The organism is Mesorhizobium sp. SEMIA396 (assembly GCF_024518615.1).
In the GTDB taxonomy this organism is placed as follows: domain Bacteria; phylum Pseudomonadota; class Alphaproteobacteria; order Rhizobiales; family Rhizobiaceae; genus Mesorhizobium.
Window position 1 is genome coordinate 54,917 of the sequence record NZ_JANIFC010000007.1, and the last position, 57,671, is coordinate 112,587.

At 63.0% G+C, this 57,671-nt stretch carries 49 protein-coding genes and 1 pseudogene (1 of these 50 cut by a window edge); 21 read left to right on the forward strand and 29 right to left on the reverse strand.

Translation table 11 applies throughout. The annotated features are described in order from the left end of the window. Positions 1-589 precede the first annotated feature (589 nt). The 4 genes from uvrA (at position 590) to NP503_RS17775 (ending at position 6,125) form a co-directional block, all read left to right on the forward strand. A complete protein-coding gene (gene uvrA / locus NP503_RS17760) occupies positions 590-3,511 on the forward strand; it encodes an excinuclease ABC subunit UvrA (RefSeq protein WP_127271296.1) in 2,922 nt (973 codons plus the stop codon). Between the two features lie 31 nt (positions 3,512-3,542). After that, on the forward strand, positions 3,543-4,013 hold the full coding sequence (locus NP503_RS17765) for a GNAT family N-acetyltransferase (protein WP_127270122.1): 471 nt from the start codon (positions 3,543-3,545) through the stop codon (positions 4,011-4,013). 23 nt (positions 4,014-4,036) lie between these two features. Continuing rightward, complete coding sequence (locus tag NP503_RS17770; protein ID WP_127270120.1) at positions 4,037-4,858, forward strand: DUF72 domain-containing protein; 822 nt, start codon at positions 4,037-4,039, stop codon at positions 4,856-4,858. 115 nt (positions 4,859-4,973) lie between these two features. After that, on the forward strand, positions 4,974-6,125 hold the full coding sequence (locus NP503_RS17775) for a GGDEF domain-containing protein (protein WP_127270118.1): 1,152 nt from the start codon (positions 4,974-4,976) through the stop codon (positions 6,123-6,125). A 49-nt stretch (positions 6,126-6,174) separates the two neighbouring features. Here the strand turns inward: NP503_RS17775 and NP503_RS17780 are convergent, their stop codons facing one another. From NP503_RS17780 to urtA, 6 genes are all read right to left on the reverse strand, one after another. Continuing rightward, on the reverse strand, positions 6,175-6,351 hold the full coding sequence (locus NP503_RS17780; protein WP_081738697.1) for a hypothetical protein: 177 nt from the start codon (positions 6,349-6,351) through the stop codon (positions 6,175-6,177). 271 nt (positions 6,352-6,622) lie between these two features. Further along, a complete protein-coding gene (urtE, locus tag NP503_RS17785; RefSeq protein ID WP_023813006.1) occupies positions 6,623-7,318 on the reverse strand; it encodes an urea ABC transporter ATP-binding subunit UrtE in 696 nt (231 codons plus the stop codon). A 69-nt stretch (positions 7,319-7,387) separates the two neighbouring features. After that, a complete protein-coding gene (gene urtD / locus NP503_RS17790; protein WP_127271299.1) occupies positions 7,388-8,134 on the reverse strand; it encodes an urea ABC transporter ATP-binding protein UrtD in 747 nt (248 codons plus the stop codon). A 6-nt stretch (positions 8,135-8,140) separates the two neighbouring features. After that, a complete protein-coding gene (gene urtC / locus NP503_RS17795) occupies positions 8,141-9,373 on the reverse strand; it encodes an urea ABC transporter permease subunit UrtC (RefSeq protein WP_127271080.1) in 1,233 nt (410 codons plus the stop codon). Further along, entirely contained in the window at positions 9,370-10,983 is a 1,614-nt protein-coding gene (urtB, locus tag NP503_RS17800) for an urea ABC transporter permease subunit UrtB (protein WP_127271301.1), read from the reverse strand. The genes urtC and urtB overlap by 4 nt, the downstream gene beginning before the upstream one ends. 108 nt (positions 10,984-11,091) lie before the next feature. Next, positions 11,092-12,402 (reverse strand): urea ABC transporter substrate-binding protein, encoded by a 1,311-nt coding sequence (gene urtA / locus NP503_RS17805; protein ID WP_027036733.1) that lies wholly within the window; start codon positions 12,400-12,402, stop codon positions 11,092-11,094. Between the two features lie 309 nt (positions 12,403-12,711). Between urtA and NP503_RS17810 the strand changes: the two genes are divergently transcribed. Then, a complete protein-coding gene (locus NP503_RS17810) occupies positions 12,712-13,125 on the forward strand; it encodes a hypothetical protein (protein ID WP_127268965.1) in 414 nt (137 codons plus the stop codon). Positions 13,126-13,189: 64 nt separating this feature from the next. Here the strand turns inward: NP503_RS17810 and NP503_RS17815 are convergent, their stop codons facing one another. The 3 genes from NP503_RS17815 to NP503_RS17825 form a co-directional block, all read right to left on the reverse strand. Next, on the reverse strand, positions 13,190-14,761 hold the full coding sequence (locus NP503_RS17815; protein WP_127268966.1) for a GMC family oxidoreductase: 1,572 nt from the start codon (positions 14,759-14,761) through the stop codon (positions 13,190-13,192). 46 nt (positions 14,762-14,807) lie between these two features. Then, a complete protein-coding gene (locus tag NP503_RS17820; protein WP_127268967.1) occupies positions 14,808-15,338 on the reverse strand; it encodes a gluconate 2-dehydrogenase subunit 3 family protein in 531 nt (176 codons plus the stop codon). Positions 15,339-15,425: 87 nt separating this feature from the next. After that, a complete protein-coding gene (locus NP503_RS17825) occupies positions 15,426-15,821 on the reverse strand; it encodes a VOC family protein (protein WP_127271303.1) in 396 nt (131 codons plus the stop codon). A gap of 208 nt (positions 15,822-16,029) precedes the next feature. On the opposite strand from NP503_RS17825, the gene NP503_RS17830 reads away from it, so the two are divergent. After that, positions 16,030-16,335: a ribbon-helix-helix domain-containing protein gene (locus NP503_RS17830; RefSeq protein ID WP_127268969.1), complete on the forward strand. Its 306-nt coding sequence runs from the start codon at positions 16,030-16,032 to the stop codon at positions 16,333-16,335. Between the two features lie 10 nt (positions 16,336-16,345). Here the strand turns inward: NP503_RS17830 and NP503_RS17835 are convergent. Continuing rightward, positions 16,346-16,783: pseudogene (locus NP503_RS17835) on the reverse strand (VOC family protein). Positions 16,784-17,013: 230 nt separating this feature from the next. Between NP503_RS17835 and NP503_RS17840 the strand changes: the two are divergent. After that, positions 17,014-17,184, forward strand: coding sequence for a hypothetical protein (locus tag NP503_RS17840; RefSeq protein WP_236382813.1), 171 nt, complete (start codon positions 17,014-17,016; stop codon positions 17,182-17,184). A gap of 5 nt (positions 17,185-17,189) precedes the next feature. On the opposite strand, the gene NP503_RS17845 is transcribed toward NP503_RS17840, so the two are convergent. Together NP503_RS17845 and cckA are read right to left on the reverse strand one after the other, a co-directional pair. Further along, on the reverse strand, positions 17,190-17,897 hold the full coding sequence (locus NP503_RS17845) for a purine-nucleoside phosphorylase (RefSeq protein WP_127271305.1): 708 nt from the start codon (positions 17,895-17,897) through the stop codon (positions 17,190-17,192). Positions 17,898-17,984: 87 nt separating this feature from the next. Further along, positions 17,985-20,558 carry a cell cycle histidine kinase CckA gene (gene cckA, locus NP503_RS17850; protein ID WP_127271307.1) on the reverse strand — a complete coding sequence of 858 codons (2,574 nt, stop codon included), beginning with the start codon at positions 20,556-20,558 and terminating at the stop codon, positions 17,985-17,987. A 223-nt stretch (positions 20,559-20,781) separates the two neighbouring features. Here cckA and NP503_RS17855 point away from each other — a divergent pair, with 223 nt between their 5' ends. Beyond that, a complete protein-coding gene (locus NP503_RS17855) occupies positions 20,782-21,525 on the forward strand; it encodes a flagellar biosynthetic protein FliO (protein WP_127271309.1) in 744 nt (247 codons plus the stop codon). A 204-nt stretch (positions 21,526-21,729) separates the two neighbouring features. Here NP503_RS17855 and dksA read toward each other — a convergent pair whose 3' ends face one another. Further along, positions 21,730-22,146, reverse strand: coding sequence for an RNA polymerase-binding protein DksA (gene dksA / locus NP503_RS17860; RefSeq protein ID WP_013531862.1), 417 nt, complete (start codon positions 22,144-22,146; stop codon positions 21,730-21,732). A 330-nt stretch (positions 22,147-22,476) separates the two neighbouring features. On the opposite strand from dksA, the gene NP503_RS17865 reads away from it, so the two are divergent. From NP503_RS17865 to NP503_RS17880, 4 genes are all read left to right on the forward strand, one after another. Beyond that, positions 22,477-22,980: a histidine phosphatase family protein gene (locus NP503_RS17865; protein WP_127270625.1), complete on the forward strand. Its 504-nt coding sequence runs from the start codon at positions 22,477-22,479 to the stop codon at positions 22,978-22,980. A 63-nt stretch (positions 22,981-23,043) separates the two neighbouring features. Further along, positions 23,044-24,522, forward strand: coding sequence for a YcjX family protein (locus tag NP503_RS17870; RefSeq protein ID WP_127270623.1), 1,479 nt, complete (start codon positions 23,044-23,046; stop codon positions 24,520-24,522). Next, entirely contained in the window at positions 24,519-25,607 is a 1,089-nt protein-coding gene (locus NP503_RS17875; RefSeq protein ID WP_127271311.1) for a YcjF family protein, read from the forward strand. Before NP503_RS17870 ends, NP503_RS17875 begins: the two co-directional genes overlap by 4 nt. Before the next feature lie 135 nt (positions 25,608-25,742). Then, a complete protein-coding gene (locus NP503_RS17880; RefSeq protein ID WP_127271313.1) occupies positions 25,743-26,297 on the forward strand; it encodes a hypothetical protein in 555 nt (184 codons plus the stop codon). 108 nt (positions 26,298-26,405) lie between these two features. On the opposite strand, the gene NP503_RS17885 is transcribed toward NP503_RS17880, so the two are convergent. The 3 genes from NP503_RS17885 to NP503_RS17895 form a co-directional block, all read right to left on the reverse strand. Beyond that, on the reverse strand, positions 26,406-26,672 hold the full coding sequence (locus tag NP503_RS17885; protein ID WP_127271315.1) for a hypothetical protein: 267 nt from the start codon (positions 26,670-26,672) through the stop codon (positions 26,406-26,408). Positions 26,673-26,854: 182 nt separating this feature from the next. Next, positions 26,855-28,063, reverse strand: a complete 1,209-nt coding sequence (locus NP503_RS17890) for an MFS transporter (protein ID WP_127273253.1) — start codon at positions 28,061-28,063, stop codon at positions 26,855-26,857. 60 nt (positions 28,064-28,123) lie between these two features. After that, complete coding sequence (locus NP503_RS17895) at positions 28,124-29,113, reverse strand: AraC family transcriptional regulator (RefSeq protein WP_023813030.1); 990 nt, start codon at positions 29,111-29,113, stop codon at positions 28,124-28,126. Positions 29,114-29,274: 161 nt separating this feature from the next. Between NP503_RS17895 and NP503_RS17900 the strand changes: the two genes are divergently transcribed. After that, positions 29,275-31,110, forward strand: coding sequence for a monovalent cation:proton antiporter-2 (CPA2) family protein (locus NP503_RS17900; protein ID WP_127272683.1), 1,836 nt, complete (start codon positions 29,275-29,277; stop codon positions 31,108-31,110). Positions 31,111-31,124: 14 nt separating this feature from the next. Continuing rightward, positions 31,125-31,670 (forward strand): DUF924 family protein, encoded by a 546-nt coding sequence (locus NP503_RS17905; RefSeq protein ID WP_127272684.1) that lies wholly within the window; start codon positions 31,125-31,127, stop codon positions 31,668-31,670. Between the two features lie 154 nt (positions 31,671-31,824). Here NP503_RS17905 and folK read toward each other — a convergent pair whose 3' ends face one another. The 3 genes from folK to folP are packed head-to-tail and all read right to left on the reverse strand — an operon-like array spanning position 31,825 to position 33,535. Beyond that, positions 31,825-32,337 (reverse strand): 2-amino-4-hydroxy-6-hydroxymethyldihydropteridine diphosphokinase, encoded by a 513-nt coding sequence (folK, locus tag NP503_RS17910; RefSeq protein ID WP_127272685.1) that lies wholly within the window; start codon positions 32,335-32,337, stop codon positions 31,825-31,827. Continuing rightward, complete coding sequence (folB, locus tag NP503_RS17915) at positions 32,321-32,680, reverse strand: dihydroneopterin aldolase (protein WP_023813034.1); 360 nt, start codon at positions 32,678-32,680, stop codon at positions 32,321-32,323. The genes folK and folB overlap by 17 nt, the downstream gene beginning before the upstream one ends. Before the next feature lie 3 nt (positions 32,681-32,683). Next, positions 32,684-33,535, reverse strand: coding sequence for a dihydropteroate synthase (gene folP, locus NP503_RS17920; RefSeq protein ID WP_127271860.1), 852 nt, complete (start codon positions 33,533-33,535; stop codon positions 32,684-32,686). A gap of 124 nt (positions 33,536-33,659) precedes the next feature. Here folP and NP503_RS17925 point away from each other — a divergent pair, with 124 nt between their 5' ends. Continuing rightward, positions 33,660-34,298 (forward strand): DUF922 domain-containing Zn-dependent protease, encoded by a 639-nt coding sequence (locus NP503_RS17925; RefSeq protein ID WP_127375535.1) that lies wholly within the window; start codon positions 33,660-33,662, stop codon positions 34,296-34,298. Between the two features lie 204 nt (positions 34,299-34,502). Continuing rightward, on the forward strand, positions 34,503-35,984 hold the full coding sequence (locus NP503_RS17930) for an MDR family MFS transporter (protein ID WP_127269544.1): 1,482 nt from the start codon (positions 34,503-34,505) through the stop codon (positions 35,982-35,984). A gap of 3 nt (positions 35,985-35,987) precedes the next feature. Here NP503_RS17930 and NP503_RS17935 read toward each other — a convergent pair whose 3' ends face one another. From NP503_RS17935 to NP503_RS17945, 3 genes are all read right to left on the reverse strand, one after another. Next, entirely contained in the window at positions 35,988-37,016 is a 1,029-nt protein-coding gene (locus tag NP503_RS17935; RefSeq protein WP_127269545.1) for an NAD(P)/FAD-dependent oxidoreductase, read from the reverse strand. A gap of 195 nt (positions 37,017-37,211) precedes the next feature. Beyond that, on the reverse strand, positions 37,212-37,532 hold the full coding sequence (locus tag NP503_RS17940) for a 2Fe-2S iron-sulfur cluster-binding protein (RefSeq protein ID WP_056582251.1): 321 nt from the start codon (positions 37,530-37,532) through the stop codon (positions 37,212-37,214). A 111-nt stretch (positions 37,533-37,643) separates the two neighbouring features. Beyond that, positions 37,644-38,012, reverse strand: coding sequence for an Hpt domain-containing protein (locus NP503_RS17945; protein WP_127269546.1), 369 nt, complete (start codon positions 38,010-38,012; stop codon positions 37,644-37,646). 272 nt (positions 38,013-38,284) lie between these two features. On the opposite strand from NP503_RS17945, the gene NP503_RS17950 reads away from it, so the two are divergent. After that, complete coding sequence (locus NP503_RS17950) at positions 38,285-44,593, forward strand: kinesin (RefSeq protein ID WP_127374566.1); 6,309 nt, start codon at positions 38,285-38,287, stop codon at positions 44,591-44,593. A 285-nt stretch (positions 44,594-44,878) separates the two neighbouring features. Here NP503_RS17950 and NP503_RS17955 read toward each other — a convergent pair whose 3' ends face one another. From NP503_RS17955 to NP503_RS17970, 4 genes are read right to left on the reverse strand one after another with little or no spacing between them, the layout of a single operon-like run. Then, positions 44,879-45,586: an ABC-type transport auxiliary lipoprotein family protein gene (locus NP503_RS17955; RefSeq protein WP_127271479.1), complete on the reverse strand. Its 708-nt coding sequence runs from the start codon at positions 45,584-45,586 to the stop codon at positions 44,879-44,881. Continuing rightward, complete coding sequence (locus NP503_RS17960; RefSeq protein WP_127272353.1) at positions 45,567-46,940, reverse strand: MlaD family protein; 1,374 nt, start codon at positions 46,938-46,940, stop codon at positions 45,567-45,569. Before NP503_RS17960 ends, NP503_RS17955 begins: the two co-directional genes overlap by 20 nt. Positions 46,941-46,954: 14 nt before the next feature. Then, positions 46,955-47,776, reverse strand: coding sequence for an ABC transporter ATP-binding protein (locus NP503_RS17965; RefSeq protein ID WP_127276369.1), 822 nt, complete (start codon positions 47,774-47,776; stop codon positions 46,955-46,957). A 1-nt stretch (position 47,777) separates the two neighbouring features. Continuing rightward, a complete protein-coding gene (locus tag NP503_RS17970) occupies positions 47,778-48,965 on the reverse strand; it encodes an ABC transporter permease (protein ID WP_023810578.1) in 1,188 nt (395 codons plus the stop codon). A gap of 76 nt (positions 48,966-49,041) precedes the next feature. On the opposite strand from NP503_RS17970, the gene dgcA reads away from it, so the two are divergent. Next, on the forward strand, positions 49,042-50,025 hold the full coding sequence (dgcA, locus tag NP503_RS17975; protein WP_127272351.1) for an N-acetyl-D-Glu racemase DgcA: 984 nt from the start codon (positions 49,042-49,044) through the stop codon (positions 50,023-50,025). On the opposite strand, the gene NP503_RS17980 is transcribed toward dgcA, so the two are convergent. Then, a complete protein-coding gene (locus NP503_RS17980; RefSeq protein ID WP_127272350.1) occupies positions 49,996-51,210 on the reverse strand; it encodes an MFS transporter in 1,215 nt (404 codons plus the stop codon). The two genes, dgcA and NP503_RS17980, sit on opposite strands and share 30 nt — an antisense overlap. 125 nt (positions 51,211-51,335) lie before the next feature. Continuing rightward, positions 51,336-52,118 carry a UDP-2,3-diacylglucosamine diphosphatase gene (locus NP503_RS17985; RefSeq protein WP_164748893.1) on the reverse strand — a complete coding sequence of 261 codons (783 nt, stop codon included), beginning with the start codon at positions 52,116-52,118 and terminating at the stop codon, positions 51,336-51,338. Positions 52,119-52,269: 151 nt separating this feature from the next. Between NP503_RS17985 and NP503_RS17990 the strand changes: the two genes are divergently transcribed. The 3 genes from NP503_RS17990 (at position 52,270) to NP503_RS18000 (ending at position 56,854) form a co-directional block, all read left to right on the forward strand. Further along, on the forward strand, positions 52,270-53,049 hold the full coding sequence (locus NP503_RS17990; RefSeq protein WP_127271508.1) for an SDR family oxidoreductase: 780 nt from the start codon (positions 52,270-52,272) through the stop codon (positions 53,047-53,049). Positions 53,050-53,226: 177 nt separating this feature from the next. Next, entirely contained in the window at positions 53,227-55,551 is a 2,325-nt protein-coding gene (locus NP503_RS17995) for an NADP-dependent malic enzyme (protein WP_127272348.1), read from the forward strand. Between the two features lie 88 nt (positions 55,552-55,639). Next, on the forward strand, positions 55,640-56,854 hold the full coding sequence (locus NP503_RS18000; RefSeq protein WP_127272347.1) for a DUF2865 domain-containing protein: 1,215 nt from the start codon (positions 55,640-55,642) through the stop codon (positions 56,852-56,854). Here the strand turns inward: NP503_RS18000 and gltX are convergent. Next, positions 56,772-57,671: the 3' portion of a glutamate--tRNA ligase gene (gene gltX / locus NP503_RS18005; RefSeq protein ID WP_127272346.1), read on the reverse strand. The gene runs 474 nt beyond the window's last position; only the last 900 of its 1,374 coding nucleotides appear in the window; its start codon lies off the right edge, out of view; it ends in the stop codon at positions 56,772-56,774. The two genes, NP503_RS18000 and gltX, sit on opposite strands and share 83 nt — an antisense overlap.

Genomic DNA, 57,671 nt, shown 5'->3' on the forward strand with positions numbered 1-57,671 from the left:
CTGCCGGCGTTTGATTTCGGATGCACCGCGGCATTCAGCCGACGATCCGACTAGTAGTCTCTGATTTTTACGAGAGATGGCAGGTCACGGTTTGCCGGCTGGCGAAAACGCTGAACCCTGGCACTTATGCCTGCCTCGGCTCCAGTGACAACTGGAACCCTAGGGGACGATCCGGTGGCGTCATAGCTCCGCTCCTCTGTCCGTTGCGATTGTTGTCAATTCGAAGCACAAATCGCAAATGCCTGCGGCGTCTCGCAGGCCGCCTTTGGGCGGCGAGGCCATCGAAAGACGGCCGTCTTCGTTGACTGCTGGAGACTGCTCCCGTCAGCTGGTGGCGTCAACCATCAATAGCCGGTTACCGAAAAATGTGATCGCCGGGAGGTTACGTGCAAGTCAGTTTTTGCACAGCTTTGTCAGGAGCGTGTTCGGCCTTTGTTCTTTCCGCTTGCCCGTTCACGCGAAAGACGCTTAAACGCTCTCGTCGGGAATTGTGGCGTATCTCGACGTGGCGGCAAAACTACCTACATAGGGGATGGCCGGGAAAACCCGCCATTCCAGGAAATTCCAGATTCTGAGGCGGCGACCGGCTATGGCCGACCATAAATATCTTTCCATTCGCGGGGCGCGCGAACACAATCTGAAGAATGTCGATCTCGACTTGCCGCGTGACAGCCTGATTGTCATGACCGGCCTGTCGGGGTCCGGCAAGTCATCGCTTGCCTTCGACACGATCTATGCCGAGGGCCAGCGCCGCTATGTCGAAAGCCTGTCGGCCTACGCGCGGCAATTCCTCGAAATGATGCAGAAACCCGACGTCGACCAGATCGACGGCCTGTCGCCCGCCATTTCCATCGAGCAGAAGACCACCTCGAAGAACCCGCGTTCGACGGTCGGCACCGTCACCGAGATCTACGACTATATGCGGCTGCTGTTCGCCCGCGTTGGCATCCCCTATTCGCCGGCCACCGGCCTGCCGATCGAGAGCCAGACGGTTTCGCAGATGGTCGACCGCGTGCTGGCGATCGAGGAAGGCACGCGCCTGTTCATCCTGGCGCCGATGGTGCGCGGCCGCAAAGGCGAGTACCGCAAGGAATTGCTGGAACTGCAGAAGAAGGGCTTTCAGCGCGTCAAGGTCGATGGCGTCTTCTACGAAATCGCCGACGTGCCGGCGCTGGACAAGAAGTACAAGCATGACCTCGACGTCGTTGTCGACCGCATCGTCGTGCGCGGCGATCTGGCGACGCGGCTTGCCGATTCCATCGAGACGGCGCTGAAATTGGCCGATGGGCTGGCGGTCGCCGAATTCGCAGACAAGCCGCTCGATGCCAGCCAGACCGGCGAGGATTCGGTCAACAAGTCGAAGAACGAGACGCATGAGCGCATCCTGTTCTCGGAAAAATTCGCTTGCCCGGTCTCCGGCTTCACCATTCCGGAAATCGAACCGCGGCTATTCTCGTTCAACAACCCGTTCGGCGCCTGCCCGACCTGTGACGGTCTCGGCAGCCAGCGCGCCATCGACGGCAATCTGATCGTGCCGGACGAGAACATCTCGCTGCGCGACGGCGCCGTCAGCCCGTGGGCGAAATCGACGTCCCCCTATTACGCGCAAACGCTGGAAGCGCTGGGCAAGGCCTATGGCTTCAAGCTTGGCGACAAGTTCAAGGATTTGTCCGAAGAGGCCAAGGAAGCTATCCTGCACGGCACGGGTGAGCGCGAAATCACCTTCCAGTATGATGACGGCCTGCGCTCCTACAAGACCACCAAGACCTTTGAAGGCGTCATTCCCAATCTCGAGCGGCGCTGGAAAGAGACCGAATCCGCCTGGATGCGTGAAGAGATCGAGCGCTTCATGTCGGCCACGCCCTGCCCGGCCTGCAAGGGGTATCGGCTGAAGCCGGAGTCGCTGGCGGTGAAGATCGCAGGCAGACATATCGGCGAAGTCACCGAGCTTTCCATCCGCAAGGCCGACCAGTGGTTCACCGACCTGCCCGCGTCGCTCAACGACAAGCAGAACGAGATCGCGGTGCGGGTGCTCAAGGAGATCCGCGAGCGGCTGCGCTTCCTCAACGATGTCGGGCTCGACTACCTGACGCTGTCGCGCAATTCCGGCACGCTGTCGGGCGGCGAGAGCCAGCGCATCCGGCTGGCATCGCAGATCGGCTCCGGTCTCACGGGCGTGCTCTATGTGCTGGACGAGCCGTCGATCGGCCTGCACCAGCGCGACAATGCCCGCCTGCTCGATACGCTGAAGCACCTGCGCGACATCGGCAACACGGTGATCGTCGTCGAGCATGACGAGGACGCCATCCTGCATGCCGACTATGTCGTCGACATGGGTCCGGCCGCCGGCATCCATGGCGGCGAAATCATCGCCCAGGGCACCCCGCAGCAGGTTATGGCCAATCCCAATTCGATCACCGGCAAATATCTGTCCGGCGCGCTCGAAGTGGCGACGCCCGGCGTGCGGCGTGAAGCGAAGAAGAACCGCCGCCTGAAGATCGTCGGCGCGCGCGGCAACAATCTGAAGAACGTCACCGCCGAAATACCGCTCGGCACCTTCACCGCCGTCACCGGCGTGTCGGGCGGCGGCAAGTCGACCTTCCTGATCGAAACCCTGTTCAAGGCTGCCTCGCGCCGCATCATGGGCTCGCGCGAGCACCCGGCCGACCACGACCGCATCGAGGGCCTCGAATTCCTCGACAAGGTCATCGACATCGACCAGTCGCCCATTGGCAGGACTCCGCGTTCGAACCCCGCCACCTATACCGGCGCCTTCACGCCAATCCGCGACTGGTTCGCCGGCCTGCCGGAGGCCAAAGCGCGCGGCTACCAGCCCGGCCGCTTCTCCTTCAACGTTAAGGGTGGCCGCTGCGAAGCCTGCCAGGGCGACGGCGTCATCAAGATCGAGATGCACTTTTTGCCCGACGTCTACGTCACCTGCGACGTCTGCCACGGCAAGCGTTACAACAGAGAGACGCTCGACGTCGTGTTCAAGGGCAAGTCGATCGCCGATGTGCTCGACATGACGGTCGAGGAAGGCGTCGACTTCTTCGCCGCCGTGCCCGGCGTGCGCGACAAGCTCGACACGCTGAAGCAGGTCGGCCTTGGCTACATCCATATCGGCCAGCAGGCGACGACGCTGTCAGGCGGCGAGGCGCAGCGCATCAAGCTGGCCAAGGAACTGTCGCGCAAGGCAACTGGCAAGACGCTCTATATCCTCGACGAGCCGACCACCGGCCTGCATTTCCACGACGTCGCCAAGCTGTTGGAAGTGCTGCATGAACTGGTCGACCAGGGCAACACGGTGGTGGTCATCGAGCACAATCTCGAAGTGATCAAGACCGCCGACTGGGTGCTCGACCTCGGCCCCGAAGGCGGCGACGGCGGCGGCGAACTGGTTGCCTCCGGCACGCCGGAAGCGATCGTGCGCGAGAAGCGCAGCTACACCGGCCAGTTCCTCAAGGAGCTTCTGGAGCGGCGCCCCGGAGGCAAGCGCGAAGCGGCGGAGTGATCGGACCGGTTGGCGCCTGGAGAGCTTTTGAATGAAAATCAGAAGAGCGCTTGCCGGTGATCTCCAAACCGTCGTCTCGCTGACGCAAGCGGCCTATGCGCCTTACACTGCACTGTTAGGCGCACCGCCGATCCCAGTCACCGAGGACTACGCGCCGCGCATCGCGCGTGGTGAGGTGTGGGTGTTGGAAAGTGGCGGCGGACTTGCCGGACTGATCACGCTGGAACGGCATGACGACCACGCGATGATCTTCTCCGTCGCGGTCTCTCCTGACTTTCAGGGCAAGGGCTTCGGCATTGCGCTGCTGAAACACGCGGATGAGCTGACCCGTCTCTGGGGCCTGCCCGAGGTGCGGCTTTACACCAACGCCAGGATGGAACGGAACATCGCGCTCTATCTGGCCTATGGTTTCCACGAAACGGGTCGCCGGCCCAATCCCTACCGGCCGGGATGGGTGCTGGTCGACATGGCGAAATCGGTCCACGAGAGCACAGCGGCCTGATTTCTGAACTTGGGAGGATGACAATGAGCACATCGGGAACGATCCGCGCCGGCATGGGCGGCTGGACCTTTGAGCCTTGGGATACGTCCTTCTATCCCGACAAGCTCTCCAAGGCCAAGCAGCTGAACTACGCCACTCGCCAGGTGCCGAGCATCGAGGTCAACGGCACTTACTATTCCAGCTTCAAGGAACCGACCTTCGTCAAATGGGCCAACGAGGCGCCGGACGGTTTCGTGTACTCGCTAAAGGGCAACCGCTTCGTCACCAACCGGCGCGTGCTGGGCGAGGCCGGCGAATCGATGACGCGCTTCCTCGGCTCGGGCGTTGCCGCACTCGGGGAAAAGCTCGGGCCGATCCTGTGGCAGTTCGCGCCGACCAAGAAATTCGATCCGGACGATTTCGAAGCCTTTTTGAAACTGCTGCCGGAAAAGCAGGACGGCGTTGCGCTGCGCCATGCGCTCGAAGTCCGCAACGACAGTTTTGTCGTGCCGGAATTCGCAGCACTTGCCCGAAAATACAAGGCCGCGATCGTCTACGCCGACCATGCCAAATATCCCGATATCGCCGACGTCACCGCCGATTTCGTCTACGCCCGGCTGCAGACCGGCAGCGATGACAATCCCGACTGCTACACGCCGAAAGGCCTCGATGAATGGGCCGCGCGGGTAAAGATCTGGGCGCAAGGCAAGCAGCCGGCCGACCTGCGGCGCGCCGACCCCGCCACCGATGCGCCGGTCAAGCCGCGCGACGTGTTCGTCTACTTCATCACGGAGGGCAAGGTGCGCGCGCCGTTCGGCGCCATGGCACTGATGAAGCGGGTGGACCAGGATCTGTCGGTGCCCTGACGCTGCGGAATCATGGCATCTTCGCCATCGTCGTAACCTTATCGATACCTCCTTGCTGCATGAATCCAGCTGAACCAGTCGCAAATCTGGGCCGCCGCGGGCAAGGACGAGGGGCATGTCGCTCGACTACACTTCACTTCTGCTGGCTGTCGGTTTTTCCGCTGCCTGCCTGAGCCTGACCTTGTTTGGCATGTGGCTGACCGCTCGCTCGGAAAAGTTCCTGCTGACATGGGCGGTCAGCCTGGTGTTCGTGGTCGGCGATATTTTTTTCTATGACGCCTATATCGATATGCCCGGGCGCCTGCTGGGCATCGCCACGCTGGCTTTCCTCCTGCTCGGTTTCTCGACAATGCTGGGCGCGGCCTACCAGTTCAGAACCGGCGGCTCGCCAGTGCCGCGAACGGCGTTTGGCAGCGCCATTTCACTGGCCGTGACATTGCCTCCCATGGCTCTAGGCTATGACGGGCTGGGCTTCATGTTCGAAAATGCCTTCGCCGCCTTGCTTCTGTTCGCAACGGCGGTCGAATACTGGAAAGGCCGCGACGAAGCCCCTGCCCTGACAACCGGTATCACCGCGCTCTATTCGGCCACGGCCGCATCCTTCGCTCTCTGCGCCATGGTTTTGGCCTGGGAGGGAAAGCTGGTCCTTGGACATGCGCCAAGCAACTGGGCCGAGGAACTGAGCCTCATCATCGTTATCGCCAGCATGACCGGCATCGGAGCGCTTTCCCTGGCCCTGAACCAAGGGCGTCTGGCCCGGCATCACCGCCACAATGCCCTGACCGACCCGCTGACCGGCCTGCTCAACCGCCGCGCCCTATTCGACCTGCACGGCGATGCGCCGGTCGGTGCCTTCACGGCGGTGGTCGTCTTCGACCTCGACAACTTCAAGGCCATCAACGACGAATTCGGCCACGCCGCCGGCGATGAGGTGCTGAAGGTATTTGCACGGGAACTCGCCAGCAATCTTCGCCCGGGTGATGTCGCCGCGCGCATGGGCGGCGAGGAATTCGCGCTGGTGCTGAAGCGGACCTTGCCCGAAACGGTGGAGGCCACCGCCGAGGCCATCCGGGCAGCTTTCGCCGCGCACCACATCGAAACCGAGACAGGCTCGCTGATATGCACGGTCAGTGCCGGATTTGCTTTCGGCACCAAGGAAGGCCTCGGCTTCGACAAGGTGCTCAATGCCGCCGACAAGGCGCTCTACGACGCCAAGCGCGCCGGCCGCAACCGCGTCACCGCTTCTCCGTTCAAGCGCGCAGGCTGATCGCGTGTGTCAACACCGGCCTCTGATCGTGGCGAGACGAATGCAGCTCCTAGGCCGCCATGACAATCTCATTGAAGGTATCGAGATCGACATAGAAGACCTTGGTGATCTCCTCGATCAGATCGTCGTAATCGCAGCCCTGTGATCTCAAGATGTTGATGGCAGCGATGATATCGACACGTTCGATAAGCCGCCGCTTCTGGTAATCCTCGACGTAACGTTCCATGGCTGTCCCTTAGCCTGTGTGCCCAAACGCGTTTGAACGACAGAGATCGCAGGAGGGAAGCTAGGCAGCCTTGCTTGCGTGAAACTTGCCCGGCATTGGCCGTGCTCCTCGATCTGCGATAAACCAGACTGGTACGGAAGCGGCCGACTCACAAAAGCCTAGGAAAAGACTAGCACGCAGTTGCCGATGCACCAGAGAGGCTGGTGCAGGGCCGGAGAAATACTGGACTTGCCAAGGACTTCGGATCGTCAACTGAAGTGCGTTGGCGATTCTAGACCGTCAGGAACTTCCTGACATCAGCACGGTCCAGATCTTCCGCCGGACCGGTATGGACGATCACGCCACGGTCCATGATGTTGACCTCGTCGGCCAACTCGCGACAGAAATCGAGATATTGTTCGACCAGAAGCACGGCGATGCCGGCCTGGTCACGCAGGTAGCGGATGGCGCGGCCGATGTCCTTGATGATCGACGGCTGGATGCCCTCGGTCGGCTCGTCGAGCACCAGCAGTTTCGGCCGCATCACCAGCGCCCGTCCGATGGCGAGCTGCTGCTGCTGGCCGCCGGAAAGATCACCGCCGCGGCGGCCGAGCATCTGCTTCAGCACCGGGAACAATTCGAAGACATGCGCCGGAATGTTGCGGTCGGCCCGTTTCAGCGGCGCGAAGCCTGATTCCAGGTTCTCCCGCACGGTGAGCAGCGGAAAGACCTCCCTGCCCTGCGGTACGAATGCGATGCCCGACCGGGCGCGGTCATACGCCGCGCTCCGGTCGAGCGCCTTCCCCTCGAAGGCAACGCTTCCGCTCGTCAGCCGGTGGTGGCCGACGATCGATCTCATCAAACTGGTCTTGCCGACGCCGTTGCGGCCGAGCACGCAGGTGATCTTGCCGGCGCCCGCCTTCAGCGACACGCCGCGCAGCGCCTGGGCGGCGCCGTAGTGCAGCGTGGCATTGGAAACTTCGAGCATGTCAGCGCCTTTTCCAGAACCGCAGAAACGACAGATCGAAATGATGGAACTGCACCCGCCAGACCATGCTCATCTCCCCAGATAGACTTCGACGACACGCTCGTCGGCCGACACGAAATCGAGTGTGCCTTCCGAGAGCACCGAGCCCTCATGCAGGCAGGTGACCTTGACGCCGAGCTCGCGCACGAAATGCATGTCATGCTCGACGACGATGACCGAATGGTCGCGGGCGATATCCTTGAGCAGCCGCGCGGTCTCCTCGGTCTCGGCATCGGTCATGCCGGCGACCGGTTCGTCGACCAGAAGCAGTTTCGGGTCCTGCGCCAGGAGCATGCCGATCTCGAGCCACTGCTTTTGTCCATGGCTCAGATTGGCCGCCAATTCGTCACGCTTGTCGCCAAGCCGGATGATGCCGAGAATGTCATCGATCTGCCGCGTCTCGGCGGTCGAGCGGCGATGGAACAGCGCCGGGAAGATCGAGCGCGGTCCCTTCAGCGCCAACATCAGGTTTTCCTCGATCGTGTGGCTTTCGAACACGGTCGGCTTCTGAAACTTGCGGCCGATGCCCATCATGGCGATTTCGGCCTCGTCATGCTTGGTCAGATCGACCTGGCCGTCGAAGAACACGTCGCCTTCGTCGGGCCGCGTCTTGCCGGTGACGATGTCCATCATCGTCGTCTTGCCGGCGCCGTTGGGGCCGATGATGGCGCGCATCTCACCCTTGTCGAGCACCAGCGACAGATTGTTGATGGCGCGAAAACCATCGAAGGAGACCGAGACGCCGTCGAGATAAAGGATCGTGTTCGACTTTGACATGGTCGCTCACTCCGCCGGCTGCGGTTCGGGGTTGCTGGCTGACCAGTCGCCGGGCTTTCTCGCCTCGCTGCGAACGATTTTCGCCGGCGGCGGAACGTCGGGGTCGCTGCCGGCTTCCTCGGCAATCGAAGCTGCCCGCAACGCCTTGGCGTTGCCGCGCCAACTGTCCCACATGCCGATGATGCCTTTGGGCAGCAAAAGCGTGACGGCGACGAACAGCCCGCCCAGTGCAAACAGCCAGAACTCCGGCAGCACGCCGGTGAACCAGGATTTGCCGGCGTTGACCAGCAGCGCACCGATGATCGGTCCGACGATGGTGCCGCGCCCGCCGACAGCCGCCCAGACGACGACTTCAATCGAATTGGCCGGCTCGAACTCGCCCGGATTGATGATGCCGACCTGCGGCACGTAGAGCGCGCCGGCTATGCCGGCCATGACAGCCGAGACGGTGAAGGCGAACAGTTTCACGTTCTCGGCCCGCCAGCCGAGGAAGCGCGTGCGGCTCTCGGCATCGCGCACCGCCATCAGGAGCTTGCCGTATTTGGAGCCGACGATCGCCCAGGTGACGAACACGGCAAGCGCGAGCATCACGGCGCTGGCCGCGAACAGCGCCGAACGCGTCGCGTCGGCCTGCACGTTGAAGCCGAGAATATCCTTGAAATCGGTCAGGCCGTTGTTGCCGCCGAACCCCATGTCGTTGCGAAAAAAGGCAAGCAGCAGCGCGTAGGTCATCGCCTGGGTGATGATCGAGAGATAAACGCCGGTGACGCGGCTGCGGAAGGCGAACCAGCCAAAGACGAAAGCGAGCAGGCCGGGCACCGCGAGCACCATGAGGCCGGCGAACCAGAAATGGTCGAAACCGTACCAGAACCAGGGCAATTCCTTGTAGTTCAGGAACACCATGAAGTCGGGCAAGATGGGATTGCCGTAAACGCCGCGCGAACCGATCTGCCGCATCAGATACATGCCCATCGCATAGCCGCCGAGCGCGAAGAAGGCGCCGTGACCGAGCGAGAGGATGCCGCAATAGCCCCAGACCAGGTCAAGCGCCAAGGCGAGCAGCGCATAGCAGAGATATTTGCCGGTGAGCGCGACGATGTAGGAAGGGACGTAGAAGGCGCTGGTGGGAGACACCGCAAGGTTGAGCAGCGGCACAAGGACGGCCACCGCCAGCAGGATGAAGATCGTGATGGCGATGCGGCGGTCCGCGCCGGCGGCAAAGAAGCGTCCCGTGATCATGCTTCCACCGCCCTGCCCTTGAGCGCGAATAGGCCGCGCGGGCGCTTCTGGATGAACAGGATGATCAGCACCAGCACGACGATCTTGCCGAGCACCGCGCCCGCATAGGGCTCGAGGAACTTGTTGACGATGCCGAGCGAGAAGGCGCCGACCAGCGTGCCCCACAGATTGCCGACGCCGCCGAAGACGACGACCATGAAGCTGTCGATGATGTAGCCGCGACCGAGATTGGGCGAGACGTTGTCGATCTGGCTGAGCGCGACGCCGGCAATGCCTGCAATGCCGGAGCCGAGCGCGAAGGTCAGCGCGTCTACCCATGGCGTCCTGATGCCCATCGAGGCGGCCATGCGCCGGTTGGCGGTGACGGCGCGCATCTGCAGGCCCCAGGGCGTGCGCTTCATCACGTAGAGCAGGATGCCGAAGACAGCGAGCGCGAAAACCAGGATCCACAGCCGGTTCCAGGTGATCGCCAACTGGCCGAGATTGAACGAGCCCGACATCCAGGATGGGTTGCCGACCTCCTGGTTGGTCGGCCCGAAGATCGAGCGCACGGCCTGTTGCAGGATCAGCGAGACGCCCCATGTCGCCAGCAGCGTTTCAAGCGGCCGGCCATAGAGGAAACGGATGACGCCGCGCTCGATGATCAGGCCAACCAGGGCCGCAACGAGGAAGGCGAGCGGCAGCGCAATGACCAGCGACCAGTCGAACAGGCCGGGAAAGGAGGTGCGGATCACCTGCTGGACGACGAAGGTCGTGTAGGCGCCGAGCATGACCATCTCGCCATGCGCCATGTTGATGACGCCCATGACGCCGAAGGTGATGGCAAGGCCGATTGCCGCCAGCAGCAGCACCGAGCCCAGCGAGATGCCGTACCAGATGTTCTGCCCGGCATCCCAGAAGGCCAGCGTCGAATTGATGTTGGCGATTGCGGTCGTCGCCGCTTGCTTGACCGCGTCGGTGGAATTCGCCTCGACCGAGGTGAGCAGGGAAACCGCATCGCGGTCGCCACGCGCGCCGATCAGGGCAATTGCAGCGAGCTTGTCGGCTTCAGGCCGGTCGGAGACCAGAACGGAGGCGGCACGAGCCTGTTCGAGCAGCGCCTTGACGCTGGCCACGGTCTCACTGGCGATTGCCGTGTCGAGCGGTCCGATGTTTGCGGCGTCGGGCGTCTTGAACATGGTGTCTGCGGCGGCAACACGCACGGCCGGGTCCTTGGCGCCGAGCGTCAGCGTGCCCAACGCATCGCGTATGACGCGACGCAGCGTGTTGTTGACCTTGATCTTGGTGATGCCGTCCTTGGCCGCCTCGCCCGACGCCTCGCCGCTCAACGGGTCGGAAAGCTGGACGCTTTCGCCCGCTTCCTTGCCGACAAACACAAGGGAATCAGCCTTGCGGACATACAGGTTGCCGTCGGCAAGTGCCGCAAGCGGCCGCTCTACCGCCGGATCGCCGGCGGCCGCCAGTTCGTGGACGACGGCCCCGATCTCGGAAAAGCCCTTGGCCGTGGCGAATTTGGCGATGATGCCGCGCAGATCGGCTTCGCCGGCGCCGGAGGACGACAGCGTCGCCAGCAGGAACAACAGCATCAAACCCGTGCGGATCAAGATCATCGGTCTCTGGTAACCCCTGAAGGTTGAAGTGGGCGTCCGGACGGCGGAGGAAGCCGTCCGGACGCGCGCGGTCATGGGCATGGACCTGAAGGTCCAGCCCGGGGAGGATCAGTTCGTGCCCTTGCCGCCGCACTTGCCGGTGGCAACATTGAAGTTGCCGCAGGACAGAGGCGCGCGCCAATCGGAGATCAGGTCCTTGGAATCAGGCAGATAGTCGGACCACTCGTCACCCATCACCAGGCCCGGCGTGCGCGACACGGTTTCGAACTGGCCGTCGGCCTGGATTTCGCCGATCAGCACCGGCTTGGTGATGTGGTGGTTCGGCATCATCGTCGAATAGCCGCCGGTCAGGTTCGGCACCGACACGCCGATCATGGCGTCGATGACCTTGTCCGGATCGGTGGTGCCGGCCTTCTCGACCGCCTTCACCCACATGTTGAAGCCGATATAATGGGCTTCCATCGGATCGTTGGTGGTGCGCTTGTCGTTCTTGATGAACTTGTGCCAGTCGGCGATGAACTTCTTGTTCTCGGGCGTGTCGACGCTCTCGAAATAGTTCCAGGCGGCGAGATGGCCGACCAGCGGCGCGGTGTCGAGACCGGCTAGCTCTTCCTCGCCGACCGAGAAGGCCATGACCGGGATGTCCTCGGCCTTGATGCCCTGGTTGCCGAGTTCCTTGTAGAACGGCACGTTGGCGTCGCCGTTGACGGTCGAGACGACGGCGGTCTTCTTGCCGGCCGAACCGAACTTCTTGATCGCCGAAACTTCGGTCTGCCAGTCGGAGAAGCCGAACGGCGTGTAATTGACCATGATGTCTTCAGCCGCCACGCCCTTGGCCTTCAGATAGGCCTCGAGGATCTTGTTGGTGGTGCGCGGATAGACGTAGTCGGTGCCTTCCAGCACCCAGCGCTTCACCGAACCACCGTCCTCGCTCATCAGATAGTCGACAGCCGGGATGGCCTGCTGGTTCGGCGCCGCACCGGTGTAGAACACGTTGCGCTCGCTTTCCTCGCCCTCATACTGGACGGGGTAGAACAGGATATTGTCGAGTTCCGAGAACACCGGCAGCACCGATTTACGCGACACCGAGGTCCAGCAGCCGAACACCGCCGCGACCTTGTCCTTGGAGATCAGTTCGCGCGCTTTTTCGGCAAACAGCGGCCAGTTGGAAGCCGGATCGACGACGACCGCCTCGAGCTTCTTGCCGAGCAGACCACCCTTGGCGTTCTGCTCGTCGATGAGCATCAGCATGGCGTCCTTCAGCGTCGTCTCCGAAATCGCCATGGTCCCCGACAGCGAATGGAGAATGCCGACCTTGATCGTGTCGTCGGCGGCCTTGACCGGAGCGGACGTCAACAGGCCGGCGGCGACCACACCAGCCGAAAACATTTTTGTTATTGTCGAGAAATTACCCCTCATATTACAGACTCCCAAGCTAGTTGATTGCACCGCAACACTACAAAGCAACCCCCATGCCAACCGCTCTGGCAATCCCGAAAGGGCACAAATAAATTATAGATATCAGCACCTTGGAATATAGGGCTTACAAAACAAAGAGAGGTGGCCAGAAATCGATTGAGGGAATTTTGCGCAGCTTGCGCAGCCTCTGCCTATTTTTCGATCATTTACCAAATCTGCCTAGATTTTGAACTCACCCGTGCCTCAGGCGACCGATGTTGCGGCGCGGTGCAAAAATAGGGCAAGCTCGCTCTTCAAGCGAGCGACGTCATGGTTTCAGGTATTTCACGTATTTTCATCGGCATACTGCTTCTGGCTGCAGCAACCGTGGCCGCGCGAGCCGATTTCAGCGACGGCAAGATGCCTGACGGCGCCTATCATTGCGAAGTGTACCTGCTTGGCATGTTCCTCAGCCTCGGCGACATCACCATCAAGGGGAACGTCTACAGCGGCCCCGTCTACGCCAGCCTCGGCGTCTTCGGCACCGCGCGGCAGGGCTACAACTACCAAATGGACGCAAACGGCGTGATCTCGTGGCTGGGGCCGCTGGGCGGATATACCGCCGGCGGCAATTCACTGTCGCTGACCCAGGCGACGCTGGACGGCGAAACAGTGCCCTCCTTCGACATCATCATGAAGCAGCCCGACGGCGCCTTCACCGCCTCGACCTGCACCAAGCAGTGAGGCGGCAAGAAAAAGGCGCGGAACCTTGCGGGTTCCGCGCCAGCAGTCCGTCGGGAGGATGTGACTAGATCGTCTTGGCCGACATCTGCGCCGCGATGTAGTCGGCCTGGCGGATCGCGAGCGACACGATCGTCAGGGTCGGGTTTTCGGCGGCACCGGTGGTGAACTGGCTGCCATCGGACACGAACAGGTTCTTGATGTCGTGCGCCTGGCCGTGCTTGTTGACGACGCCGTCTTCCGCTTTCTCGCTCATCCGGTTGGTGCCGAGATTGTGGGTCGACGGATAGGGCGGCGTCGGGAAGGTGCGGGTGGCGCCGACCGCATCATAGAGTGCCGTAGCCTGCTTGTAGGCGTGGTTACGCATCGCGGTGTCGTTCGGATGGTCGTCGAAATGCACGTCGGCGATCGGCATGCCGTGCGCGTCCTTCTCGTCGGCATGCAGCGCGATGCGGTTCTCCGCGCGCGGCATGTCCTCACCGACGATCCAAAGGCCGGCCATGTGGTCGTAGTGATCGAGTGCTGTGGTGAACGAGCGCCCCCATGCGCCCGGATCAAGAAACGCTGCCATGAACGGCAGGCCGAGCGACAGCGTCTCGAACTCGTAGCCACCAACGAAACCGCGCGATGGATCATGCCGCGCCTCGTCGCGGATGATGCCGGCCATGGTCGTGCCGCGATACATGTGCACCGGTCTGTCGAAGATGGCATAGACCGAGCCGGTGGTGTGACGCATGTAGTTCTTGCCGACCTGACCCGACGAGTTGGCAAGCCCATCGGGGAATTTCCCCGACGCCGAATTGAGCAGCAGCCGCGGGCTCTCGATCGAATTGCCGGCAACCGCGACGATGCGCGCCTTCTGCTCCTGCAGCTTGCCGTCTTTGTCGGCGTAGACAACGCCGGTCACCTTTCCGCTGGCGTCATGGTTGATCTTGATCGCCATGGCATTCGGCCTGACTTCGAGATGGCCTGTCGCCTCTCCCTTGGGTATCTCGGTGTAGAGCGTCGACCATTTGGCGCCCCATTTACAGCCCTGGAAGCAGAAGCCGGTCTGCTGGCAGGACATGCGGTCGTCGCGATCGACCGAGTTGATCGCCATGTTGCCGGTGTGGCATTCCTTGTAGCCGAGCTTGTCGGCGCCGGCCTTCAACACCTTGAAATTGTTGTTGCCCGGCAGCCGCGGCCAGTCATTGGTGCCGGTGACGCCCATCTTGGCTTCAGCCTTGGCATAGTAGGGCTCCATCTCGGCCAGCGTGATCGGCCAATCGAGCAGGTTGGCGCCTTCCAGTTTGCCGTAGGTCGACAGCCCCTTGAACTCATGCTCCTGGAAGCGCAGCGAAGCTCCGGCCCAATGCGTGGTCGAACCGCCGACCGACTTGACGATCCAGGCCGGCAGGTTGGGAAAATCCTTGGCCACACGCCAGTCGCCGGACGTGGTGCGCTTGTCGGTCCAGGCGAGCTGGCTGAACGAACCCCACTCGTCATTGATGAAGTCTTCGTATTCGTGGCGCGCGCCGGCTTCCAGGATGACGACGTCGACACCCTTCTGGGCGAGTTCGTTGCCGAGCGTGCCGCCGCCGGCGCCCGAGCCGATGATGACGACCACGCCATCGTTGTTCAGATCAAATGAAGCTGCCATGGTTTCCTCCCATGATTTCTGTTTGCGGGTTCAGGAGCGACGGGGCTCAGAGCCACTCGATGTCGTCGAAACCGCGCGCGATGTAGCCGCCCTTGGAATAGGACTCGCCCTCGTAACCGAAGATCGGCCACACCTCTTTCTGGTTGTAGAGGCTGACCACGAGGCCACCCCGAATGGCCTGGAAGAACGGCGTCGCCTCGATTTGCTTCAGCACGGCGACGCGCTGGTCCTCCCAGCCAAGGCCGCGGTAGCCGCCGTCACCGGACTTCTTGTCGAGGTCGGCGATGCCATCTTCGAGCATAGTCTTGTAGGCGGCGTCCTTGCCGGCCTGTTCGTCGTGGCCTTTCACGGCAATGGCGTAATATTTGTCCGGAACCTGATCGTGCGGATAGATGTCACGCGCCATCTGGATCAGCGTCGCCATGGTTTCGGGCTTGAGTGCCGATGTCTCCAGTCCCCAGGCATGCTCGGGGCTGATGACGGCGCTGCCTGAGATGACGAGCAGCGCGCCGATGCCGCCCCGTTTAAGAAGCTCTCGACGGGACAGCCCAGGCTTCGCGTCATAGATCGTGACCATTTTATTCCTCCCTGCTTGCTATGTGCGCTCTCTTCAGAACGCCGTTGCTGGCGCGCTGCCCCCGTCAGGGGACGGCTGCGATGTCTCCTATTGGAAGCGACCTCCGCGTTGCAGAACCTCGATCTTGTAGCCGTCGGGATCCTCGATGAAGAAAAAGCGGGCGATCAGCGATCCGTCGCGGTTGAACTCGACGATTTTCTTCGGGTTGAGCCCTAGCGCGCCGAGACGATCATGTTCGCCGTCGAGATCGACGACCGAGACCGCCAGATGGCCGTAGCCGTCGCCGAGCCCGTAAGGCTCCTGCCGATCCTTGTTCACGGTCAGTTCGAGCTCGAACCCTGCCTCGGCATTGCTGAGGTAAATGAGCGTGAATGTCTCGAAATCCAGCCTGTCGGCGACATCGAGCCCGAAGGCGTTTCTGTAGAAATCGAGCGATCGGGCTTCGTCGAGAACCCGGATCATACTGTGGATCGCCTTGGCCAAATCAGTCTCCGTTCTGGTGTGGAGGCGATTATGCGCGGCACGGACAAAAGGTGGTGGCAGCCGGTTACCACGCCCGCAGCCGCGAACGGGACGAAAGTCCGATTGCCGGACCGGCAATTTTGCCCGAGAATGCATGTGGGGACAGGTCAAGCAGTATCAAACTGCACGCCCGTCCACCCAAGACCAACAATCATGGGAGGTTTGTCGGATGTGCAGGGTGTTTGCGGGCCAGGATCCCGAAGGCTATCGCCAGATCAACCGGTCGATTCGCATCGACGGCCACTCGACCAGCATCCAGCTCGAAGCGACATTCTGGGCTTTGCTGGACGAAATCGCCGAAAACCAGGATTTGACGACGCCGAAATTCATCTCCAAGCTCTATGACGAAGCCATCGAGATCAACGGCGCCATCCCGAACTTTGCGTCGATGCTGCGCACCACCTGCGCGCTCTATCTGCGGGGCCATCGGCCGGGAATGGATGAGCAGATGGTGCCGAAGCGGGAGGCTGCTTAGCGCATTGCGCTCAGCTGAGTTCTTGCGCGAGCCCGATGAGAAGCCCTCCAGGCCCTCGAATGTAACATAGCCGATACACGTCTTTATACTGGACGACTTAGCCTTCGAGCCGCGCACCGCGATTGCGGAGCCTTTCAAGCGTCCCGTCAATGTCGTCCACGGTGAACATGACGCGGAGGTAGCCCAGGGCGTTAACCGGGGCGTTGCGGTGATCGGCGACGACAGGCGGCGTGAGGAAACGGGACAGTTCGAGCCGGCTGTGGCCGTCCGGCGTCCGCATCATGGCAATCTCGACGCGCTGATCGCCCAGTCCAGTGACACGTCCGGCCCATTCCCCTTCGATCATGGCCCGCCCTTCGAGCTCAAGGCCGAGCTCGCCAAAAAAACCAATCGTCTCTTCGAGGTCATCGACGACGATTCCTATGTTGTCCATCCGTTTGAGCGCCATGTGTTCAGTCTATAAGGCGTCGTCCAGGCCGTAAACTCCTTAGGCTGCTTGCCAGCTGAGCAAGGGCGATCAGGTCCTGATTCATGGCTGATGGCACGATGCTGTTTCTATCGGTCCAGCATCCGGGCAGGTAGGCCGGATGCTTGGCGGGATCGTGGCCCGGCAATTCTAGCGTTGCGCAGGGCAGTTCCGAAACATTGGCCCGGCTCGTCCTTGCCGGCAGTCAGGCCGTGCATACGGCTGATGCGCCGACAACGCCCGCCATGCCGTCCCTGGCCTGGCGCCTGAAGGACCAGGAGGTCGCCGACGTCCTGACCTATGTGCGCGCCAGTTGGGGCAACGCCGCCCCGGCGGTCGCCTCCGACGATGTGGCAGCCGTGCGCAAGCAATTGCTCCCGTAACTCGGCTAGCTCTCGGCTGCGACAGCGAGCGCCAGACGGCTCATGTCGGTGAAAAGCGCCTGGCGCTCGGAATAGTCGGTCTGTTCGCCGGTCTCGATGTTGTCGACCACGACACACATCGACAGCGCACGCGCTCCGAAATGCTCCGATATGCGATAGAGCGCGCTGGTTTCCATATCCACGGCCAGGGCTCCTTGCGCCCGCGCAACGGCAAAACGGGCGCGCCCCTCCGGGTGATAGAAGATGTCGCTGCACACCGTCAGGCCGGCATGATGGTCGATGCCGAATTCTACCGCCTTGGCCAGTGACGATGCGAGGAGCGCCGGGTCGGGGCCAGCGGGTCCATAAAGGCCGAAAACCTGGCCGCTCTGGGCGCTTTCCGCCTGCGCCGATTGCGAGATGACAAGGCTGCGCAGTTTTGCCTTTGCGGTCAGGCTGCCGCAGGTGCCGGTGCGGATCAACGTCCGGGCGCCATAATGGTCCAGCAGTTCATGCGCATAGATCAGAAACGATGAAACGCCGATGCCCGTCGCCTGGATGCTGACGGGTTTGCCGCCAAACAGCCCGGTGAAGCCAAGTGCGCCGCGGCGGCGATTGATGCAGCGCGGCGCTTCCAGGAACGTTTGCGCCATCCACTCGGCGCGCTGCGGGTCACCCGGTAACAAAACCGTGTCGGCGTAGTCGTCCTTGTCCGCTTCGTTGTGCGGCGTCACCAGTTGCTCCCCCTAAGCCTTCCAGCCGTTTCACCCGCAATCATGGCGTTGTCACGGCGTTGTGCAAGATGGAACATGGGAAAGGCTCTAAGACTCCAGCACGTCCTTGACGATCGTCGCCAGTTGCTTGAGCGAAAACGGCTTGGGCAGAAAGCCGAAATGCGCATCTGCCGGGAGGTTTCTGGCGAATGCGTCCTCGGCGTAGCCGGACACGAAGACGAACTTGATGTCCGGCTGGCGCTTGCGCAATTCACCAAGCAGTGTCGGTCCGTCCATTTCCGGCATGACCACGTCGGAAACGACGATATCGACCTTGCCGCCCAGTGCCTCGAACACTTCCAGCGCCTCGACGCCCGACGATGCCTCGTGCACGGTGTAGCCACGCGAGGTCAGCGCCCGCATGCCGCCCATGCGCACGGCATCCTCGTCCTCGACGAGCAGCACCGTGGCCGAGCCCGACAGATCCTTGGCCGGATCGGCGACCTTTGTCGGCGCCGCCGGCGCATCGCCGGGCTCGCCTGCTTTTTTCGCTTCGGCGATGTGACGCGGCAGGAAAATGCGGAAGGTCGAGCCTTTGCCGACTTCGGAATCGCAAAAGATGAAGCCGCCGGTCTGCTTGATGATGCCGTAGACCATCGACAGGCCAAGGCCGGTGCCCTTGCCGACTTCCTTGGTGGTGAAGAAAGGCTCGAAAATCTTCTTCAGCACGTCGGGCGCGATGCCGCTGCCGGTGTCCTCGACTTCGACCACGACATAGTCCGCCGGGGCGAGTTCGCGGTAGGAAAAGGCCTTGCACTCCTCGGCGGTCACATTGCGGGTGCGCACGGTGAGATCGCCGCCCGCCGGCATTGCGTCGCGCGCGTTGACCGCAAGGTTGACGACCACCTGCTCGAACTGCCCGATATCGACCTTGACCGGCCACAGGTCGCGGCCATGGTCGACCTTCAGCTTGATGTCGTTGCCGACCAGGCGGGCGAGCAGCATCCTGAGATCGGCGAGCACGTCGGTCAGGTTGAGCACTTCCGGCCGCAATGTCTGCTTGCGTGAGAAGGCCAGAAGCTGCCGCACCAGCGAAGCCGCCCGGTTGGCGTTCTGCTTGATGTTCATGATGTCGGGGAAGGAGGGGTCCGACGGACGGTGGTTGGTCAACAAAAGGTCGGACGCCATGATGATGGCGGTCAGCACATTGTTGAAATCATGCGCGATGCCGCCGGCAAGCTGGCCGACCGCCTGCATCTTCTGGCTCTGCGCCATCTGCCCTTCGAGCGCCTTCTGCTCCGTCGTCTCGACGGCGTAGACGATGGCCGACTCCTCGGCGCCCTCGCCACCGGTGCCGTCGGCGACGGCGTTGACGTAGAAGCGGATGTGCCGTTCGTCGTTGCCGGGCAAAAGCGTGTCGATCGGCTCGATGTCGGCCTGCCGCTGCTGCGCTTTCTCGAAGGCAGCCGCGAAGGCCGGCCGGTCGCGTTCGTGGATCACCGTGTCGAGCCTTACGCGACGGTCGACGGCGTCGCGATCGACGACAGACGAAAACAGCGACAGGAACGGCGCATTGGTGCGCAGGATGCGCCCATTGTGGTCGACGCCGGCGATCGCCATCGGTGTCGAGTTGAAGAAGCGGGTGAAGCGCACTTCCGAAGCCCGCAAATCGGCAGAGGCATCCTCGCCTTGCGTGCGGTTGAGCACGATCGTGCGTGTCGGCCCGTTCAATCCTTCGCGGCTGGCCGAAACACGGTGCATGAAGCGCACCGGCAGCGCTTCGCCCGTCGTGGTCGTCAGGTCGAGATCGATCACCGCGTTGCGTGTGGTGCCGGGGTCGGCCTTGACCGAGCGGACCAGCGCCATGCCGTCGCCGGCCACGATCTCCGACAGAGACACGGCGCCGGGCGTGAAGCTGGTGAGGTCGATGCCCAGCCATTCGGCGAGCGTGGCGTTGATATAGGTGACGCGGCCCTCCTGGTCGGCCGAAAAGAAGCCGGCCGGCGCGTGGTCGAGGTGATCGATCGCCTTCTGCAGGTCGAGGAAGAAGCGCTCCTGCTCGGCCCGCTCCTGCGAGATGTCGGCAAGCTGCCAGGCCAGCATCGGCAGCCGCTGGCCTGGAACGCTGAAGGCGCGGGCGCGGGCCCGGTACCAGCGGGCGCCAGGCTCGGCACCGGGCCGAATGGACTGTGCGAGCCTAAACTCGCCGTCGCCCGACTGGCCGTCGCGCAGGCCGGACGCCAGGCGATAGATCGTCACCGAGGCTTCGGGGACATCCGAGAGCAATCCCTCGACGGTCTTCAGGTCGGCAGCGGACGATGCTCCGGTCATATCCGCATAGGCGCGATTGGCGTAGACGACGCGGCCCTTGGTGTCGGTGACGAGAAGCCCCTGCGACATCGAATCGACGAAGGATTTCGACAGTTCGTCGCCTGTCGAGCGTGGCGTGACCTGCACGAAGCCGATCGCCGTCGCGAACAGGAAGCCGACGCCGATCATCGCCAGCACGCCGAGCATGCCGAGCAGGAAAGGATCGCCGAGGCGCTCGCGGAAAAGCCCGAAGACGATCGCCGCCCCCGTCAGAACGACGATGAAAATGATAAGCCGGGTGACCGCGCCGGGTCGCGTATTCTGGTCGACGATCGGTACCGGATAGAAATCGCCGCGCGCTTCCTTGGCCATGTGCCCCCTGCTCGTGAATTCCGGTGTTCCGACACCCGCCCCTAGCGGGTTGAATCACATTCTCCTAGTCCGGAAAAGGCCTGGGCGGCAAATGTCGGATAAAAATGATGTCTTCCGGGCTTCGGAGTTTTTCTAGCTGTTCACCGGCGTGAAACGCAACTTGCGGTGGCCCGCTGCAACGGTCTAGTGTCTCGTCACTTCCAAGGGCGATCAGGGGAACCCAATGCAATGGCTCGATAGCGTGGCAGGTCCCGGTTATGCCGCAGCATTGTTGTGGACGTTTGCAGCGCTTGTCCTGCTGGTCATCGTTCTCGTCATCATAAAGCTGGTGCGCAACCTGACATTCGGAACCTTCGTCGCCGGTGGCCGGAACCGCAAGACGCGACTGGCCGTCATGGATGCCACCGCCGTCGACAGCCATCGCAGGTTGGTGCTGATACGCCGTGACGATATCGAGCACCTGCTTCTGATCGGCGGCCCGACTGACGTCGTCGTCGAGCGCGATATCCGACTTTCGGCGCTACGCCGGCCGGCATTGACTGGAGACGGTGGCTTGCAGCCGGTCCCGGCCACCGCGGCCCCGGCAGCAACAAGGCCACGTCCGCCGCAACCCGCTCCGCCGCCGGCGAGACAGGCACCCGCTCCACAGCCGGTGAACACGACGCCCGCCCGCCCGCGTCCAACAGCGCCGCCGGCACCTGCAACGAAGCCGGCAACGCAAAGCTATCAGCCGACCAATGTCACGCCGTTGCCGGCCTACGGCTCCGCCAATGCCAACACCGCCCGGCACGCCCCGCCACCACCGCAGCCGGTGCAGGACAGCATCGACGACACGCTGATGAGGGAGCTCGAAGTGTCGCTGGACCAGCCCCGTTCGGGCGGCCCGGTGGGCAAGCCGGCGGCGCCGCAGTCGCTCGACGACGAGATGACCAAGCTTCTCGGCGAACTCTCCAGTCAGAAGAGATGAGCGGCGGCCGGGTCGCTATCCCGCGAAACATCGTCGCCGGTCCGCTGCCGAACCACCTCGTCCAAGCGCCAAATATCAAGGGTTTGCGGCCTTCGCGCGCCTCAGAGCGGTGGATGCCGCACCAATAGAAATGGCCGGAAAACCGGCCATTTTCAGGATCGAGTTCGTTCGGGACAGCCGGCCGTGCGCCGCCGGCCTTGACCTTCAGTCGTCGCGATAGACTTTTTCGCGGCGCTCATGCCGCTCCTGCGCTTCGATCGACAATGTCGCGATCGGACGCGCATCGAGCCGCTTCAGCGCGATCGGCTCGCCGGTCTCTTCGCAATAGCCGTAAGTGCCTTCGTCGATGCGCTGCAGGGCGGAGTCGATCTTTGCAATGAGCTTGCGCTGACGGTCACGGGCCCTGAGTTCGATGGCACGGTCGGTTTCCGAAGAGGCGCGGTCGGCCAGATCGGGGTGGTTGGCGTTTTCTTGCTGCAGGATTTCCAGTGTTTCGCGCGCTTCGCGCAATATGTCATTCTTCCAGGTGACGAGCTTTGAGCGGAAGTAGGATTTCTGCCGCTCGTTCATGAACGGCTCGTCTTCGGAGGGTACGTAATCGGCGGTAACGATGTCGTTCATTCGACTCACCCAAACTGCCCCAAATTTGGCGCCTATATATTCGTCGTCCGACGCCTGCACAAGCGCAATCGGCCGCTGTTTCACGCAATTGTTAAAGTATCCCGCCACGGGTCTTTGCAGCCGCGTACGGTCGCTTTGGTACAAACTCCGCCGAGACACTTTGGATCCGGTGGCACATGCTTTCCGAGATCGGCCGTGATCCCGGGGCGATACGCAAGCGCCTTTGCAGCAAGCAGCATTGGGTGATTCGCTGTGTTTGAAGAGCACGGGCATTGTGCGCAACGCCGTTCTCGTGGCTAATCCCGGGAGGCTTCGGCATTCGGAGGTTGGGTGAGCAGGCTTTATCTGTTGCGACATGCAAAGGCTGGCTGGGCACTGCCCGGCATGCGGGATTTCGATCGCCCGCTCGACGCGTCCGGCCGTTCCGATGCCGAAATGATGGGCGCCGCCATGCGCTCCCGCCTCTATGTTCCGGACCGCACACTCTGCTCCAATGCCAAACGCGCCAAGGAGACGCTGGAAGGCCTGGCCGGCCAGACCGACACCGGCCGGGTCTTGTTCTTCGACGCGCTCTACAGCGCGGACGCGGCCGGTTACCTCCACCTTATCCGCGACAATGGCGGATCGGGCTCATTGCTGGTCATTGGCCACAACCCGATGATGGAAGACCTCACCATGGCAGTTTCGGGCGACGGCGACGAAACCGCGCGGGCCACGCTGAACCACGGGTTTCCGACCGCAGGCCTGGCGGTCGTCCGCTTCGACGGCGATCTTGCCAGCGCCGCTCAAGGCGCCGGCTATCTCGAAGCGTTCCTGACGCCGGCCGATCTCTGAAGCCATTTCAAAGCCTGGTTGTAGAGCCTATATCGGGCGGACCGAAGTCCGAGAGAGCATATTTTGGCATCATCGCTGACCACCTTCACCGACGAGGCGAGGATTGCCCTCGACACGCTGTCAGGCCGCGCCACCGGGCTTTTTTGCCCATCGCTGCGCCTCGGCGTGACCGGATTGTCCCGCGCCGGCAAAACAGTGTTCATATCGGCCCTAGTCCACAATTTGATCCATGGCGGGCGCCTGCCGCTGTTCGAAGCGCAGAAATCGGGTCGCATCGCCCGCGCCTTCCTCGAGCAGCAGCCCGACGACGCGGTGCCGCGTTTCCAGTACGAGGACCACATTGCCGCCCTGCTCAACGACCGCGCCTGGCCCGATTCGACGCGCGCCATTTCGGAACTGCGGCTGACCATCGAATATGAATCGGCCTCCGGCTGGAGCCGCATGTTTTCCTCGGGCAGACTGTCGGTCGATATTGTCGACTATCCCGGCGAATGGCTGCTCGATCTGCCGCTGCTCGGCAAGTCCTTCGCCGATTTTTCGCAGGAAGCCTTCGAAATGGCCGTTCTGCCGGTGCGCGAGGACCTGTCGCAGAGCTGGCGGGCGTTGTCGGCCGGGATCGATCCGAACGCCGATGCCGACGAGATGACGGCGCGCCGGCTAGCCGAGAACTTCGCCGCCTATCTGAAGGCCTGCAAGCTCGACGAGCGGGCGCTTTCGACCTTGCCGCCCGGCCGCTTCCTGATGCCTGGCGATCTCGAAGGCTCGCCGGCACTGACCTTCGCGCCCCTGGCCGGGATCGGCGACAGGCGTCCGCGCCCGGGGTCGCTGCACGCCATGATGGACAGGCGCTATGAGGCCTACAAGACGCATGTCGTCAAACCCTTCTTTCGCGAACACATCACCCGCCTCGATCGCCAGATCGTGCTGATCGACGCCATGCAGGCGCTGAACGCCGGCCCCGGCGCCATGGCCGACCTGGAACGCGCGGTGACCGAGATCCTCAGCTGTTTCCGACCTGGCCGGGGCAGCTTCCTCACCGATCTGTTTTCGCGGCGCATCGACCGCATCCTGGTTGCCGCGACCAAGGCCGACCATCTGCACCACGAAAGCCATGACCGCCTGCAGGCGATCGTGCGGCGGCTTGCCGACCGAGCCGTGGCACGGGCGAATTTCACCGGCGCCGATGTCGACGTGGTCGCCATGGCGGCGGTGCGCGCGACGCGCGAAGGCACCGTCAAGCAAGGCCGGGAGACGTTGCCAGTCATTATCGGCACGCCGATCGCCGGCGAGAGGATCAACGGTGAAACTTTCGATGGAAAAACTGAAACAGCCATATTTCCTGGTGACTTACCGGAGAAAATTGATGCAGTTTTTGATCTTTCGGGAGCCGATCACAAGCAGGATGCCGCGGACCCTGCAATCCGCTTCGTCCGTTTCCGTCCGCCAAAGCTAGAACGAACGGCTGAAGGTATCACCCTGTCGCTGCCGCATATCAGGCTCGACCGTGCCTTGCAGTTCCTGATCGGAGATCATCTGGCATGACCGCGCCCCGCAAGCCGGCAGCGTTCCGGATCGAACCGGAAACCCCACCGAGACAAACGGCCCCTGAGCCGCGCCCCCAGGCCGATGCCCAGCGCAAACCGCGCGCGATGAAGACCGATGTCGCGATGGTCCTCCCGGCGGAAGTCGATGTCTTCGACGAGCCCGACATCATTGCCGCGGAGCCGCCACCGGCCATTGCCCCCAGGAAACGCTCGCTGCTCGGCAGCATCTTCTTCGGCGCCTTTGGCGTGCTGGTTTCGCTGGCTGTCGGCTTGTGGACCGACCAGCTCATACGCGACCTCTTTGCGCGCGCCGAATGGCTGGGCTGGCTGGCCGCCGGCATGGCTGCCATCGCCGTGCTGGCGCTTATGGTGATCCTGATTCGCGAATTCCTGGCGATCGGCCGCCTCGCCGAGGTCGAAAAGCTGCAGAAACGGGCGCTCGACGCAATCGAGCGTGACGATCCCAAGGCGGCACGATCGGTCGTCGACGAGCTGTCGGCCTTTGTCGCGGCCAAACCCGAGACCGCGGCCGGCCGGCGCGCGCTGGCCGAACTGCGCGGCGAAATCATCGACGGCGGCAATCTCGTGCGCCTGGCCGAGGCAGAAATTCTGGGCCCCCTCGATGCCAGGGCAAAGGTGATGATCCTCGAGGCCGCCAAACGCGTTTCGCTGGTGACGGCGGTCAGTCCACGCGCACTGGTCGATGTCGCCTATGTCGTATTCGAGGCCGGGCGGCTCATTCGCCGCCTGTCGGAGCTCTATGGCGGACGGCCCGGAACGCTGGGTTTCTTCCGCCTGGCGCGCAGCGTGCTGGCGCATCTGGCGGTTACCGGCTCGATCGCGGTCGGTGACAGTTTCGTCCAGCAGATCGTCGGCCACGGCCTGGCCGCGCGCCTTTCGGCCAAGCTTGGCGAGGGCGTCGTCAACGGCATGATGACGGCGCGCATCGGCATCGCCGCGATGGAGACGGCGCGACCCCTGCCCTTCAGCGCCGCCAAGCGTCCCGGATTGGGCGACTTCCTCTCGGCGCTGACATCGTTCGCAACCAGGAAAGATGGTGAAACGACCCCATCCGGCAAGTGAGACAGGCTGGAGTGTCCGGACATTCGGAATCGTTACCGGACTGCTCTGCCGCGGCTCCTCGGTGACGAAGCATTAACCAATCTTGTTCATGGTCAGACGGGTTCCAAACAGCATCTTTGTTGCCGGGTGTCGTCGATGAAAAGCGTAATTCTATCCAGCGTCCTGCCCCTGGCAACGGTGATTGCGGCAGTCGTCGGCATTGCCGGAGTGGCATCTGCGGCGGAGCCGGACAAGCAGTTCTTCCAGTCTGCTGAAGGCAAGTGGATCGGTCCCGGCGAAATCGTCGCCGGCAAGTACAAAGGCACCAAGTTCAACTGCAGCTTCACCGGCTCGACGCCCGACGGCAAGGTCGGCATGTCGCTCGACGGCGGCTGCCGGGTCGGCATGTTCACCCAGCCGATGTCGGCCAAGATCGAGCGCAAGGGCCGCGAGGGCTACAAGGGCAGCTTTATGGGTGGCGCGACCGGTTCCGGCCTCGACATCATCGGCGGCAACGTCGTCGATGCCCGCAAAGTGGTCTTCACCATCAACCGCAACCAGCTGCGCGGCGTCATGCAGGCTCGCATCCCTGACGACAATTCGATGACAGTGACTATTGCCGTGCGCGTCGACGACCAGTTGGTGCCGGTGATCGGCATGAGCTTGAAGCGCGTCGACGCAGTCGAAGTCGGCTCCATCGCGCCGAACTGAAATCGCGCCGAACTGAAAATCCGAAAAAAAGGCGGCGACCCCACGGTCACCGCCCTCTCCCTTGACCCATCGAATCAGGCGCTTAGGCCTTGATCTCAAATCAGGGCGTTAGCCTTTGATTGTGGCCGTCAGTTCGTCATAGGCCTTGCAGGCGTCGGCCAATGTCGTAGCGCCCTGATACTTGGTTGTCACCGCCTGGACCTTGGCCGTCAGATCAGCCGCTTTGGACGGGTCCTTGGTAATCGCTTCCTGCAGCGCGGTAGCCATGTCCTGCGCCTTCTTGGTCGCGATTTCCGCCGTGCACTCGGGCGCCTTCGAGCAAGCCGAACCGGCAAGCACCGCCAGGCCGACGGCAACAAACAAAAACTTCTTCATGTCAGTCATCTCCTCAAAAAGGGCGCGACTTGATCGTCGATCACCCTCCAATGGCCGAAGCCGAGCGTCCTTAGCCTTCGATTGCGGCAAGATGCAACGTGTTCCCGGCCTCAACTTGTGTATCGCGCCTGCAACATCGGCGGCGGCCCGGATTCAGGCTATTTTATCAGCGGCAGCAAAGTTCAGCTGCGTGGCTGCAGCAGCGCCAAGACGGCGGTCGATGCGGCAAGGACAGCGGTCAGAGTCAAAGGCCCGGTCGCGCCATAGGTGTCCACGACATAGCCGCCGACAACCGCGCCGATGGTGATGGCAATTTGGAAAGAGGTGACCATCAGGCTGCCCGCTGCCTCCAGCGCATCAGGCGCCGCGCGCGACATATTGGTCGGCAGCACCACCGGCGCCATGCCAAAGGCGAAACCCCACAGCGTAACGAAGCCGAAGGCAACGCCCATATGCGAGCCCCAAAGCACCAAAGTAAGTGCCGCAACCGCCATCAACGCCGCGGTGACTGCGAGGGCCATGTGGATGTTGGTGTCGGCCATGCGGCCGCCGGCAACATTACCGATCACGGCAGCGATGCCAAACCCGAGCAGAGCCAGGGCAATCGGTCCGGTTGTAAGGAGTGTCACCTGTTCGAGGAAGGGACGCACATAGACCGAGCCGGCAAAATGCCCCGTCATCAGCAAAACAATAGCCAGCATGCCGAGTTGGATGCCGCGCCGCCGGGTCAGCCGAAATACATCTGCAAGGCTGTTGCTTGCCGTTGCAGGCAAGGTCGGCAGGCTGAGAAACTGCAGCAGCATGGCAAGCGCGGCCAGCCCCGCCGTCATGGCCATGGCACTGCGCCACCCTATCCAGTCACTGATCAACGCGCCCATCGACGGTGCGGCAATGGTGGCAAGCGAGACGCCGAGGGTGACGATCGCCATGCCCCGACCTGTCGCATTGGCGCCAACCAGCCTCGCCACGACGGCGACCGAAAGTGCCCAGAAAGCGCTGAGAGCGATGCCCAGCCCGGCCCGGCCCAACAGCAACAGCCAGAAATCGGTCGCCAGCGCCGCCAGGATATTGGAACCGACCGCAAGAGCGCTGAGACCAACCAGCACCGCCTTGCGGTTCAAGCGGCCGATGAGAACATTGCTCAACATGGCCGTCACGGCGCCGACGGAAGCGGTGGCGGTGACGACCTGGCCGGCCGTCCCCTCGCTGATGCCGAGATCGCGTGCCATTGGCGTCAGCAGACCTGCGGGCAGGAATTCGGCCGACACCAGGGCAAAGCTGGTGGCCGCCAATGAAATGACCGCGAACCAGGTGGCTGAACTCCACGCGGCTGGTGCATCGGCATCAAGGCCAATCGCGGCGTCTTCAATCTGTAATGTTGTGTCAGTCACGGAAAGATCTCCAAAGTTTGGAGGTCTTAAATAGGCGAGTCCGCTCGGATGATATGTATCTTAGAATCCGAAATTCATATCCATTCGTCCGGGAATTGTGCGGCGCACAACGCCCGGCGAGACATTGGTGATGCGCTTGAACGCGCGCGCGAAGGATGCCTCGGAATCATAGCCCAAACGGGTAGCGACTTCGGCAACCGACAAGCCGTTTTGGCCCAGCAATTCGCGGGCAAGCTGCATACGCAGGCGGGCGAGATAGTGTGCGGCACCCTCCCCCAATACCGCACTGAAACGCTCGGCGAAAATCGAACGCGATTGGCCTGCCACGCCGGCCAGGCTTCCCAGCGTCCAGTTGTGGCCGGGGTCGCGGTGCATGGCCGCCAAAGCGCGGCCTATATGGGGGTCGCGGATGGCTGCGAGCCAACCGGTGGTCGAGGCTCCGTTGCAATTGACCCAGCAGCGTATGAGCCGGGCCGTCAGCAAGTCGGCCATACGCGACAGAATCGTGGCGCTGCCCATCTGCGGTTGCGAGGCCTCCACCGTCATGGCCGCCAGCAAAGGACCGACGACCGGGTCATTGCCGGCCACGTCGCAACCCTTGATGACGGGCGGCATCAACGTTATCAATGGGTTGAGCGCATAGGAGTCCAAGGCCATGGAGCCGCAGAAAAGGGTGCTCGTGGCGCCCGTTCCTTGCCGTACCACTTCGCAGACGTTGCCCCCCAACTTGATCACCTGGCAACCTTCGAGCGAGTCCCCTGCAACGTCCGGCGCGCTCGCCAGCCGATGGGCGATGCCTTGCGGCAGCAGCACCAGATCGCCATCGCGCAACTCCTGCCAGCCTTGCGATTCAGTATGAATCCAGCACGGGCCCTGGCCGACAAAGTGAAACCGAAGCAGCTGTTGTTGCGGAAAGTCTATGCTCCATGGGTGCCGGAGCTCGCAGCGGCCATAGTTGACACCACTCAAGCGAAAGTCTTGCAGAACTTCGCTGAGCGCATCCATCGGGATATGTGGCGTCGAAGACGGACGGGACGAATAGTCAGGCATATACCTGATATAGATGCCGAACGTCCGGCAGGCAAGCGGGGACCGTTGTTCCACCAGGTGAATCGTTGCAGCGGCGCCCTACCCTTCCCGGCAGATTTCTCGCCTTGCCTCCCACTCCAACTGCATGCAAGGAGTTTCTGCTAGACACAGGGACAAGAGGCATGGCGGCGGAAGCATCGGGCAGTGATCTGGTTCAGGTGGTGGCACTGCTTGCTGCCGGCGTCGTTGCCGTTCCGATCTTCAAGCGCATGGGCCTTGGCTCGATCCTCGGCTATCTGGCCGCCGGCGTGGTGATCGGTCCGTTCGGCTTCGGCGTCTTTTCCGAATCGGAAGCCATTCTTCATGTCGCCGAGCTCGGTGTGGTGATGTTCCTGTTCATCATCGGGCTGGAAATGCAGCCGTCGCGGCTGTGGGGCCTGCGCCGTGAGATCTTCGGCCTCGGCGCGCTGCAGGTCGGCGTCTGCGCGCTTCTGCTGACCGGTGTCGGCATGGCTGGAGGGTTTCCGATCGCGCAATCCTTCGTCGCCGGCGCCGGCTTCGTGCTGACCTCGACGGCGATCGTCATGCAACTCCTGGAGGAACGCGGTGAAATCGCCGCACCGAAAGGCCAGCGCATCGTATCGGTCCTGCTGCTCGAGGATCTTGCCATCGTGCCGCTGCTGGCCCTGATCGCGTTCCTGGCGCCCGGCGGTACCGACACCAGCCTGATGGAGCGGCTGACCGAAATCGGCATCGGCCTTGCCGCGATCATCGGCCTGGTGGTGGCCGGCCGTTATCTGCTCAACCCGTTCTTCCGCATCCTGGCGGATGCCCGTGCCCGCGAGGTGATGACGGCGGCGGCACTTCTGGTCGTCCTTGGCTCCGCCCTCGCCATGCAGCTCAGCGGCCTGTCGATGGCGATGGGTGCCTTCCTGGCCGGCGTGCTTTTGTCTGAATCGACCTTCCGCCACCAACTCGAAGCCGACATCGAACCCTTCCGCGGCATCCTGCTTGGCCTGTTCTTTCTCGCGGTAGGCATGTCGCTCGACCTGCATGTGGTCGCGGCGAACTGGCGGCTGATCGCCATCTATGTCGTCGCCTACATGGTGATGAAGGCATTCGGTATCTACATCGTCGCCCGCATCCTGAAATCAGGTCACCGCGAAGCCCTGGAGCGCGCGGTCTTCATGGCACAAGGCGGCGAATTCGCCTTTGTCCTTTACTCGGCGGCCGCGGCGGTCGGCATCATCGATGGCCAGGCCAACGCGACGCTGACGGCGATCGTCATCATCTCCATGGTGCTGACGCCGCTGGCCATCATCGCCTTGCGCTATCTGACGCCGCGTGACGAGCAGTCGCTCGACGGGGTCGATGTCGCCGATGGCCTGACCGGCAGCGTGCTGGTCATTGGTTTCGGCCGCTTCGGCCAGATCGCGAGCCAGCCGCTGCTGCTGCGCGGCATCGACGTCTCGATCATCGACAATGACGTCGAGATGATCCAGGCGGCGGCCGATTTCGGCTTCAAGGTCTATTATGGCGACGGCACGCGACTGGACATCCTGCATGCCGCCGGCGCCGGCCGTGCGCGCGCCGTGCTGATCTGCGTCGACAAGGCCGATGTGGCTGTTCGCATCGCCCAGTTGATCAAGGCTGAGTTTCCTTTGCTCACCGTGCTGGCCCGCGCTTTCGATCGTGGTACCGCGCTGCAGCTCATTCGCGCCGGCGTCGACTACCAGCTGCGTGAAACCTTCGAATCCGCACTTGTTTTCGGCGGCTCGGCCCTGGAATCGCTGGGCGTCGATCCCGAAGACGTGGCTGAAACGATCGAAGACGTCAGGCGCCGCGACACCGACCGCTTCGAAACCCAGCTTGCCGAAGGCATTCGCGCCGGACAGCGCTTCCTGAGAGGCAATATCGGTACGCCGATTCCGACACCGCTCTCCACGCCGCGCCGGCCTGGTCAGGCACTCAATGAAGAAACCGCGGGTGTGCTGCACAAGTCCGAACCCGCCGATTGAGCAAGGAATTAGGCATGGAATTGGACAGCAGGGCCCTGTCGGTCACCAAATTCTGGCGCGATGCCGGCGAGGATGCCTGGTTCGAGAAGAACGAAGCATTCGATGCCGAGTTCCGCGACCGCTTTCTCGGCCTGCACTACGCCGCCGCGCGGCGTGAATGCGACGACTGGCTGGAACATGCCGAAGGCGCGCTGGCGCTGATGATCCTGCTCGACCAGTTTCCGCGGAACTGTTTTCGCGGCACCGGCCATATGTACGCGACCGATCCGCTCGCCAGATATTTCGCGGAGAGGGCGATCGCGGCTGGTCATGACCTGGCACTCGAGGAAGAACTCCGCGTTTTCCTCTACCTGCCTTACGAGCATTCGGAACTGCTGGCCGACCAGGACATTTCGGTCGAACTGACGCAGGCCTGGGCCGAGCCATACCTGAAGTACGCTGTCGAACACCGCGATATCATTCAGAATTTCGGCCGTTTTCCGCACCGAAACAAGATGCTTGGCCGCGAAACCACCCCGCAGGAGCAGACGTTCCTGGATGGCGGCGGCTTCTCCGGTTAAAGACCCCGCTCCAAGGTGTGTTGAGATTCAGGTCAGGCCGAGTCGAAAACGGTGGGTTCCGAGAACCGGAGCGGAGCGTACATTTGGGTACGTGAGCACCGGAAGCGCAGGAACTCGCCGTTTGCAGGCCGGCATCACCTGAATATCAACGCACCTAGGCCAACCACCAATCCCGGCCGGAGGACAATCGCTCGATGCCTGAAGTATCGACGGCGACCAGGCGGTCGGTGATGCTGCGACCGCTGACAACCAGGCCGGGCGCGATCTCGGCCAGCGGCGCCAGCACGAAGGCGCGCTCCAGCATGCGCGGATGCGGCACCTCCAGTCCGGTCTCGTGGATGACGCGGTCCCCGAACACCAGAATGTCGATATCGATCAGCCGCGGCCCCCAGCGCTCCTCCCGCACCCGCTTCAGCTTGCGCTCCGCATCGAGGCAGAGGTCGAGCAAGGCACGCGGTGCAAGCACGGTGGAAATCTCGGCGGCCGCATTGAGAAAATCGGGCTGATCGAGCTTGCCCCAGGGCGGCGTGCGATAAAGCGAGGAGACGCCGGTGACACGCGTATCCGCGTCGGCATCCAGCATGCGCAGCGCCGCGCCCATGGATTTCGCCGGATCGCCAAGATTGCCGCCAAGGCTGAGATAAACGGTACTATTCGGGCCAGACAACGGTCACCTCGACATAATCGAGCACGCCAGGCACCGGTGCGTTCGGCTTGCGCACCGTGATCTCGGCTTTCTTAATCTGCGGAAAACGCGCCGTCAGCGCACGGGCCACTTCGAGCGCCAGCGACTCGATGAGAAAACGGCGCTGCCCGGTGATGATCTTCTCAATGACGGTGAATGCAATGCCGTAGTGGACTGTATCCTCGATCGAATCCTCGGCAAGCGCGCGGCCTGGATCGACGGTGAGAACAGCATCGACATAGAAGCGCTGGCCGAGCCTTTCCTCCTCGTCCAGCACGCCGTGCCGGGCAAAGAAAGCGCAGTTCTTCATGCGGATGACATACATCGCTCAGTTTCTCGCCTGGTCCGTCCGACGCGCCAGCATAGCATCCGCGAGCGCCAAAGCGTCCACGTTGAATGCGACATCGTGGACGCGAAACAGATCGGCGCCCTGGAGCCTCAATATAACGCTGGTCGCCGCTGTTCCGACCCCTCTGTCGGCGGCATCACGGCCGGTGACCGTGCCGATGAAGCGTTTTCGCGACGTACCGGCCATCAGCGGCAGGCCGAGGGCATGCAATTCCGAAAAGCGTGCCATCAGGTCGAGATTTTCCTCCGCCGTCTCCTTGGCGAATCCGAAACCGGGATCGAGCACGATACGATCGTCGGCGATGCCGTTCTGGCGGGCGATTTCCAGCGACCTTCGCAGGAACGTCAGTTGATCGGCAATCGCATCCGGCAGCTTCTGGCGATCCCGCCCAGTATGCATGATGACAAGCCCCGCGCCGGTGTCGGCGGCGACACGCGCAATATCGGGCTCGCGCTGCAAACCCCAGACATCGTTGACGATATGCGCGCCGGCGGCGACCGCCAGCCGCGCCGTGTCGGCACGATAGGTGTCGACCGAAATCAGCACCTCGCTCACGCCCGCCAGCGCTTCGATCACCGGCAGGATGCGGTCCTGTTCCTGGCTGGCCGATACCGCGGCAGCACCTGGGCGCGTCGATTCTCCGCCGACATCGACAACCAGCGCCCCTTCCCCGATCATGCGGCGCGCCTGGGCCAGCGCCTTTTCAGGGGCGTCGAACTGGCCGCCGTCGGAAAAGCTATCGGGCGTGACATTGAGGATGCCGACGACCACGGCCTTGCCGCCAAGGTCGAGATGGCGTCCATGCGCCAACTGCCATCGCCGGGCCGTCATTGCTCATCGACCATGGAGTTCATCAATCATGTGTGATCCCTGGCGGATCAATTTCATTGCGCCGGCAACGGCCGTAAAGCAAGGTGATCGAAGAGGCAACATGATGAAGCGAGCCATGCTTGGCATGAAAAGACGGTCCCTGGGCGTGAAACGATCCTTGGCTTGCGCGCTGCTGCTCGCCATGACCCCGCTTCCGGCGGCGACCGCCAATCTCGTCAAGACGTACAGCTATTTCGCCATCGGCGGCAGCACCCTCGACGACATCGAGGCACAACTCTCCAAACGCGGGCCGGAGGTGAAAAGCACCGGCAACCGGCACCCGGGCGCCACGCAGATGGCCTTCACCACCCGTGTCAGCTATGCGCAGACGCCGAGTTCCTGCCGGATCGCCGACGCGGCGGTGACCGTCAAGGTGAAGGTGATCCTTCCCGAGTGGCGCCGCCCGCGCAAGGCCGACGCCGATGTCAGGCTGTTCTGGGATACGCTGTCCGCCGACATCAAGCGCCATGAGGAGCGCCATGTCGAAATCGCCAAGAACCATGGCGGCGAACTCGAAGAGGCCTTGAAGGCCACCTACCCGCAAAAGAACTGCGATGCCGCCAAGGCCAAGGCGGCCGCGATCACCGCGGCTGTCCTGGCCAAGCACGACCGCGCCCAGCTTCAGTTCGACCGCGTCGAAAGCGTCAATTTCGAAAGCCGCATCTTGCGGCTGCTGCGCTACCGCATGGAGCGCATCGGCAACGGCCGACTGCCGCCGGCCTGAACGCACCCGAACTGAAAGCCAAATTCGCTGGAGGTAGTGCCAGATTCGAAAAACTTTCGAGCCCCTGTCGAAACCGGCCTATATGGGACGACATATGTCAGGCTCGCCAGACGCGAGCTTAAAACACCAATGCGATCCAAACGGTCAAGAAACCGGAACGGCTGAACAGGGCCGGTCAAATCGCAAGCTTATGGATGAACGATCATGGACCAGGCTGTCGATAACAAAACGATGGCGGAAACCGGCACGCCGATAACAGAGAGCGAAAAGAACGCCATTATCGGCGGCGTGCTGTTGTCGATGCTGTTGGCGGCACTCGACCAGACCATTGTTGCGCCAGCCATGCCGACCATCGGGCATGCGCTCGGAAACGCACACTATCTGCCATGGATCGTCACCGGTTATCTTCTGACCGCTACCGCCGTGGCCCCGCTCTACGGCAAGATTTCCGATGTCTACGGACGCCGGCCGACCGTCTATGCCGCGATCCTGATCTTTTTGGCGGGATCGCTGGTCAGTGCGATGGCTCCCAACATGTTTGTGCTGGTTGTCGGGCGGGCGATCCAGGGCGCCGGCGGCGGCGGCTTGTTCGCGTTGACGCAGACCGTGGTCGGCGATCTCGTTCCGCCGCGCGAGCGGGCACGCTATGCCGCCTGGTTCTCCGGCACATGGGCTGTCGCCAGCGTTGCCGGTCCGTTGCTCGGCGGCACTTTCGCAGAGCACCTGCACTGGTCACTGATCTTCTGGATCAACATTCCGCTTGGTGTTCTTGCGATGGCGATCATCAACAAGCCGCTCAAGAAACTGCCCGTTGCCGCAAAGCGCCATCGCATCGACGGCCTGGGCGCGTTGCTTCTGATCATTGCCACGGCGCTGCTGCTGCTCGCATTGAACTGGGGCGGCAGCGCCTATCCCTGGATTTCGCTTGAAGTCATCGGCGTTCTCTGCGGTTCGGCGATTTTCTGGGGCGCTTTTGCCTTGCGGCTTATGCGAGCCGCCGAGCCGCTCATCTCACTCGAAGTGCTTGGCAATCCAATCGTCCTGGCGGGCACGCTTTCGATGTTCCTGCTTCAGGCCGCAAGCGTCGGCATGGCTGTGTACCTGCCCGTCTATCTTCAGGCGGTGCTCGGCCTGTCGGCCGCAGAGTCGGGCATCGCGATGCTCGGGCTTCTGCTGGGGACCGTCGGCGGCGCGGCATTCAGCGGGCGTATGATACCGCATTTTACCCACTACAAGCGCATCGCGATGGTGGGCGTCGTCTTCAGCATGCTGTGCCTCTGCCTGCTGGCCGTCGTCGCAGGATATGCAACGCTGCTGGAGGTAGAGGTCTTGACGATCTGCATCGGGTTTGGAACCGGAACGACGTTTCCGGTCACCACCGTGTCGGTCCAGAACGCCGTCGATCGCGTGCATCTCGGCGTCGCGACGGGCGTGCTGACATTCCTGCGTTCGCTTGGCAGTGCGCTTGGTGTCGCGATGCTCGGCGCGGTCGCTCTGGGCTACGGCTTGCCACTTGCCGGTGAAGGCGTGCGGATCGTGGGCCATAGCGCGACGGTCGAGCCGTTCGTGATGATCTTTGCCGTCGCCGCCGTTACATTGCTGCTGGGGCTGATCACGCTGACGCTGATGCCCGAAAAGGAGCTTCGCGGTTACGCCGACAATGCGGCGCCCATCCTCGCCGAGTAAGCTTCAGCCGGAGACGCCGAGCTTCTTCTGCAGGCTGGTCGATGAGGTCGTGTACTGGAAAACGATGCGCTCGCCGGGGCTGATGATGCGCTTGGCGGCCTGCGCCATCAGCGCCACTTCGTGGAAGCCAGACAGGATCAGCTTCAGCTTGCCCGGATACCAGTTGATGTCGCCGACCGCGAAGATACCGGGCACCGATGTCTGGAACTTCTCGGTATCGACCGGAATAAGGTTCTCGTGAAGGTTGAGACCCCACTCCGCGATCGGTCCGAGCTTCATGGTCAGGCCGAAGAACGGCAGCATGCGCGTGCAAGGCACCTCGACATCGCCGTCAGGTCCCTTGATGGTGGCCGATGACAGTTGGCCGTCGGCACCGGTCAATCCGGTCACCTGCCCGACCTGGAACTCCAGCTGCCTCATCTCCTGCATGGCATACATCTTGTTGACGCTGTCGGGGGCGGCACGGAACTCGGGCCGCCGGTGCACCAGCGTCACGCTCTTTGCCACCGGCTGCAGGTTCAGCGTCCAGTCGAGTGCCGAGTCGCCGCCACCGACGATAACGAGGTCATGGCCGCGAAAATCCTCCATCCGGCGCACCGAATAGAAGACGCTCTTGCCTTCATAGGGCTCTATGCCGGGGATCGGCGGACGCTTGGGCTGGAAGGAGCCGCCGCCGGCGGCAATCACCACCACCTTGGCCTCGAACACCTCGTTTTCGTCGGTGGTGACGCGAAAACTGCCGTCCTCCAGTTTTTCCAGGCTGGAAACCATTCGGTTGTAGCTGAAATCAGGCTTGAACGGCGCGATCTGCTCGAGCAATTTGTCGACCAGCCCCTGCGCCGAGATCGAAGGCCAGCCTGGAATGTCGTAGATCGGCTTTTCCGGATAGAGCTCCGCGCACTGGCCGCCCGGCCGATCGAGAATGTCGATCAGGTGGCATTTCATGTCGAACAGGCCGAGCTCGAACACGGCAAACAGGCCAACCGGTCCTGCCCCGACAATAAGCACGTCTGTCCTGATAATGTCGGTCATGCCTGTGCCTCGCTGCGCATGACCCCGAAAATCGGATCGATTTTCGGAAAGGATCATGCGCAAATAAAAGTGCTACAGCGTCCTTTGCGCGTCCAAGAGGACGCGCGGCGCTGTAGTGAAACAGCAGGACACTGCATGACCATCGCTCCGCTGCCAAGCCGCAGCGGGAAAAATCAGTTGGCAAAGATACTGCGCTTATCCCTGACGGGCAGGCACCCGCACAATGAGACCGTCGAGCGCGTCTCGCACCTTGATCTGGCACGACAGCCGTGAGTTCGGCTGGACGTCGTAAGCGAAGTCCAGCATGTCCTCTTCCATCGCTTCCGGCTCGCCGACTTCAGCCGTCCAGGCTTCGTCGACATAGACGTGACAGGTGGCACAGGCGCAGGCACCGCCGCATTCGGCTTCGATCCCGGGCACGGCGTTGCGGATCGCGTTCTCCATGACCGTAGAGCCGTTCTCGGCGTCCATGTCGAAATGCGTGCCGTCATGGGCAATGAAAGTCAGCTTGGTCATTTGTCACCTGAAGGGAGTTCCAGCCGAGATAATCACTCCGGCTGACAAGTCAACTGCCGCATGAAAGCGCCGCCCGATGACGTTTTTCCGCAAATCGGGTTCAGCGCGGATTCAGCGGTTGATGGCGGCGATGAAATCGCGCACTTCGTCGATCAGCATGCCAAGCCGTTTGAGCGTCTGGCCGTCTTCCGGCCGATGCTCGATCTCGGTGGCGCAATCGGCGATGGCAAAGGCGCCGACGCCCCGTGCCGAACCCTTCAATCCATGGGCGAGCAGAAGCCGGTCCTTGATGTCGGCGTCGACTATTCTGTCGCGCACGGACAGCGCCTGCTGTACAAACAGCGCCAGCACCTCTTGCTCAAGGCTGCGGTCACCCATCGTCTGGCGGGCAAGGTGTGCCAAATCGACCGGCCGTGACCGCCTTGGTCCGGATACGTCGCCCCCGGGCATTGAGAAGGCAATGCCGCTTTCGCCACGCATGAACTCGAACTCCGTTTCTTCGATTCGCCCAAAAACCTAGGCGAATCCAATGGACAACGGGTTAATGAATGGCCGGGAAAAATGTTGCCAAAGCGGCGCCCAAATCACAGTTCCGTTAACCTTATATTTAAAGTTTTACGTATCCCGCGGAATGCATGTTTTCTTTACCCCCCTGTGTCATTACGATACGAGGGGTCCATTTTCAGCCTCCTGCGCGGGGCAAGACAAACAGAATTATAAGCCCGCGGCAGCTAGTACAGGGTAGCGAAGGCATGGCAAAGAAACCAACGACGACGAGAACTCTCGACAGCGACGTGGCCAGGGAACTGGAAAAGGCGCTCGATCTCGACCTCAGCAACGAGATCGGCAACGGCGACCTCGACATCGCGGCTTCTATGGAGGATCTGGAAGCTCAGATATCCCAGGCGGCCGACGAGTTGGCGCGCGAGGGACGCAATCATAAGCCGGAACAAAACCCGGAGCCCGTAGTCAATCAGAACCACGCCGCGAAACCCGCGCCCAAGGCAAAGCCTGCCGAATTGCGCCCCGTGGAACCGCGCAATGGCGCCCAGCCCGCTGGTTTCGCACCGGCCAATGACGATCGCCAGAAGGACTATAAGACGCTCCTGCACAGCCTCAACAGGCGTGCCTCGAACACCATTTACTGGGTCGTTGCCTTCGTTTCGCTCGCCTGGTTCGCTGGCGCCGGCGGTTTGGCCAATCTGCTTTTCGGACCGAGCATCTGGAGAATCCGTACGCTCGACCAGTTCCTTGCCCGTCCGGAGCTGATCGGCCTTGCGGTCGCGGCCATCGTGCCCGTCATCCTGTTCTGGGCCTTCGCCGCCATGATTCGCCGCGCCCAGGAAATGCGCATCGCCGCACAGTCGATGACCGAAGTGGCCTTCCGCCTGACCGAGCCGGAAAACCTTGCCCAGGATCGCGTCATGATGATCGGCCAGGCCGTTCGTCGCGAGGTCGCGGCCATGGGCGAAGGCATCGAACGCACGCTTGCCCGCGCGGTCGAGCTGGAAACGCTGGTCCACAGCGAAGTCAACCAGATCGAACGCTCCTATTCCGAGAATGAATCCCGCATCCGTTCGCTGGTCGACGGGCTCGGCAGCGAGCGCGAAGCCGTCGTCACCCATGCCGAGCGCGTCCGCGCTTCGATCACCGGCGCGCATGAGACGCTGAAGGACGAGATCGGCGCCGCCTCCGACATCATCCGCGACTCGATCCTCAATGCGTCGACCAAATTGTCGATGACGATCACCAATTCCGGCGACACGCTGATCGACCGCATCAACGAAAGCTCGATGTCGATCTTCGATTCCGTCGAAGGCCGGCTCGATTCGATCACCGACCGTCTGTCGACCTCGGGCGAGGCCTTCGCCAGCCTTCTCGACACCCGCATCGCCAAGCTGACGGACACCACTGACGGCCTGACACGGTCGTTGACCGATCTGCTCGACGATCGCACCACAGGCATGGTGTCGCTGCTCGGCGGTGCCGCGCGCACTCTCAATTCCGAATTCGAGGCCAGCCTCAACGGCATCGAGCGGACTCTCGCCGAACGCGGCCAGGCCCTGATCAGCGAGTTCCAGACCCGCGCCGAGGCGCTGGACACCGGAACGCAGAAGCTCAATGCGGCACTCGAGGCCCGTGCCCGCCAGATCAACGAAACGCTGGTCGAGCGCGCCCGCGAAATCGCGCACACCTTCGCCGAGAGCAAGGACACGCTGTCGGCGATGATCGATCAGGGCAAGACCCAGATCGGCGCCGACATGGCCGATATCGTCACCTCGACCTCCTCCATGCTCGAAGCCCGCGCCAGCGACTTCGCCGGACGCATGGAAGCCGCCCGTCACGTCGTGTCGCGTTCGTTCGACAGCGACATCCAGCGGCTCGCCGACGCCCGCGTCGGCATCGAGGAAGCCGTCGAGAACCACAGCAGGAAACTGTCCGAAAGCCGCGAGCGCATGGCCGCGGCCATGGAGGCCGACCTGGCGAAGTTCGCCGAGGGCCGCGCCGGCATCGATGCGGCGGTAACCAACCAGGTGCAGAAGCTGGCCGAAGGCCGCAGCCTGATCTCGCGCGCTCTCGAAGAGGACCTGCGCAAGGTCAATGAATCGCGGGCGGCCATCGATGCATCGCTCGGCAGCCATCTCGAAAGGCTGGAAGAAGGCCGCAACAGGCTCTCCACTGCCCTAAACGAAGACTCCGGGAAACTGGTGCAAGCTCGTACGATCATTGACGAAATGGTGGCCGGGCATGTTGGAAAGCTTGCCGAGGGCCGCAACATTCTGTCACGCGCCCTGGAGGCCGACCTCGGCAAACTGTCCGACAGCCGCGCCAGCATCGACGGTCTGGTCGCCGGTCAGGTCGAGAAGATCGCCGAGGGCCGCGCCGTGCTCGCCAAGGCGTTGGAAAACGACATCGTCGGCATCAAGAGCCTCATCGAAACCCATTCCGCCAAACTGGCGGAGGACCGCACGCAGCTTTCCCATTCGCTCGACAGCGATCTGTCCGGAATACGCGGCCTGATCGAAAGCCACTCGGGACGGCTGGCCGAGGACCGCGGCCTGCTGTCGCAGACGCTTGAGGCCGACCTTGCCAAGCTGGCTGAAAGCCGTTCGAGCATCGACGGTCTGGTCGCCGGTCAGGTCGAGAAGCTGGCGGAAGGCCGCGACATTCTCAAGCGCGCGCTGGAATCCGATCTGAACACGATCAAGGGCGTCATATCGAGCCAGTCGGAAAAGCTGGCCGAGGATCGCGGTCAGCTTTCCCGGGTCCTGGAAGCCGATCTGCAGAATGTGAACAGCGTCATCGCCGATCACATGAACAAGCTCGTCCAAGACCGCTCCGCCCTGTCGAGGGCCCTTGAGGATGACCTCGCCAAGCTGGCCGACAGCCGTTCCAGCATCGACGGGCTGGTTGCGGGTCAGGTCGAGAAGTTGTCCGAGGGCCGAGATATCCTGCGGCGTGCTCTGGAATCCGACCTCAATGCGATCAAGGGCACCATTGCCGATCAGTCGCAGAAACTGGTCGATGACCGAGCACAGTTCGCCCGGGCGCTCGAGGCTGATCTCGAAAGCGTCAACGGCTTGGTCAACAGCCATTCCGAAAGGCTCGTGCAGGACCGTTCGACGCTGTCGAAAGCGCTTGAAGCCGACCTCGAAAACGTCGGCGGCCTCGTCAACAGCCACGCGGAAAGGCTCGTCCAGGAGCGCTCGACCCTGTCGAAAGCGCTTGAGGACGATCTCGGCAAGCTGGCCGAGAGCCGCTCCAGCATCGATGGCCTGGTCGCCGGCCAGGTCGAGAAGCTCGCCGAGGGCCGCGATGTTCTCAAGCGCGCGCTGGAAGCCGACCTCGCCAAGCTGGCCGAAAGCCGCTCCAGCATCGACGGCCTGGTCGCCGGCCAGGTGGAGAAACTGGCCGAGGGTCGCGACATTCTCAAACGCGCCCTCGAAGCTGACCTGCAGAAGCTCACCGAAAGCCGCGGCGATATCGACAACATCATCGCCGGGCATGTCGGCAAGCTCGCCGAAGGCCGCAATATGCTGACCCTCGCGCTGGAAGACGATCTCGGCAAGCTGGCTGAGACCCGCAAGGATGTCGACCGCTCACTGTCGGGCCACATCGACCAGATTGCCGCCAGAAGCTCGGACATCTCTGCCGCTATCGCAGGCGATGTCGAGAAAATCGAGCAGGCATTCAGCCGCCAGACCGGCATCATCGAGGAGCGTGCCGGCACCATGGAGCGTGCGCTCTCGACAGGCGTAGACAACGTCCGCGCCGTGCTCGAGAAGAGCGCCGTGTTTGTCGCCGGCGCCCTGCGCGAAAAGGTGCTGGAAGTCACCAGCACCCTGCACGAGCAGGCCGGTGCCGCTTTCAGCGACGCCGACCGCAAGATCGCCGAGCGCGCCGAGCAGACGTCCGCCGCCCTGCTGGCGCGGGCCGAAGACATCGCCCGCACCTTCGAGGATGCAGACCGTCGCCTCCACGCTCGCGCCGAAGACACGTCCAACGCCTTGCTTGCCCGTGCCGACGATACGTCCAGCTCGCTGCTGGCCCGCGCGCATGAAACCGCCGATCAGCTGGCCGCTCGCGCAAGCGAGATCGCCGGCACCTTCGACGCCGCGGATCAGAAGCTGGCCGCCCGTGCCCAGGAAGCCGCCGATCAGCTGACTGCCCGGGCCCAGGACACCGCGGATCATCTGGCCGCCCGTGCAAGCGAGATTGCCGGCACGTTCGATGCGGCCGACCAGAAGCTGGTTGCCCGCGCTATCGAGACCGCCCAGTCGCTGGCCGCGCGTGCCGGCGACATCCTGCGCAACTTCGAAGGCGCCGACCAGCGGCTCGGCATGCGCATCGGCGAATCGGCCGAAGCGCTTGCCGCACGCGCGTCGGACCTTGGCCGCATTTTCGATGCCGCCGACCAGCAACTCGTCTCGCGCATCGCCGAAGGTTCGGAAGCGCTGTCGAGCCGTGCCTCGGAAATCGGCCGTATCTTCGACGAGGCGGATCAGCGTCTGGTGTCGCGCATCGCCAGCAGCACCTCCACGATCGGCGAGCATGCCGAGACGATCGTCGGTGCCTTTGCCGATACCGAGCAACGGGTTGCCGAACGCGCAAGGCGGACCGGCCAGGAGATGGCCGTGCACGCCCGCGAAATCGAGCAGGCGCTTGCCGGTGCGGACGAGCGTTTCGCGTCGAGTGCCGCGGCCGCGGCAGCCCGTGTCGAAGAGCAGGTCTCAGGCGTCGAGAACCGCCTCGCCTTCACAGCCGAGACGATGGGCCAGAAGCTCAACGAACAGGTGTCGAATGCCGAGGCGCAACTCGTCTCGCGCGCCAATGTGATCGCCGAGACCTTCACCGCGGTTGGCCAGCATATCGGCCAAAGCACCAACGATGCCGCCAAGACGATCGGCGCCAACACCCGCGAACTCAACACCATGCTCGCCGCACGTTCGGCCGAAATGTCGAAGATCCTCGACGAAACCGCACGGCCCCTGGTCGAGCGCTTCGCCCAGGGCGGCTCGGACCTGCAAAAGAGCATGGAAGAGGTCACCGAACGCGCCACCGAGAAGCTGCGCAGCGAGAATGCCGCGCTTGTCGACGCGCTCGCCAGCCGCACCGCCGAAACCTTGTCGGCGGTCGAAGGCGCCCGCTCGTCGCTGTCCGACAGCGTCGCTGATCTCATCGGCCGCATGACCAAGTCCAGCTCGCAGCTCGGCCAGCTGATCGATCAGGCCGCGGTCAATCTCGGCCAGGTCGATGAACGCCTGAGCGGCAGCACGCAAAGCTTCGCCGCCACCACGGAAAAAGCCGCGCAGACCTTCGCCAGCTCGGCACGTCTGGTCGATTCGAACACGACGAGGCTGACGGAACTGTCGTCGTCCACCTTGCGCGAGGTGGCGTCGATCGCCACCAAGTTCGACGAACACAGCCGCCTGCTGTCCAGCGCTTCGGACCTGCTGAGCTCGGCCCAGAGCAATCTCGAACACACGCTCGAACGGCAATCGTCGCTCGAAGACCTCGCTGTCGGCCTGGTCAAGAAGTCGGAAGATCTCGAAAGGGTCATGCGCTCGTTCGAAAATCTCGTCGGCCAGACGCTGCAGAACGCCGAAGGCAAGACGATGGAGTCGGCCGACAAGATCCGCAACGCCATCACCGACGTCGTCGATTCGGCAACCAAGCGCTTTGCCGATGCCACCGAGGAGATGCGGCGCACCGCCGGCTCGATCAAGAGCGAACTCGACCTGACCCGGGCCGAGCTCAAGAAGGGCGTCATCGAAATGCCCGAAGAGGCAAAGGAATCGACCTCGGCCATCCGCCGCGCCGTTTCCGAGCAGATCAACGCCCTGAAGGAGCTTTCGGACATCGTGGCCAAGTCCGGCCGCGGCGGTGACGGGTCCGAACCACGCAACCTGCGTCCGGCGCCGCAAGCGCCGGCCGCACGCGCTGCCGAGCCGCCGCGCCGCGCACCGGCACCGCAGCCGGACCTGCGCACGCCTCAGGCGCCCTTGGGCGGCCCTGCATTGCGCGGCACGCTCGACCTTGAGCGTCCTGCCGAGGCGGCACCGCGTCCGCGCGGCGATGCCAGCGCCCGCACGCCCCAGGGCGGATGGGTGCGGGATCTGCTGACCGCGGCATCGAACGATGAGGACCTCAGGTCGGCAGCCCCTACGGCCCCCGTGGAAGCGCAGCGCGCTACCCCTGCCCAGCGCTCGCCCCTGCATGTCGTGGAATCGCTGAACTCGCTCTCCGTCGATATCGCGCGTGCCATCGACCACGAGGCTTCGATCGAGCTGTGGAACCGCTACCGGCGTGGCGAGCGTGACGTGTTCACAAGGCGGCTCTACACGTTGAAGGGACAGCAGACGTTCGACGAGATCCGTCGCAAGTATCAGGCGGAAGCCGAGTTCCGCGCCGCTGTCGACCGCTACTGCGACGATTTCGAGAAGCTGCTCAAGGATGTCTCGCGCAACGACCGCGACAACATCATGGCGCAGACCTACCTGACGTCGGACACCGGCAAGGTCTACACCATGCTGGCCCATGCGAGCGGCCGCCTGCACTGAGCGGGCGACGAGGATCACAATCGGTCGGCGCCGCCCCTCATCCGCCTGCCGGCACCTTCTCCCCATATAGTGACGGGGAGAAGGAGATGGCCGCACTCCCGGCGCCCATTCAGCAACGTTGGCGATTGGCGAAATCTTCGGCGACAACGTCTTTCTCCCCGTCACTATACGGGGAGAAATGCCCGGCAGGGCAATGAGGGGCGGCGCAAACCAAAGATCTTTAGTCGATGCGCTGTGCGACGTGGTTTCAACGCGACGCACGATCGCTTTGAAAGCTCGGCCGGCTCAGATCACCGAATCCGTCCAGCGCACGATTTGCCCGGCGGCGTCGCCGAACGCCTTGTCGAGCGCGCTGACATAGGCAGGATTGCCGCTGCCCGAGACGGGTGCGGCTGCGGTGAAGCTCTTGGAGGCACGGACCTCGCCGTTGCGATCGTTCAGGATCCGCACGAACAGATCGACCTCGGCATGTTCGCCGCCGTCGACACGCACCTCGAAGGACCGGATTTCGACGATCACCTGATAGTCGATCGCCAGGCCCTCGCCCGGCTTGCCGACGCCGGCAAAGCTGCCCGAGCGCTGGAAGGTCTCGGCCAGCCGCGCCTGCACGATCAGCGGCAGCCGGTCGGCCCATTGCGCGCCCTTAAGATACTGGATCGAGCGATCCGACGGTTTGATGACGATGTTCTGGCTGTCCAGCGCCTTGAGCGCCGACGGCTGCGCGATCAGGATCTGGCGGCGGCTATGGCCATGCGCGTCGATCGACGGCGCCGACAGCTCGAACGTATCGAGCGGCGCGGGCTTGCCGCCCAACGCCGCGCAGCCGGCCAGCGTCAGGGCAAGCAGTGCCGCAGCCGATGTCAACCCGCCCGTTTTCACCCACACAGACTTCACGCGCGATCCCCGTTGTCCCCGGATCGTAAGATCGACCCGCTTTCGCGGCTCATGTTTCTGGGGCGCGCCGTCGCCGAAGTCAACGCCGCGCCCTGCCATCGAATTGCCGAACCTCGCCGTCGCCACCCGAAAGGATGCGCTGCGGATTGCGGCTGAGATCGGTCACCGCCTCTTCGATGCGGCTGATCGAACGGCGGCTGTCCTGCACCAAGGCCTCGACATTCGAAAGTCCCTGTCCCGAGAAGCGCGCCAGATTGTCGGTGATGACGCCAAGGCGGGCATTCAGCGTGTCGGCAACCTGCTTGAACGACTTCAGCGTCGCCCTGGCATCCGCCATCACGCCATCGGCCTGCCCCGACCCGAGCAAGGTATCGACCCTGGCAAGAATGCCATCGACCCGCACCGAGGCATCGTTGAGCCGTTGCGCGAGCTGCTTTGCGTCCTTGATCGTCTGGTCGATGTCGTCGGCCCGGTTGGCGAACTTGTGGGTCACCTCAGCGATATCGGCGGCGGCCTTGTCGGCGCTCTCGCTGGCCTTTTGGATGTTGGCGAGCGCCGAGCGCACTTGTGCGGGATCGATACCGTCGATCACGTTGTCGACCTTGGCCAGCGTGCCTTGCGTCCGTTTGGCGAAGTCGTTGACCGATCCCACGGCTGTATCGACGTTCTTGATCACGCCGTCGAGCTGCTTCGACGTCTCCTTGAGGTTACCGGTTACCGCGTCGACATTGGCGACGATGCTCTTGATCTTGTCCTTGTCGACGGCGTTGAGAAGGCCTTCGGCTGCTTTCAGCGTGCCGTCGAGTTTGCCGGAAACGCCTTTAAGCTCATCCGCCAGCGTGCTGGCGGCGGACAGGAATTTGTCGATGCCATCCGAATTCTTGGCCAGCGCATCGGAGAAGGTCTGAACATTCTGGACGGTCTGCGTCAGCGGCCCGCGAACGTCCCTGGTGAAGCCTTCGAGCTCGGTCAGCACCTTGTCGGCGCGGGTGAAGATATTCTGCGCCGTCTGCAAGAGGTTGGTCACCGCCGACGGGTTGGCGACGATCTCGGCGACCTTGCCTTCCTTTTCCGCCTGGTCGAGGAGTTTCACTTCCTTGGGGTCGGCGCCCTTGAGCTCGATGTTGGCCTGCCCGGTCAGGCCGGCAAGCCCGATATCGGCTTGCGTCGATTTGGTGATCGGCGTCATGCGGTCGATCTCGGTATCGGCGATGGCAACCGTCGGATTGTCGACGTCGATATAGACGCGCTTGACGTCGCCGACCTTGACGCCGTTGAACAGCACGAAACTGCCGCGGCCAAGCCCGGACGCAGAGCCCGGAATGCGCACGCGCAGCAACGTCGTCTCGCCCTTGTCGCCGATGGCCGCCGTCCAGTAGACGAAGGCAAACGCCGCCAGGATCGCGGCCAGCGTGAAGATGCCGACAATGACGTAGTTGGCTCTGGTTTCCATTGTCCCACTTATGGCTATGCGCGCGCCGCAAGATCAAGTTGCCGGGCGCGTTTTCCGCGGAAATAGGACTTTACCCACGGTTCCTCGCTCTTCAGCATGTCGTCGATGGTGCCTTCGACCAGCACTTTCTTCTTGCCGAGCACGGCCACCCGGTCGCAAGCGGTGAACAGCGTGTCGAGATCGTGCGTGACCATGTAGACAGTCAAATCCATCGTATCGCGCAGCTTGACCACCAGCTCGTCGAACTCCGCCGCGCTGATCGGATCGAGGCCCGATGTCGGCTCGTCGAGGAAGACGATGTCGGGATCGAGCGCCAGCGCCCGGGCCAGCGCGGCGCGCTTGATCATGCCGCCGGACAGTTCGGACGGGAATTTCTGCGCTGCATCGGGCGGCAGCCCGACCAGCTCGATCTTGAGCATCGCCAGTTCGTCCATCAGCTTTCGCGGCAGGTCGAGATATTCGCGCATCGGCACCTGGACGTTTTCCTGCACTGTCAGCGCCGAGAACAACGCGCCGTGCTGGAACAGCACGCCAAGTCGCATGTCGATGCGCAGACGCTCGGCATCATCAGCTTTCTCGACATCGACGCCGAACAGCTTGATCGTACCCGACTGCTTGCGCGTCAGGCCGAGAATGGTGCGCAGCAGAACGGATTTACCAGCACCCGAGGCGCCGACAAATCCAAGGATTTCGCCGCGCCTTATGTCGAGCGACAGTCTGTCGAGGATAAGCTTGTCGGCGAAGGACACGCTGATGTCGTGCGCGGATAGCACGATGTCGCCCTCACCCGCCTCATCCGCCAATGCGCCCGCCCTTTTCCTGTTTCGCAGGTTCATCTCAGAACTCGATCGCTGCGTAGAACATGGCAAAAAGTCCGTCGAGGATGATGACGACGAAGATCGACTTCACAACCGAAGCGGTAACATGCTGGCCGAGCGATTCGGCGCTGCCGCCGACCTTCATGCCTTCGACCGAGGCAATCGTGCCGATGATCATGGCCATGAACGGCGCCTTGATCAGGCCGGCAAAGATGGTGCTGAGATCGATGGCGACGCGCAACCGGTCGATGAAGGCGGCGGGCGGGATGTCGGAATAGAGCCAGGCAGCCAGTATGCCGCCGCCGAGTGCGGCGAAATTGGCGATGATGGTCAGGCATGGCAAGGCGATGACCAGCGCCACGAGCCGCGGAAAGACCAGGACGCCGATCGGGTTGAGCCCGATGACCTTCAGCGCGTCGACCTCCTCGCGCATCTTCATCGAGCCGATCTCGGCGGTGATCGCGCTGCCGGAGCGGCCGGCGATCATGATCGCCGTCATCAGCACGCCGAGTTCGCGCAGGATCAGCACGCCGACCAGGTCGACGACGAAGATATCGGCGCCGAAATAGCTGAGCTGATAGGCGCCTTGCTGGGCAACGATGGCGCCGACGATCGCCGACATCAGCACCACCACCGGAATGGCGCCGACGCCCATGCGGTCGATCTGGTTGAAAATCGCCGCCGGGTTGACGGCATGGCCACGGCCGAGCTTCATCTGCGCGCCACGGATGGTGGCGCCGAGGATGTTCATCGAAGCGAGAAAATCGTCGCGCATCTCGTAGACGCGGCGGCCGACCGCCTCAAGCGCGCGAATGACGATGTTGGGCGGCCGCGCCGGGCCGGATTCGGGTTCGCGCCGCACGGCCTCGCCGACAGCTTCGAGCAGGATCGAAGCGATCTCGCTCTGGCCTTGCATCTGGATCTCGACGCCCTTCTTCTCGAAGGCGCTGACCAGCCGGTCGATCAGCCAGGCGCCGGCGGTGTCCATCTTCTCGATCTTGGAAACATCGAGCGCCAAGGTTTTGAAGCCGCTTCGCTTTTCGATCTTGCGCATGTCGGCGTCGATGAGCGCGACGGTCCTTGTGGTCCAGATTCCGGAGAAAGCGCAGCCAAGAACGCCATCCTCCTCGCCGATCGCCACGCGCGGTTCGTGGTCAGCCTCCCCTGCGGTCGTGCCGCTTGCGTCGCGCTTGCCGATGGTCAACATGGCGTCCTGTTTAGCCTGACGGGTCTGACCTGTCGATTTGCCGACAACGCTTGTCGCACAGCAGGAGCAGAAAAATATGGCGCGTGTCATTTCGGTCGAGGCCGAGCGTTTTCCCATCGCCGGAACCTTCACCATTTCGCGAGGTTCCAAGACCGAAGCCGAGGTGATCTCCTGCACGATCGGCGAGGGCGGCCACCTCGGCCGCGGCGAATGCGTCCCCTACAAGCGCTATGGCGAGACCATGGAGGGCGTGCGCGACGCGATCGAGGCCATGCGCGGCCGGATCGCCGGTGGCATCAGCCGGACCGCCTTGCTCGATGCTATGCCGGCCGGAGCCGCCCGCAACGCCATAGACTGCGCCCTGTGGGACCTGGAGGCAAAGCTCAGCGGAACCTCGGTAGCAGTCGCGATAGGTGCTCTTCCCTTGCAGGCGCTCGAAACCGCCTACACGCTGTCGCTGGGCGAGCCGGAGGCGATGGCGGCGCAGGCTCGCGCCAATGCGGCGCGGCCGCTGCTCAAGGTCAAGATCGGCGGCGACAACGACATCGCCCGCATCCGCGCGGTCAGGCAGGCAGCGCCAGACAGCCGCATCATCCTCGACGCCAATGAGGGCTGGAGCGACGACAACATCGTTGCGAACCTCGCCTTTGCCGCCGAACAAGGCATCGCGCTGATCGAGCAGCCGCTGCCGGCCGGTCATGACGAAATCCTGCGCCATATCGCCCATCCCGTGCCGATCTGCGCCGATGAAAGCGTGCACGAGGCTGAGAATCTCGAAGCGCTTGTCGGTCTCTACGATGCCGTCAACATCAAGCTCGACAAGTCGGGGGGCCTGACTGCGGCACTGGTGCTGCGCGATCGCGCCCGCGAACTCGGTTTCGGCGTGATGGTCGGCTGCATGGTCGGCACGTCATTGGCGATGGCGCCGGCGGTGCTGCTTGCCCAGCATGCCGATTTCGTCGACCTCGACGGTCCGCTGCTGCTTGCCCGCGACCGGGTACCGGGCCTTGTCTACCAGGGATCGCTGGTGTCACCGCCCGAAGTGGCGCTGTGGGGCTGAGCGCGCTGCAAGGCCGATCAGCACGAGGCCGATCAAGGCGATCGGGATCATGGCAAAGAAGCCGTCCACGCCGAGATGGTCGTAGAGCGGGCCGGACGCCAGCGTCACCACCGCCATGAAGAAGCCGTTGGAGAAATAGGCAATGCCTTGCGCGGCACCTGTCCGCTCCTCGGAGACGGTTTCGCCGATCATCTTCTGCAGGCCGATCAGCCCAAGCGCCACCGAGACCGAGTGCAGCGACTGGACACCGAAGAAACCGGGAATGCCGAGGCCGAGCGGCCAGACCAGCGGAAAGGCGATCCAGCGCACGATGGAGCCGATCCCCGCCATCACCATGATCGACACGACGGAGAACCGGTCAAAAAAGCGGGTGAACATCATGAACATGCAGACTTCCGACACCACGCCCCAAGCCCATAAGAGACCGACAACCGAATCGCTGAGGCCGATCGATTTCCAGTAGATGGAGACGAAACCGTAGAGGAATGCGTGGCTGGCGGTGATGACGCCGACACCGACGGAAAAATACAGGAAATACGGGTTGAGAAGCTTCGGCGCCGAATGCTGGATATCAGTGGCCGACAGCGGTGAGGCGCGCCGCGGACGGCCTAGACGCGGCGCCAGCAGGCCGGCGGCAAGGGCCGCGGCAAACGCCGCCAGAATGATAACCGGAACGGCCTGCGAGCCGGTTGCCGACAGAATGAAGCCGCCGGCGACATTGGCGCAGAGATAGGAGATCGAGCCCCATTTGCGCATGCTTGTGTAGTTCGAACCGAAGCGGCGGACACCCGAAAGCGCCAGCGAATCGGCGATCGGCGAATGCGGCGTCCAGACAATGGTCAGCGCCAGTGAGACCGCCAGCACCATCGCATAGGTCGATGGCAGGAAATAGCCTGCCGACAGGAGCAGTGATGCAGCCATCAGCGCGACATAGACATCGGCGCGGTCCCTGGCACGGTCGGCCAACGCGGTCAGTAACGGCGTCGTCACCACGCGCAGGAACATCGGCGCCGCCAGAATGACGGCGATCTGCTCGGCGTGAAAACCCTTGGCCTGCAGCCACAGTGGAAAATAAGGCAAATGCGTTCCGAGCGGCACGTACAGCGTCGCGAAGATCAGGCTCATGCGCAGTTCGAAATGGCGCGGCTTGACGAGTTGTTCGGGCGAGAGCTGCGGCAGGGCCATGAATCGATCCAATCGCGCTGTATTCGACCGGACGGCAACGCGTATCGATCCCTTAACATGGACGAAAACCGGACGAAACCGGTTGGACTAATTGATCGATTCCGAAGCCCGAAAAAGACTTCGGACTATGCCGCCTGCCCTACCCGGTCCGCGATGAGCAACGGGACAAAGGGCTCGTCCGGCGCTTCTGGCAGCACCTGCGCCCAGGTCAGGATTTCCATGCGGCCGTCAAAATGCTCGACCACGGCCGTGCAGCTTTCCACCCAGTCGCCGGTGTTGATGTACTGGACATCGCCAAAATTCTCGATGACGGCATGATGGATGTGGCCGCAAATGACGCCGTCGACGTGTGAACGACGCGCCTCATCCGCAAGCATGGTCTGGAACGAGCCGATGAAGTTCACCGCTTTCTTGACGTTGTGCTTGGCCCAGGACGAAAACGACCAATACGGCAGGCCGAGCAGTTGCCGCAGCCGCGTCACCACGCGATTGACCAGCATGGCCGCGTCATAGGCGTGATCACCGAGATAGGCGAGCCAGCGCGCATTGTGGACCACGGTGTCGAACTGGTCGCCATGGATGACGAGCAGGCGCTTGCCGTCGGCGGTCTCGTGGATGGCACGGTCGGCGACGACGATGCCGCCGAAATGCACGCCCTGGAACTGGCGGGCGAACTCGTCATGGTTGCCGGCGATGTAGGTGATGTTGGCGCCCTTGCGCGCCTTGCGCAGCAGTTTCTGCACGACGTCATTGTGGCTTTGCGGCCAGTGCCAGCTCCGCCGCAGCCGCCAGCCGTCGACGATGTCGCCCACCAGATAGATGATATCGGCATCGTGATATCGAAGGAAATCGATCAGGAACTCGGCCTTGGCCGCCTTCGAGCCCAGATGGACGTCGGATATGAACATGCTGCGGAAAGTGCGGGGCTCTTGGCCGGACATCGCGATTTCACCGTTGCTTTCGCGAGCCTATGCCCCGATTCATGCAACAACCGTATGACGGTTGCGATTGGTCCAGCCGAAGGACTAGCTTGCCGGCCAAATCACAGGAGAAATCGTCATGGATCTCGGTATCCGCGGAAAGAAGGCCATCGTCTGCGCTTCGAGCAAGGGACTTGGGCGCGGTTGCGCCATGGCGCTGGCCGAGGCCGGCTGCGATGTCGTGGTCAACGGGCGCAACGCCGAACTGGTGGCGAAAACCGCCGCGGAGTTGCGCGAGCGATATGGCGTCACGGTGACGGAAGTCGTCGGCGACGTTTCGAAGCCGGAGGTGCAGAAGGCGCTGCTCGCGGCCTGTCCCGAGCCGGATATCCTGGTCAACAACAATGGCGGCCCGCCGCTTCGCGATTTCCGCACGCTCGATCGCGAAAAGATCCTCGAAGGCGTCACCCAGAATATGGTGACGCCGATCGAGCTCGTGCAGGCCGTGCTGGACGGCATGGCGGCACGCGGCTTCGGCCGCATCGTCAACATCACATCGCTGTCGGTCTATGTGCCCATTCCCGGCCTCGACCTGTCGTCCGGCGCGCGTGCCGGCCTGACCTCGTTCCTTGCCGGCGTGGCCAGAACGGTGATCGACCGCAACGTGACCATCAACAGTCTTTTGCCGGGCAAACTCGACACCGACCGGCTGCGCGGCCCGCACGAGGCCGGCACCATCGAGGATCCTGCCGCAGCCGCTGCACGCAAGACCCGCATCAGCGCTGATGTTCCGGCCAAGCGGCTCGGCACGCCGGAAGAATTCGGCCAGATCTGCGCCTTCCTGTGCTCGGTCCATGCGGGCTATCTGACCGGGCAGAACATACCGGTCGATGGTGGTCTCTACGTCAGCGCCTTTTGATCAACTTGTCCGTGAAACTGTAGGAGCCGTCCGTTAGAGAATCGGCATAAGCATTTGATCATTAGCGACTTTCTACGCGCCGCCGGGTAAAGCTGCCGGCGCGTCAATTAGCGTCGCGAAAAACCACGGCTGCATGCTAAAAGGGAATCTCCAGCCAGATTTCGAGGGAGCGGCCGCATGGAAGGCGAGAGCAAAAAGACGGCACGTTCGGACCTCGACGAAGCCGCCCTCTACTTCCACAAGCACCCAAGGCCGGGAAAACTCGAGATCCAGGCGACCAAGCCGCTCGGCAACCAGCGCGACCTCGCGCTCGCCTATTCGCCTGGTGTCGCCGCCCCTTGCCTGGAAATCCGCGACGATCCGGCGACCGCCGCCGACTACACCGCACGCGCCAATCTGGTCGGCGTCGTCACCAACGGATCGGCGGTGCTCGGCCTCGGCAATATCGGCCCGCTGGCCTCCAAGCCGGTGATGGAAGGCAAGGCCGTCCTGTTCAAGAAGTTCGCCGGTATCGATGTCTTCGACATCGAGATCGACGCGCCGGGGATCGAGCGCATGGTCGAGACGATCTCGGCGCTGGAGCCGACTTTCGGCGGCATCAACCTCGAAGACATCAAGGCACCGGAATGCTTCGAGGTCGAGGAACAGTTGAAGGCGCGCATGAAGATACCGGTGTTCCACGACGACCAGCATGGCACCGCCATCATCGTCGCTGCCGCCGTGCTCAACGGGCTGGAATTCGCCCGAAAAACCATATCGGACATCAAGATCGTCACCTCCGGCGCCGGGGCTGCCGCCCTTGCCTGCCTCAACCTGCTGGTCTCGCTCGGCGCCAAAGTCGAAAACATCTGGGTCACCGACCGTTTCGGCGTTGCCTACAAAGGGCGGACCGACGAGATGGACCGCTGGAAAGACCCTTATGTGAAGGACACCGAGGCGCGCACGCTGGCCGACGTCATATCGGGCGCAGATGTCTTCCTCGGCCTCTCGGCGGCAGGCGTGCTGAAGCCGGAACTGCTTGAGCACATGGCGCCAAAACCGCTGATCCTGGCGCTGGCCAACCCCAATCCGGAGATCATGCCGGAAACGGCGCGTGCGGCGCGTCCCGATGCGATGATCTGCACAGGCAGGTCCGATTTTCCCAATCAGGTCAACAACGTACTGTGTTTTCCTTACATCTTCCGCGGCGCGCTCGACTGTGGTGCCAGCGCTATCAACGAGGAGATGAAGATGGCGGCGGTCCGCGCCATCGCAGCCCTTGCCCGCGAGGAACCTTCAGATGTCGCTGCCCGCGCCTATTCCGGCGAGACGCCGATCTTCGGCCCTGAATTCCTGATCCCTTCGCCCTTCGATCCACGCCTGATCCTGCGCATAGCGCCCGCGGTCGCCAAGGCGGCCTGCGACACCGGTGTCGCGACGCGGCCGATCACCGATTTCGCCGCCTATATCGACAAGCTGAACCGCTTCGTCTTCCGCTCCGGCCTGGTGATGAAGCCGGTGTTCTCGTCCGCCAAGGCATCGAGCGCCAAGCGCGTCATCTATGCAGACGGCGAGGATGAGCGCGTGCTGCGCGCCGCCCAGGTGGTGCTCGAGGAAGGCATCGCCGAGCCGATCCTGATCGGCCGGCCGCACGTCATCGAGGTGCGCCTGAAGCGCTACGGCTTGCGCATCAAGCCCGGTGTGGATTTCGGCCTGATCAACCCGGAAGACGATCCGCGCTACCGCCATTATGTCGACCTTCTGATCGAACTCGCCGGCCGGCGCGGCGTCACGACGGAAGCCGCGCGCACCATGGTGCGCACCGACAACACGGTGATCGCAGCACTTGCGCTGAAACGCGGCGATGCCGATGCAATGGTTTGCGGCCTCGAAGGGCGCTTCGAGCGGCATCTGCGCAACGTCACCTTGATCATCGGCCCGCGCACCGGCGTCAAGGATCGCGACCTGTCGACGCTCTCGATGCTGATCTCGCAGCGCGGCATCATCTTCCTGACCGACACGCATGTCTCCGTCGACCCGACGGCGGAAGAAATCGCTGAGATGACGGTGCTGGCGGCGGAAGAAATCCAGCGCTTCGGCATCGAGCCGAAGGCAGCGCTGCTCTCGCATTCGGATTTCGGCTCGCGCGATTCGCCCAGTGCCCTGAAGATGCGGCAAGCGGCGGCGATCCTGGCGCGCATTGCCCCAGAGCTGGAATGCGATGGCGAGATGCACGCCGATTCCGCTCTGTCGGAGCATCTGCGCCAGCGCGTATATCCGCATTCACGGCTGAAGGGCGAAGCCAATTTGCTGGTGTTCCCCAATCTCGATTCGGCCAACATCACGCTGACGGCGCTCAGGACCATGATGGATGCGCTACACGTCGGGCCGATCCTGCTCGGCACGGACATGCCGGCGCATATATTGACGCCGTCGGTCACCTCGCGCGGCGTCGTCAACATGACGGCGCTTGCCGTCGTGGAAGCCGCCCACAAGGCACAGGCGGTCGTCAATCTGGGCTGAACACGGATTTCGCGGTAAACTGCAGTTAACCGCGAACACGGTAGCATTGCGGGCTAACAGTCGGATTTGGCAGGCGGAGTTTGGGCGGATGGCAAGCGGAGGGTGGAAGCAGGCGCATGCTGCCATGCTGCTTGGCCTCCTGTTGTCCGCAACCTGGGGGGTAGCCGAGCCACAGGCTGCTTCGCGGGTCTGCCGCCAGCTGGAAGCCGATCTTGCCGCGTCCTCGCGCGGCGGCGGTGGCGGTCCGGCGCTGATCCGGAAATACGATTCCGCAATTGCGAGGCAGCATGAGCAGATTTCGAAAGCCCGCGGCCAGGCGAGCCGGGCCGGATGCGGCTTTTCGCTGTTTGGCCGCAACCTCAATCAATGCGCCGGGCTAAACGCCACCATCGATCGCATGAATGCCAATCTCGACGCCTTGCAGAACAAGCGCGAGCGGCTGGCCGGCGGCGGCTCGCGCCGCGACCGCGGACGCATCCTGGCGGCGCTTGACGCCAATGGCTGCCGCGACGACGCCGTCGCGCCTCGGCGGGCGCCTTTGCAGGAAGCCAACCGCGAGGGCGGCAGCGCAAACCTGTTCGATCAGCTTTTTGGCGGCAACAGCCAGCAGCTCGATATGCTTGATGAGCCCAACCAGCCCGACGATCCCGGCGAGGAGCGCAATGTCCGCCGTGTGCTCAACCAGCCCGGCATACCCGATTTTCCGAGCGTCGGCGGTGAGTTCCACACTTCCTGTGTGCGCACCTGCGACGGCTACTTCTTCCCGATGTCGAACTCAGCCTCGGCAGGCGATTTCGAACGTGACCAGAAGAATTGCGAATCGAGCTGCCCCGGCACCGAGATGCAGGTTTTCTATTCGCGCGGCATGGACGACGATTCGGCCTCGATGACGTCATCCGTCACCGGCCGGCCCTACAGCGAATTGCCGACCGCCTATCTCTACAAGCAGCCCGATATGTCGCGGCTGCCGGCTTGCGGCTGCAACGCCGCCGCGCAGGGTTTTCAGATCATCGCCGGCAACCCGCCGAATCCGGAACAGTTGCAACCCGAGACGGACTCCGCACCGTTCATTCCGGTGCCGATCTCCAAACCGGATCCAGGTGCCGATCCCGAAACGCTGGCCAATCAGGAAGGCGGGCTCGACCGCGAGACGATCAAGCGGGTTTCCGCCAAGCCGGTGACGTCGCCGATATCAGCCTTGCCGCCGGAACAGCGCAAGGTCAGGGTCGTCGGGCCAACGTTCCTTCCCGACCCATCAGCGGCAATAGATCTGCAAGCTCCGGCCCCGAAGGCAGTCCGGTAAGGGCTGTTCTGAGCGGCATGAACAACGCCTTGCCCTTGCGGCCGGTCGCTTCCCTGATCTTGCCCGTCCAGTCCTTCCAGATCGTCGCGCTCCAGGGTTCCTCCGGCAGCAGATCGAAGGCCTGTCGAAGGAAATCGCGGTCGTCACCGGAAAATTCCGGCTTCTCCTGCGGTCCGTCGCGCAGGATACGCCACCAGTTGACCGCATCGGCCAGCCTGTCGAGATTGCCGCGCACCGCCAGCCAGAACGGTTCGGCCTGCTCGCCGGAGACGCCGAGCACGATCAGACGGTCTTGTGCCTCGGCGAACGGCATGTGGTGCAGCAGCGACCGGTTGAGCACGAACAGCTCGTCCGGATCGAACTTGGCGGCGGATTTCGATGTCGCCGCCGGATCGAAGCGTTCGGCGAGTTCGCCCATCGTCGGCACCGCCGCGACATTCTCCGAAGTGCCTACCAGGACGGCCAATGATGCGACGGCCATCGGCTCGATGCCGTCCTCGCGCAGGCTTTCAATCGAGAGCGCGCCGGTGCGCTTCGACAAGCCCTCGCCCGATGCGGTGGTCAGGAGATTATGGTGGCCGAACACTGGCGGCTCGGCAGCCAGCGCCTGGAACAGGGCGATCTGCACGCCGGTGTTGGTGACGTGGTCGTCGCCGCGGATGACATGGCTGACGCCCATCTCGATGTCGTCGACGACGGAAGGCAGCGTGTAGAGATAGGTGCCGTCCTCGCGCACCAGGACCGGATCGGAAAGCGAAGCCAGATCGACGGTTTCCTCGCCGCGCACCAGGTCGTTCCAGTGGATTTCGGTGCGTTC

What these genes read in the sequence shown, in the direction of transcription:
- dksA (WP_013531862.1), bottom strand. Translation starts at nt 22,146, where the DNA reads ATGAACGACATCGTTACCGCCGATTACGTACCCTCCGAAGACGAGCCG.
- NP503_RS17935 (WP_127269545.1), bottom strand. Translation starts at nt 37,016, where the DNA reads ATGACCGACATTATCAGGACAGACGTGCTTATTGTCGGGGCAGGACCG.
- NP503_RS17965 (WP_127276369.1), bottom strand. Translation starts at nt 47,776, where the DNA reads ATGAACCTGCGAAACAGGAAAAGGGCGGGCGCATTGGCGGATGAGGCG.
- folP (WP_127271860.1), bottom strand. Translation starts at nt 33,535, where the DNA reads ATGACGGCCCGGCGATGGCAGTTGGCGCATGGACGCCATCTCGACCTT.
- NP503_RS17995 (WP_127272348.1), top strand. Translation starts at nt 53,227, where the DNA reads ATGGAAGGCGAGAGCAAAAAGACGGCACGTTCGGACCTCGACGAAGCC.
- NP503_RS18000 (WP_127272347.1), top strand. Translation starts at nt 55,640, where the DNA reads ATGGCAAGCGGAGGGTGGAAGCAGGCGCATGCTGCCATGCTGCTTGGC.
- NP503_RS17970 (WP_023810578.1), bottom strand. Translation starts at nt 48,965, where the DNA reads ATGTTGACCATCGGCAAGCGCGACGCAAGCGGCACGACCGCAGGGGAG.
- NP503_RS17855 (WP_127271309.1), top strand. Translation starts at nt 20,782, where the DNA reads ATGCAATGGCTCGATAGCGTGGCAGGTCCCGGTTATGCCGCAGCATTG.
- NP503_RS17955 (WP_127271479.1), bottom strand. Translation starts at nt 45,586, where the DNA reads ATGGCAGGGCGCGGCGTTGACTTCGGCGACGGCGCGCCCCAGAAACAT.
- cckA (WP_127271307.1), bottom strand. Translation starts at nt 20,558, where the DNA reads ATGGCCAAGGAAGCGCGCGGCGATTTCTATCCGGTACCGATCGTCGAC.
- urtC (WP_127271080.1), bottom strand. Translation starts at nt 9,373, where the DNA reads ATGATCACGGGACGCTTCTTTGCCGCCGGCGCGGACCGCCGCATCGCC.
- NP503_RS17875 (WP_127271311.1), top strand. Translation starts at nt 24,519, where the DNA reads ATGACCGCGCCCCGCAAGCCGGCAGCGTTCCGGATCGAACCGGAAACC.
- NP503_RS17925 (WP_127375535.1), top strand. Translation starts at nt 33,660, where the DNA reads ATGAAAAGACGGTCCCTGGGCGTGAAACGATCCTTGGCTTGCGCGCTG.
- NP503_RS17900 (WP_127272683.1), top strand. Translation starts at nt 29,275, where the DNA reads ATGGCGGCGGAAGCATCGGGCAGTGATCTGGTTCAGGTGGTGGCACTG.
- NP503_RS17905 (WP_127272684.1), top strand. Translation starts at nt 31,125, where the DNA reads ATGGAATTGGACAGCAGGGCCCTGTCGGTCACCAAATTCTGGCGCGAT.
- folB (WP_023813034.1), bottom strand. Translation starts at nt 32,680, where the DNA reads ATGTATGTCATCCGCATGAAGAACTGCGCTTTCTTTGCCCGGCACGGC.
- NP503_RS17960 (WP_127272353.1), bottom strand. Translation starts at nt 46,940, where the DNA reads ATGGAAACCAGAGCCAACTACGTCATTGTCGGCATCTTCACGCTGGCC.
- urtD (WP_127271299.1), bottom strand. Translation starts at nt 8,134, where the DNA reads ATGTCAAAGTCGAACACGATCCTTTATCTCGACGGCGTCTCGGTCTCC.
- NP503_RS17770 (WP_127270120.1), top strand. Translation starts at nt 4,037, where the DNA reads ATGAGCACATCGGGAACGATCCGCGCCGGCATGGGCGGCTGGACCTTT.
- urtB (WP_127271301.1), bottom strand. Translation starts at nt 10,983, where the DNA reads ATGATCTTGATCCGCACGGGTTTGATGCTGTTGTTCCTGCTGGCGACG.
- uvrA (WP_127271296.1), top strand. Translation starts at nt 590, where the DNA reads ATGGCCGACCATAAATATCTTTCCATTCGCGGGGCGCGCGAACACAAT.
- NP503_RS17780 (WP_081738697.1), bottom strand. Translation starts at nt 6,351, where the DNA reads ATGGAACGTTACGTCGAGGATTACCAGAAGCGGCGGCTTATCGAACGT.
- NP503_RS17985 (WP_164748893.1), bottom strand. Translation starts at nt 52,118, where the DNA reads ATGTTCATATCCGACGTCCATCTGGGCTCGAAGGCGGCCAAGGCCGAG.
- urtA (WP_027036733.1), bottom strand. Translation starts at nt 12,402, where the DNA reads ATGAGGGGTAATTTCTCGACAATAACAAAAATGTTTTCGGCTGGTGTG.
- NP503_RS17885 (WP_127271315.1), bottom strand. Translation starts at nt 26,672, where the DNA reads ATGAAGAAGTTTTTGTTTGTTGCCGTCGGCCTGGCGGTGCTTGCCGGT.
- NP503_RS17830 (WP_127268969.1), top strand. Translation starts at nt 16,030, where the DNA reads ATGTGCAGGGTGTTTGCGGGCCAGGATCCCGAAGGCTATCGCCAGATC.
- NP503_RS17765 (WP_127270122.1), top strand. Translation starts at nt 3,543, where the DNA reads ATGAAAATCAGAAGAGCGCTTGCCGGTGATCTCCAAACCGTCGTCTCG.
- NP503_RS17930 (WP_127269544.1), top strand. Translation starts at nt 34,503, where the DNA reads ATGGACCAGGCTGTCGATAACAAAACGATGGCGGAAACCGGCACGCCG.
- NP503_RS17775 (WP_127270118.1), top strand. Translation starts at nt 4,974, where the DNA reads ATGTCGCTCGACTACACTTCACTTCTGCTGGCTGTCGGTTTTTCCGCT.
- NP503_RS17990 (WP_127271508.1), top strand. Translation starts at nt 52,270, where the DNA reads ATGGATCTCGGTATCCGCGGAAAGAAGGCCATCGTCTGCGCTTCGAGC.
- NP503_RS17940 (WP_056582251.1), bottom strand. Translation starts at nt 37,532, where the DNA reads ATGACCAAGCTGACTTTCATTGCCCATGACGGCACGCATTTCGACATG.
- NP503_RS17945 (WP_127269546.1), bottom strand. Translation starts at nt 38,012, where the DNA reads ATGCGTGGCGAAAGCGGCATTGCCTTCTCAATGCCCGGGGGCGACGTA.
- NP503_RS17950 (WP_127374566.1), top strand. Translation starts at nt 38,285, where the DNA reads ATGGCAAAGAAACCAACGACGACGAGAACTCTCGACAGCGACGTGGCC.
- NP503_RS17810 (WP_127268965.1), top strand. Translation starts at nt 12,712, where the DNA reads ATGGTTTCAGGTATTTCACGTATTTTCATCGGCATACTGCTTCTGGCT.
- NP503_RS17820 (WP_127268967.1), bottom strand. Translation starts at nt 15,338, where the DNA reads ATGGTCACGATCTATGACGCGAAGCCTGGGCTGTCCCGTCGAGAGCTT.
- NP503_RS17815 (WP_127268966.1), bottom strand. Translation starts at nt 14,761, where the DNA reads ATGGCAGCTTCATTTGATCTGAACAACGATGGCGTGGTCGTCATCATC.
- NP503_RS17980 (WP_127272350.1), bottom strand. Translation starts at nt 51,210, where the DNA reads ATGGCCCTGCCGCAGCTCTCGCCCGAACAACTCGTCAAGCCGCGCCAT.
- NP503_RS17880 (WP_127271313.1), top strand. Translation starts at nt 25,743, where the DNA reads ATGAAAAGCGTAATTCTATCCAGCGTCCTGCCCCTGGCAACGGTGATT.
- NP503_RS17895 (WP_023813030.1), bottom strand. Translation starts at nt 29,113, where the DNA reads ATGCCTGACTATTCGTCCCGTCCGTCTTCGACGCCACATATCCCGATG.
- urtE (WP_023813006.1), bottom strand. Translation starts at nt 7,318, where the DNA reads ATGCTCGAAGTTTCCAATGCCACGCTGCACTACGGCGCCGCCCAGGCG.
- dgcA (WP_127272351.1), top strand. Translation starts at nt 49,042, where the DNA reads ATGGCGCGTGTCATTTCGGTCGAGGCCGAGCGTTTTCCCATCGCCGGA.